51 protein-coding genes, 1 tRNA gene and 1 pseudogene (1 of these 53 running past the window's edge) are annotated in these 57671 nt (G+C 35.0%); 30 read left to right on the forward strand and 23 right to left on the reverse strand.

Annotated elements, in window-relative coordinates; all coding sequences use genetic code 11:
* Window positions 1-596: 596 nt before the first annotated feature.
* The 10 genes and pseudogenes from AB8P06_RS18780 (at window position 597) to cas2 (ending at window position 11362) form a co-directional block, all read left to right on the forward strand.
* Window positions 597-1022: a hypothetical protein gene (locus AB8P06_RS18780; RefSeq protein ID WP_369843884.1), complete on the forward strand. Its 426-nt coding sequence runs from the start codon at window positions 597-599 to the stop codon at window positions 1020-1022.
* Window positions 1023-1800: 778 nt separating this feature from the next.
* Window positions 1801-2931, forward strand: a complete 1131-nt coding sequence (locus tag AB8P06_RS18785; RefSeq protein ID WP_369843886.1) for a hypothetical protein — start codon at window positions 1801-1803, stop codon at window positions 2929-2931.
* Window positions 2932-3014: 83 nt separating this feature from the next.
* Window positions 3015-3293 carry a helix-turn-helix transcriptional regulator gene (locus tag AB8P06_RS18790; protein ID WP_369843888.1) on the forward strand — a complete coding sequence of 93 codons (279 nt, stop codon included), beginning with the start codon at window positions 3015-3017 and terminating at the stop codon, window positions 3291-3293.
* A gap of 10 nt (window positions 3294-3303) precedes the next feature.
* The gene (locus AB8P06_RS18795; RefSeq protein ID WP_369843890.1) at window positions 3304-3546 is read left to right on the forward strand and encodes a hypothetical protein; all 243 of its coding nucleotides are present in this window, start codon (window positions 3304-3306) and stop codon (window positions 3544-3546) included.
* Between the two features lie 272 nt (window positions 3547-3818).
* Window positions 3819-4877, forward strand: a complete 1059-nt coding sequence (locus tag AB8P06_RS18800; RefSeq protein WP_369843892.1) for a hypothetical protein — start codon at window positions 3819-3821, stop codon at window positions 4875-4877.
* The gene (locus AB8P06_RS18805; protein WP_369843894.1) at window positions 4874-5221 is read left to right on the forward strand and encodes a hypothetical protein; all 348 of its coding nucleotides are present in this window, start codon (window positions 4874-4876) and stop codon (window positions 5219-5221) included. The genes AB8P06_RS18800 and AB8P06_RS18805 overlap by 4 nt, the downstream gene beginning before the upstream one ends.
* A gap of 289 nt (window positions 5222-5510) precedes the next feature.
* Entirely contained in the window at window positions 5511-6101 is a 591-nt protein-coding gene (locus AB8P06_RS18810; RefSeq protein WP_369843896.1) for a hypothetical protein, read from the forward strand.
* 245 nt (window positions 6102-6346) lie between these two features.
* The gene (gene cas9 / locus AB8P06_RS18815; protein ID WP_369843898.1) at window positions 6347-10144 is read left to right on the forward strand and encodes a type II CRISPR RNA-guided endonuclease Cas9; all 3798 of its coding nucleotides are present in this window, start codon (window positions 6347-6349) and stop codon (window positions 10142-10144) included.
* On the forward strand, window positions 10144-11037 hold the full coding sequence (gene cas1, locus AB8P06_RS18820) for a type II CRISPR-associated endonuclease Cas1 (RefSeq protein ID WP_369843900.1): 894 nt from the start codon (window positions 10144-10146) through the stop codon (window positions 11035-11037). Before cas9 ends, cas1 begins: the two co-directional genes overlap by 1 nt.
* A pseudogene (gene cas2 / locus AB8P06_RS18825) lies at window positions 11034-11362 on the forward strand (CRISPR-associated endonuclease Cas2). The gene cas1 and the pseudogene cas2 overlap by 4 nt, the downstream one beginning before the upstream one ends.
* A gap of 438 nt (window positions 11363-11800) precedes the next feature.
* Here cas2 and AB8P06_RS18830 read toward each other — a convergent pair.
* A tRNA-Gln gene (locus AB8P06_RS18830) sits at window positions 11801-11871 on the reverse strand.
* Window positions 11872-11970: 99 nt separating this feature from the next.
* On the opposite strand from AB8P06_RS18830, the gene AB8P06_RS18835 reads away from it, so the two are divergent.
* The 3 genes from AB8P06_RS18835 to AB8P06_RS18845 are packed head-to-tail and all read left to right on the forward strand — an operon-like array spanning window position 11971 to window position 14469.
* On the forward strand, window positions 11971-12990 hold the full coding sequence (locus AB8P06_RS18835) for an AMP-binding protein (protein WP_369843901.1): 1020 nt from the start codon (window positions 11971-11973) through the stop codon (window positions 12988-12990).
* A 38-nt stretch (window positions 12991-13028) separates the two neighbouring features.
* On the forward strand, window positions 13029-13439 hold the full coding sequence (gene arfB / locus AB8P06_RS18840) for an alternative ribosome rescue aminoacyl-tRNA hydrolase ArfB (protein ID WP_369843903.1): 411 nt from the start codon (window positions 13029-13031) through the stop codon (window positions 13437-13439).
* A gap of 58 nt (window positions 13440-13497) precedes the next feature.
* Window positions 13498-14469, forward strand: a complete 972-nt coding sequence (locus AB8P06_RS18845) for a deoxyhypusine synthase family protein (protein ID WP_225690052.1) — start codon at window positions 13498-13500, stop codon at window positions 14467-14469.
* An 82-nt stretch (window positions 14470-14551) separates the two neighbouring features.
* On the opposite strand, the gene AB8P06_RS18850 is transcribed toward AB8P06_RS18845, so the two are convergent.
* Entirely contained in the window at window positions 14552-14698 is a 147-nt protein-coding gene (locus AB8P06_RS18850) for a hypothetical protein (protein WP_369843905.1), read from the reverse strand.
* Between the two features lie 101 nt (window positions 14699-14799).
* Between AB8P06_RS18850 and AB8P06_RS18855 the strand changes: the two genes are divergently transcribed.
* The gene (locus tag AB8P06_RS18855) at window positions 14800-15096 is read left to right on the forward strand and encodes an MGMT family protein (protein WP_369843906.1); all 297 of its coding nucleotides are present in this window, start codon (window positions 14800-14802) and stop codon (window positions 15094-15096) included.
* Between the two features lie 3 nt (window positions 15097-15099).
* Here the strand turns inward: AB8P06_RS18855 and AB8P06_RS18860 are convergent, their stop codons facing one another.
* Window positions 15100-15480, reverse strand: a complete 381-nt coding sequence (locus tag AB8P06_RS18860; RefSeq protein ID WP_369843908.1) for a helix-turn-helix domain-containing protein — start codon at window positions 15478-15480, stop codon at window positions 15100-15102.
* 150 nt (window positions 15481-15630) lie between these two features.
* Between AB8P06_RS18860 and AB8P06_RS18865 the strand changes: the two genes are divergently transcribed.
* Window positions 15631-16326, forward strand: coding sequence for a hypothetical protein (locus tag AB8P06_RS18865; RefSeq protein WP_369843910.1), 696 nt, complete (start codon window positions 15631-15633; stop codon window positions 16324-16326).
* 230 nt (window positions 16327-16556) lie between these two features.
* Here AB8P06_RS18865 and htpG read toward each other — a convergent pair whose 3' ends face one another.
* The 10 genes from htpG to AB8P06_RS18915 form a co-directional block, all read right to left on the reverse strand.
* Entirely contained in the window at window positions 16557-18449 is a 1893-nt protein-coding gene (gene htpG / locus AB8P06_RS18870) for a molecular chaperone HtpG (protein ID WP_369843912.1), read from the reverse strand.
* Between the two features lie 344 nt (window positions 18450-18793).
* Entirely contained in the window at window positions 18794-19795 is a 1002-nt protein-coding gene (recA, locus tag AB8P06_RS18875) for a recombinase RecA (protein ID WP_369843914.1), read from the reverse strand.
* 168 nt (window positions 19796-19963) lie between these two features.
* Window positions 19964-21151 carry an oxygenase MpaB family protein gene (locus AB8P06_RS18880; RefSeq protein ID WP_369843915.1) on the reverse strand — a complete coding sequence of 396 codons (1188 nt, stop codon included), beginning with the start codon at window positions 21149-21151 and terminating at the stop codon, window positions 19964-19966.
* 67 nt (window positions 21152-21218) lie between these two features.
* On the reverse strand, window positions 21219-21998 hold the full coding sequence (locus AB8P06_RS18885; protein WP_369843916.1) for a helix-turn-helix transcriptional regulator: 780 nt from the start codon (window positions 21996-21998) through the stop codon (window positions 21219-21221).
* A 305-nt stretch (window positions 21999-22303) separates the two neighbouring features.
* Window positions 22304-23308 carry a type I glyceraldehyde-3-phosphate dehydrogenase gene (gene gap / locus AB8P06_RS18890; protein WP_007843037.1) on the reverse strand — a complete coding sequence of 335 codons (1005 nt, stop codon included), beginning with the start codon at window positions 23306-23308 and terminating at the stop codon, window positions 22304-22306.
* Window positions 23309-23339: 31 nt separating this feature from the next.
* Entirely contained in the window at window positions 23340-24326 is a 987-nt protein-coding gene (pfkA, locus tag AB8P06_RS18895) for a 6-phosphofructokinase (protein WP_369843919.1), read from the reverse strand.
* Between the two features lie 83 nt (window positions 24327-24409).
* Window positions 24410-25099: a DUF4846 domain-containing protein gene (locus AB8P06_RS18900; RefSeq protein WP_369844005.1), complete on the reverse strand. Its 690-nt coding sequence runs from the start codon at window positions 25097-25099 to the stop codon at window positions 24410-24412.
* The gene (locus AB8P06_RS18905; protein WP_369843921.1) at window positions 25048-25287 is read right to left on the reverse strand and encodes a hypothetical protein; all 240 of its coding nucleotides are present in this window, start codon (window positions 25285-25287) and stop codon (window positions 25048-25050) included. Before AB8P06_RS18905 ends, AB8P06_RS18900 begins: the two co-directional genes overlap by 52 nt.
* Window positions 25288-25339: 52 nt before the next feature.
* Entirely contained in the window at window positions 25340-26098 is a 759-nt protein-coding gene (locus AB8P06_RS18910) for a TIGR03915 family putative DNA repair protein (RefSeq protein WP_369843923.1), read from the reverse strand.
* Window positions 26099-26189: 91 nt separating this feature from the next.
* Window positions 26190-27449, reverse strand: coding sequence for a putative DNA modification/repair radical SAM protein (locus AB8P06_RS18915; protein WP_369843925.1), 1260 nt, complete (start codon window positions 27447-27449; stop codon window positions 26190-26192).
* Between the two features lie 146 nt (window positions 27450-27595).
* Between AB8P06_RS18915 and AB8P06_RS18920 the strand changes: the two genes are divergently transcribed.
* The 6 genes from AB8P06_RS18920 to AB8P06_RS18945 all read left to right on the forward strand — a co-directional run bounded on the left by AB8P06_RS18920 (window position 27596) and on the right by AB8P06_RS18945 (window position 33728).
* Complete coding sequence (locus AB8P06_RS18920; RefSeq protein ID WP_369843926.1) at window positions 27596-28924, forward strand: hydroxymethylglutaryl-CoA reductase, degradative; 1329 nt, start codon at window positions 27596-27598, stop codon at window positions 28922-28924.
* A 166-nt stretch (window positions 28925-29090) separates the two neighbouring features.
* Entirely contained in the window at window positions 29091-30161 is a 1071-nt protein-coding gene (locus tag AB8P06_RS18925; RefSeq protein WP_369843928.1) for a hypothetical protein, read from the forward strand.
* Between the two features lie 3 nt (window positions 30162-30164).
* A complete protein-coding gene (locus tag AB8P06_RS18930; RefSeq protein WP_369843930.1) occupies window positions 30165-30551 on the forward strand; it encodes a DUF423 domain-containing protein in 387 nt (128 codons plus the stop codon).
* A gap of 8 nt (window positions 30552-30559) precedes the next feature.
* On the forward strand, window positions 30560-31837 hold the full coding sequence (locus AB8P06_RS18935; RefSeq protein ID WP_369843932.1) for a chloride channel protein: 1278 nt from the start codon (window positions 30560-30562) through the stop codon (window positions 31835-31837).
* A 131-nt stretch (window positions 31838-31968) separates the two neighbouring features.
* Window positions 31969-33159 carry an ADP-forming succinate--CoA ligase subunit beta gene (gene sucC, locus AB8P06_RS18940; RefSeq protein WP_369843934.1) on the forward strand — a complete coding sequence of 397 codons (1191 nt, stop codon included), beginning with the start codon at window positions 31969-31971 and terminating at the stop codon, window positions 33157-33159.
* Window positions 33160-33239: 80 nt separating this feature from the next.
* Window positions 33240-33728, forward strand: a complete 489-nt coding sequence (locus AB8P06_RS18945; protein WP_369843935.1) for a hypothetical protein — start codon at window positions 33240-33242, stop codon at window positions 33726-33728.
* 41 nt (window positions 33729-33769) lie between these two features.
* Here AB8P06_RS18945 and AB8P06_RS18950 read toward each other — a convergent pair whose 3' ends face one another.
* Window positions 33770-34651: a mechanosensitive ion channel family protein gene (locus AB8P06_RS18950; RefSeq protein ID WP_369843936.1), complete on the reverse strand. Its 882-nt coding sequence runs from the start codon at window positions 34649-34651 to the stop codon at window positions 33770-33772.
* Between the two features lie 101 nt (window positions 34652-34752).
* Here AB8P06_RS18950 and AB8P06_RS18955 point away from each other — a divergent pair, with 101 nt between their 5' ends.
* Window positions 34753-35388, forward strand: a complete 636-nt coding sequence (locus AB8P06_RS18955; RefSeq protein WP_369843937.1) for a peroxiredoxin — start codon at window positions 34753-34755, stop codon at window positions 35386-35388.
* 99 nt (window positions 35389-35487) lie between these two features.
* Here AB8P06_RS18955 and AB8P06_RS18960 read toward each other — a convergent pair whose 3' ends face one another.
* The 3 genes from AB8P06_RS18960 to AB8P06_RS18970 all read right to left on the reverse strand — a co-directional run bounded on the left by AB8P06_RS18960 (window position 35488) and on the right by AB8P06_RS18970 (window position 39161).
* Window positions 35488-36081 carry a hypothetical protein gene (locus tag AB8P06_RS18960; protein ID WP_369843939.1) on the reverse strand — a complete coding sequence of 198 codons (594 nt, stop codon included), beginning with the start codon at window positions 36079-36081 and terminating at the stop codon, window positions 35488-35490.
* A gap of 162 nt (window positions 36082-36243) precedes the next feature.
* Window positions 36244-36759: a hypothetical protein gene (locus AB8P06_RS18965; protein ID WP_369843941.1), complete on the reverse strand. Its 516-nt coding sequence runs from the start codon at window positions 36757-36759 to the stop codon at window positions 36244-36246.
* A gap of 83 nt (window positions 36760-36842) precedes the next feature.
* On the reverse strand, window positions 36843-39161 hold the full coding sequence (locus AB8P06_RS18970; RefSeq protein ID WP_369843942.1) for a TonB-dependent siderophore receptor: 2319 nt from the start codon (window positions 39159-39161) through the stop codon (window positions 36843-36845).
* A gap of 175 nt (window positions 39162-39336) precedes the next feature.
* Here AB8P06_RS18970 and AB8P06_RS18975 point away from each other — a divergent pair, with 175 nt between their 5' ends.
* Entirely contained in the window at window positions 39337-40392 is a 1056-nt protein-coding gene (locus AB8P06_RS18975) for a Gfo/Idh/MocA family oxidoreductase (protein ID WP_369843944.1), read from the forward strand.
* Between the two features lie 98 nt (window positions 40393-40490).
* Here AB8P06_RS18975 and AB8P06_RS18980 read toward each other — a convergent pair whose 3' ends face one another.
* The gene (locus tag AB8P06_RS18980; RefSeq protein WP_369843946.1) at window positions 40491-42392 is read right to left on the reverse strand and encodes an ABC-F family ATP-binding cassette domain-containing protein; all 1902 of its coding nucleotides are present in this window, start codon (window positions 42390-42392) and stop codon (window positions 40491-40493) included.
* Between the two features lie 253 nt (window positions 42393-42645).
* Entirely contained in the window at window positions 42646-43509 is an 864-nt protein-coding gene (locus AB8P06_RS18985) for a glycoside hydrolase family 25 protein (protein WP_369843948.1), read from the reverse strand.
* A 65-nt stretch (window positions 43510-43574) separates the two neighbouring features.
* Here AB8P06_RS18985 and AB8P06_RS18990 point away from each other — a divergent pair, with 65 nt between their 5' ends.
* The 5 genes from AB8P06_RS18990 (at window position 43575) to deoC (ending at window position 48068) form a co-directional block, all read left to right on the forward strand.
* The gene (locus tag AB8P06_RS18990) at window positions 43575-44837 is read left to right on the forward strand and encodes an NAD(P)/FAD-dependent oxidoreductase (protein WP_369843950.1); all 1263 of its coding nucleotides are present in this window, start codon (window positions 43575-43577) and stop codon (window positions 44835-44837) included.
* Window positions 44834-45505 (forward strand): tRNA (guanosine(37)-N1)-methyltransferase TrmD, encoded by a 672-nt coding sequence (gene trmD / locus AB8P06_RS18995; protein WP_369843952.1) that lies wholly within the window; start codon window positions 44834-44836, stop codon window positions 45503-45505. Before AB8P06_RS18990 ends, trmD begins: the two co-directional genes overlap by 4 nt.
* A 381-nt stretch (window positions 45506-45886) precedes the next feature.
* A complete protein-coding gene (locus AB8P06_RS19000; protein ID WP_369843954.1) occupies window positions 45887-46825 on the forward strand; it encodes an endonuclease/exonuclease/phosphatase family protein in 939 nt (312 codons plus the stop codon).
* 22 nt (window positions 46826-46847) lie between these two features.
* Window positions 46848-47318, forward strand: coding sequence for an Lrp/AsnC ligand binding domain-containing protein (locus tag AB8P06_RS19005; protein WP_007843001.1), 471 nt, complete (start codon window positions 46848-46850; stop codon window positions 47316-47318).
* Window positions 47319-47321: 3 nt separating this feature from the next.
* Complete coding sequence (deoC, locus tag AB8P06_RS19010; protein WP_369844007.1) at window positions 47322-48068, forward strand: deoxyribose-phosphate aldolase; 747 nt, start codon at window positions 47322-47324, stop codon at window positions 48066-48068.
* A 51-nt stretch (window positions 48069-48119) separates the two neighbouring features.
* Here the strand turns inward: deoC and dusB are convergent, their stop codons facing one another.
* Window positions 48120-49115: a tRNA dihydrouridine synthase DusB gene (dusB, locus tag AB8P06_RS19015; RefSeq protein ID WP_369843956.1), complete on the reverse strand. Its 996-nt coding sequence runs from the start codon at window positions 49113-49115 to the stop codon at window positions 48120-48122.
* Between the two features lie 140 nt (window positions 49116-49255).
* Window positions 49256-52453 carry a DUF8818 domain-containing protein gene (locus tag AB8P06_RS19020; RefSeq protein ID WP_369843958.1) on the reverse strand — a complete coding sequence of 1066 codons (3198 nt, stop codon included), beginning with the start codon at window positions 52451-52453 and terminating at the stop codon, window positions 49256-49258.
* Between the two features lie 185 nt (window positions 52454-52638).
* Between AB8P06_RS19020 and AB8P06_RS19025 the strand changes: the two genes are divergently transcribed.
* Complete coding sequence (locus AB8P06_RS19025) at window positions 52639-53409, forward strand: carbohydrate binding domain-containing protein (RefSeq protein ID WP_369843960.1); 771 nt, start codon at window positions 52639-52641, stop codon at window positions 53407-53409.
* A 215-nt stretch (window positions 53410-53624) separates the two neighbouring features.
* The gene (locus AB8P06_RS19030) at window positions 53625-54485 is read left to right on the forward strand and encodes a lamin tail domain-containing protein (RefSeq protein WP_369843962.1); all 861 of its coding nucleotides are present in this window, start codon (window positions 53625-53627) and stop codon (window positions 54483-54485) included.
* A gap of 55 nt (window positions 54486-54540) precedes the next feature.
* Here AB8P06_RS19030 and AB8P06_RS19035 read toward each other — a convergent pair whose 3' ends face one another.
* Both AB8P06_RS19035 and pyrF read right to left on the reverse strand, forming a co-directional pair.
* Window positions 54541-57360, reverse strand: a complete 2820-nt coding sequence (locus tag AB8P06_RS19035; RefSeq protein ID WP_369843964.1) for an aminopeptidase — start codon at window positions 57358-57360, stop codon at window positions 54541-54543.
* Window positions 57361-57436: 76 nt separating this feature from the next.
* Window positions 57437-57671, reverse strand: partial view of an orotidine-5'-phosphate decarboxylase gene (gene pyrF, locus AB8P06_RS19040; RefSeq protein WP_369843965.1) — the 3' end only. It continues 1124 nt past the right edge of the window; only the last 235 of its 1359 coding nucleotides appear in the window; its start codon lies off the right edge, out of view; the stop codon is at window positions 57437-57439.

The following is a 57671-nucleotide window of genomic DNA, read 5'->3' on the forward strand; positions in this document are numbered from 1 at the left end:
AATTTAATGTCTAATCAATCTAAAAATGTAGCATAAAGAAGTATATAAATTTTGTCTCAAAAATTGTTGCAAGTTCAATCTTTTTTTTATAACTGAAGAAAATACTTTAGCAATCTCAGAAAGAGCGTACCTGTTGCTACAAAAATATAACATTAATCAAGCAAATATTGAAAATTTATGAATTTGGATTTTACTAAATAATGATAATGGAATATATTTTTCAACTCATCTTTACTAATCTTATAGGGAATAATATTTACTATGCTTTAAGAAAATTAATAGGAGATCAAAGAAGCTATAAAGAAATTGTAAGTAATGAAAAAGATAATACAATAAGATTCTTGATAGGAACATTTATTTTAATAGTCTTTGTAGTATTTCTTGTTAAATGTACATCATAGGTATTAATGAGATTACTTTATTTGCCAACTATAATTCTGTAATGAAGTCGTTCCCTTCTGAGACAAAAAAGTATATCTTTTACACTTTTATTTAAAATAATACCCCTGTTGGCACAGGTGTATCGCTTGTGTCTTAGAATAAATAGATGCAATAGGGTTTATAAAAAATACCTTAAATACATATAAAAATTATTTATGATACCGACTACAATAAAAGAATTAAAAGAAATTTTAACAAAAAATTGTTTTAATGAAGAATTATATTCAATTGACGGAAATACTATCTACGAAGGATTTGGTTTAGAGAAATGGGGCGAATTATTTATTTGGTTTTATACTGAAAGAGGGAATAAAGAGAATCTTAAATATTTTCGTTTGGAAGAAGAAGCCGTAAAATATGCCTTTGACAAAATTACTGCGGATAAATATGCAAATAGTCATTTGATTAAAAGCACAGATATTCCCAAAATGAAGGATGATATTTTAAAAGAATTAGAGTTCAGAAAGATTAATTTTTGGATGGAGGAAATCCCGTTACTTGATAATAAATTGTATCGAATTTTTGTAAAGGGATGCGACGTAAATAAAGTAAAAGATTTAATAACAAATGAAAATATCTAGTAATCAATCTAATATAAAGACAAATTGTTGTTAACATCAGAACATCCATAGCAAGACGAATTTATGATATTGAACATTTATGAATTTAAATCAGTGTTCGAAAGCAAAAAATAGACAACAAGAACTATTAAGAATCATTTCTCAGATAGGATATTGAATAAAAATGAACGAAAATACTTTTATAATTCGCAAGCAAAAATTGAAATCATTTTTAGAAAAGCATTTAAGCATATCTAACAATGGATCAATAGCTGATGTATTAGAAATACTAAAGTTGTACAACTATGATAACAGATTGAAGCAAAGAGGAGCATTAACTCATTATGTTATTGTGAGATGGATTATTCAATTGGAGAAAAAATTATTGAGTTTGATAATATTATAAAATAGTAAAGACTTAAAATTTGAAATATTGACTTTCAATACCATTGATGTGAATATCTTTTGTATCTTAGAATAAAAATAGCCATTGTAGTTTTGTTTTTTGCAGTGGTTTATAAAATTCAGGAAATAAACTTTTATAGTTTTTTACTCCGAAAAACACTGGTCAATTTGACCGTTTTCTCTATTTTTAGATACAAGCCAGCTTAAAATATGTTTTAATTTTAGATTATTATTTCCTGTTTTAAAAAATTTTAATGCGACATCCTTTGTCGCATTAATTATTTAATTTGGAGTTCTAAATTTAAAATAATGGATTTACTATTTTATTACTTATTCAAAAAATTTACAGATAATTATCAATTTAACATATACAAATTCAATACATTTAAAGCTTATGGAATTTAAAATTTATTTGGATTACAAAGAATTTGAGAATGATATAAATCTGCATCCAAACACAAAATACGGATTAAATTATTTAATCGAACAATATCAAGGCTATTTAGAAGGATACAAAAGAATACATATTATTTATGAAGATTTATATGAAGCGAGTTCAGGGAAAAGACTAAATAGTCAAGATGTAAATTTTATAGAATTAAAAGATCTATTAAACGATTGTGAAATCACAAATGATGATTTTCAAAATTTCATAAATAAAGAAGAGCAGCATATTTCTTTTAAAGGATTTAGTGCTTTGTTTTTTAATTCTAAAACATACAAATATTTTTCTGAATTTCTAAATTATAATTTTGAGGATTGTAAATGGTGGATTGATTTAAAATTTGAAAAACATATTTATTTGACAGAAAAAATAATTTCTGAGCTAAAAGATATTTACATTGGAAAAGTGGACTCATCACAAATAGAGTCAAAGAAGAACAAAGATTTACTAAAAATTTATAAAAATATTCATGGTTTCAAATTCAATTATTTAACTGATTATGATAAAATTAAAAATGAACAAACATTTTTAAATTATTTAACTGACCGTGTGGAGGCATATAAGGAGGTAAGCCGAATAGAAAGCGATAAAGAGCTTGCAAATTGCAATGCAAAAGTGATAAGACAATTAAAACCTGAAGAAGCTGCCGATTACTATTTAGGAATAAAAGCAAAACATAACAAAATTGTTGAATTTATAGAGGGGTTAATTGAAATAGAGAAAGCAAATGTTTTACTTTATAATAGGAGTAATGTTGGGATCAATTTACCAAATAATAATATTCCTGAACAAGATTTTTCAAATAATGCAGATAAAGAAAAATTAATTATATTGGAAAAACTTGGAGTTATAGATTATATAAAATCAATTCAAACTAAACCTGAAACGATTCAACATACAGCAGAGATACTGTCTGCAATTATAGGAATAAAATCTACTACTCTATATACTTATTTGCGTCCAATATTAAATGCCAATAGGGATGATACAGATAATAATAGTCCATATAAGAATCCTGAGAACCTTTTGAATGCCAATAAAATTATTCAAAAACTTAAGATTAAAAATGGGAATCTCTAATCAATATTTAATTTGATTATAAAAAAGTAATTACTTATTGATTACTTAGAAAATATTTGCAGTATAGATTAAAATACTGTAAAATGGAACAAATTAATTTCATCGGGGTAAATCCTGTAAACCTCATCAATGAAATCGTAAGTAAAGTAAAAGAATCCTTACTCACCGATTTAGAAAAAACTTTTAAAGAAAACGAGCCGAAACGCTACCTCTCTGCAGATGACATCTGCGAACGTTTTGGAGTAACAAAACCCACCATCCACGAGTGGCGCAAACGCGGAATCCTGAAATCCTACAAACTCGGTGCACGGGTATATTACAGGCTGGATGAAATAGAAAATGCAATGATCGTTAATGATTAAATTTTCTATTATGCCAGTTTCTAACAACAATTACCAAAATCAAACAACCATTATCTACAGATTAGATGAGGTTAAAAAGACTTTCAGACAATACAAAAGGAAGGAAGACTTAAAATCAGCCGGAAAAAATCATTTCCTGCCTGAATTCCTACGTATCGAAAGAATAACGGATACAATACCTTCAGTGGATTTAATAATCTTTTACGGCTTCGGGATGCTTCCAATTGGTCAGTATGTACGAGATTGGGATTAAAACCTGCCGGAATCAATAATTTCTATTGTACGGATGTATTTGTAGAAAATCAAAAGGTTTTATGCATTGTCTATTACCCGAAAGAAAATGAAGTAATTGAACTCTATATTTTCCCGAAATTTTATCCATGCGAGAAATCTGAATTTCCGGAGAAGGTTAAAGAAGTTGTTCAAAGTATAGCCCATAAAAAAGGAATATAAAACCTTATATCCCTTTCGTTGTTCAAACTTGACAAAGATGTAAATCTTTTGTCTTTACAAAGATAAGAAATTATGCCGACCGACTTTGTAAAATTTCATTACACGGATAAAAACTATGGGCTACCCACGGACAAAACCGATTTTACTATTTCTGTAAACAATGAAACCGGGGAAACCGACAATAAAAAGGAGGGTGATTATTTCGGGATGCAGATTATCAAATACGGTTCCGGCCGGGTAATGGTAAAGGGGAGCATCCATAAATTTTTTAACCGTACAGATTTTAACGGAAATGATTTTGATATGGAAAACTTTTCCTCAGCATTACAGAACCTTGAAACAGAGTTAGGATTGAGACCGGAATACTGCAGGCTGGAAAACATTGAAATAGGGGTTAATATCCAATTACCATTTGATCCCAATAAACTTCTGCAAAATTTACTGTTCCACAGATCAGCAGAATTTAATAAAACCATTTCAGGGGCTTTTTATTACCAGTCTGCCAAGAGGGACTATATTATTAAAATTTATAATAAAACTGCGCAGTATGAAAAGAAACTAAAGAAGTATGCTAGGAATGATCATTTTATGAAACCGAATGAAAGGAAAGAACTTAGTATATTTAAAAAGACTGTAAAAGAGCATTTACAACCCAATACCTTACGATTTGAAATCAAGTTTTTAAAGATGAGTGTATTAAATAATTTAGGAATAATGTATCTCCCGGATATTTTAAAACCCCAGATCATTGAAGAGCTTAAAAAGCTTTTATTAAAAGAGTTCCAGGAAGTTTATTTTTATGACTATACCACCGATGAAACCAAAATGAGAGTACCGGAAATTAATAAACTCAAAGATTACCGGAATCCTAATTACTGGGTAAACCTCAGTAAGAAAGACAAGTACTACCATAAAAACAGATTTGAGAAAATGACATTAAAATATTCCCAGAATTTGAAAGGTAAAGTATTGGAATTAATAAAACGGAAAATGGAAAAATTAACGGGGAAAAGTTTAGACTTTTCGACTAACAATTTTATAGAAAATAAAAAACAAAAGTTTAGACTTTTCGACCGTTCAGATATAGGGTCAAAAAGTCCAAATCCACCCACTCAAAATTTAAGGTTATGAAAAAGAAAATTACAGCAGAAAAAAAGGCTAAAAATATAGATGCCTCCAATTATGATTTATCTAAAAGTCTGCAGGAAAATATAAAAGATAATAAACAGGATTTGCGGGAACCGGAAATTGAAGCATTAGAAAATAATCTGTCAGAATTAGATGCCAGTTTATTGGAGATATTAGATGTTAAAATTGATATACCTGGGTTTGATATGTTAGAATTAGATATGGAAATGCCAGATATGGGTATCGATTTTCCTGAAATAGAACTGCCGGAAATGGAAATAGGCTTCCCTGACTTATTGGAAAATTTAGATTTTGGAATAGCTGATGATGTATTTTTAGAGGAATAAAGCATGTTTACAGAGGAAATAAACAGCTTTAGCTGTCGTTTAACCGTTTTATTTCCGGACACATTTTAAAACCTTTGCAAGAGCTATGAATAAAGGGCTTGCAGTGAAAACGGGGTGAAAAAGCCGGAAAGTTCCTTAATAATTTAGGTTTTATTTCCAAGCCGAAAACAAGGCATAAAATTTTAAAGGACCTGAGCAAAATTTCATAAAGCAAAAGTGACGCAGATGCAGGTACAAAAGTAAAACAGAAGCAGGATACTAACAAAGACTAACAATTAAAATTAAAATTATGGGAAGATGGAGCAACGGTCCTGATGAGGTAGAAAGTTTGAAACGAATTACAATTTCTGATTTAAAAAAGCTTGGCTACTTACAGCCCAATATAAGGCTCAACCAAAATATTCACTGGACTAACCAGTATGGGGAAAGGGTAAGTTCAATTACTGTCATTATAGAAACTACCGACACCGATGGTTATATTACTTTTGACTATACTTACAATCAATCCCAAAAGGTTAACTACCAAGTCCGTTTAATTACCCGTCCCTCTAATTTGGGAAATGGATTATTATGGTTCTTTGTCTGTCCCCATACGCAAAGGGTATGCAGGAAACTACATTTAAATAGTGGCTATTTCCTGCACAGGACAGCTTTTAATGATTTGTATTATGAAAAGCAATTACGATCTAAAAAATGGAGGGACTGGGAAAAGATTTTTGGTTCTTATCTGGATGATAAATTGTATGAGGAGCTTCATAAAAAACATTTTAAGAGGTTCTATAATGGAAAACCGACAAAGAGATACCTGAAACTCATGAAACGGCTTAATGTGAAGAAAGAAATCAACTTTGAAGATATTGAAAGGTCTTTATTATCATAGATATGATAATGTAAATTATTTTAAATAAATAATATTGACAAATGTATATTTTATCTAAAATATAAATGCCCCGAAGATAGTCGAGGCGCTAAATGTTTTCACAACGGAATAATCCTTATTGTGAATTGCTTTTCAAATTATTATTACAAATATAAATCAAAATTTCATTTATTACTTTACGGAAAACCTTAATTTTAATAAATATTTTCTTTCTATTTTTATGTATTATGAAAAACTAGATGGCTATGGCAAAATATATACTTGGATTAGACTTAGGAACTAATTCCATTGGATGGGCATTAATTGAAGTCAACGAAAATAATATCCCTATTCGAATTGTTGCAATGGGTTCCAGAATAATTTCTTTGTCTTCAAATGAAAGAGATGAATTTCAACGAGGTTTGTCAATTACTAAAAATCAAAGCAGAACGACTAGCCGCACTCAAAGAAAAGGTTATGACAGAAAGCAACTAAAAAAAGTTTATTTAAAAAAGATTTTAAATAAATATAATATTTTCCCTTCGGAAGAGCTGTTAAAACTTTCAATGCTTGATTTGTGGAAATTAAGAAGTGATTCTGCTAACCCAAATGAAAATATTTCTGCCGAACAACTAGGACGTATTTTGTATATGCTTAATCAAAAGAGGGGGTATAAATCTGCAAGAAGTGAATCCAATGCTGATAAAAAGGATACAGATTATGTTCAGACAATTAAAGGGCGTTATGTTCAACTGAAAGATAGAAATCAGACTATAGGTCAGTATTTTTATGAAGAATTGTATAATGCAAATGTTAATAATTCTTATTTCAGAATTAAAGAAGAAGTTTATCCAAGAGAAGCTTATATTGAAGAATTTGACACCATTATTAAAGTTCAAAAAGCTAAACATAAATTTCTTACAGATGAAGTTGTTCATCAATTAAGAAATGAGATTATTTATTTTCAACGAAAGCTTAAATCGCAAAAAGGGTTAGTCAGTATTTGTGAATTTGAAGGCTTTGAGAAAACTATTTTCAATAAAGAAAAAAATAAAGATAAAGTGGTATTCGTAGGTCCTAAAGTTGCTCCGAAAACGTCTCCTTTGTTTCAACTATGTCGTATTTGGGAAGTAGTAAATACGATTTCAATTAAAGTTAAAAATCCGGCTGGAAGCAAATATAAATGGGGTGATAAAACTCCTACTTTAGAGAAGAAAAAGATATTAGCAGATTATTTGTTTAAAAATGAAAGTTTAACTTTTACTAAGCTTCTTGAAATCTTAGAATTAAATAAAAATGATGTTTATGTAAATAAGCAAATTCTTAAAGGCATTAAAGGAAATGAAACTTATACTACTCTCCAAAATATTTTGGGTGATAACGAGCTTTTAAATTTTGGAGTTTCTATCATTCCATCAAATTATACTTCAATATTAGTGAATAAAAAGACCGGAGAAATTCTGGAAGAAAGAGTCGGTCTTGAACTTGATGGATTATTGGAAAAAGAACCATTATACCAACTATGGCATACTATCTATTCACTGAAAGATTTAGATGAATGTAAAAATGCTTTAATCAAAAGATTTGGTTTTGATGATGAAACCGCTGGAAAGTTATCCCGCATTGATTTTAATAAACAAGCTTTCGGAAATAAATCAAGTAAATCAATGAGAAAAATTCTTCCTTTTCTAATGGAAGGTTACAATTATTCTCAGTCTTGCAGTTTGGCTGGGTATAATCATTCTAATTCTTTGACGAAAGACGAAAGAAAACAGCAGGTGACTTCAGACCGATTAGAACTCCTTTCTAAAAACAGTTTGAGGCAACCTATTGTTGAGAAAATTCTGAACCAGATGATTAATGTGGTCAATGCAATCCTCGAACAATATGGAAAACCTTCTGAAATAAGAGTTGAACTTGCCCGTGAACTGAAGCAGAGTAAAGACGAACGAAATGAAACAGATTTACAAAATTCCAAAAACAAAAAACTCAATGAAGAAATTGGTAAGCGATTAGCTGAACTGGGCTTGCCCTTAACAAAAAGGTATATTCAAAAATATAAATTTATTTTCCCTTCACTCAGTAGAAATTTAAAGGAAGCTCACGTAAACAATCAATGTATTTATTGTGGGGAAACTTTTAATCTTGCAGAAGCATTAAGTGGAGATGCTTATGATGTTGACCATATTGTACCAAAAGCACTATTATTCGATGATTCTCAAACTAACAAGGTTTTGGTTCATAGAAAATGTAATTCTACCAAAACGAATCAAACCGCCTACGATTATATCGCAACAAAAGGAGAGGAACAAGTTCGTATTTATTCTGAGCGTGTTGATGACTGGTTTAAACGTGGAATTATTTCGTACAGTAAAATGGAAAGGCTAAAAGTTTCACATAAAGAATATCTTGAGCGTAAAAGTTTGAAAAAGGAAACAGAAGCTGATAAAAAGCTTTGGGAAAATTTCATTGATAGACAATTAAGGGACACTCAATATATTGCTCGAAAATCAAGAGAAATTTTACAAAAGGTATGTAATAATGTAATGACAACGGAAGGTGGAGTAACGGCAAAGCTGCGTAATTTATGGGGTTGGGATGATGTTTTGATGAATTTACAAATGCATAAATACAAAGCATTGGGACAAACCGTTATGAAAGAATGGACAAGTGAACACGGGAAAAGAAATCATCAAAGAGAAGAGATAGAAAATTGGGCTAAAAGGGATGACCACCGTCATCATGCCATTGATGCTCTTGTAATTGCGTGTACGAAACAAGGCTTTATTCAACGTATCAACACATTAAATTCTAGTGAAACTAAGGATTTAATGAATAAAGAAATTGAAGAATCGAAAACAGAATTTAATGAAAAAACGACCCTTTTAGAAAAGTATTTAAAAACTCAAAAGCCTTTTAGCACAGGACAAGTGATGAAAGAAGCTGATAATATTTTAGTTTCTTTCAAAGCGGGTAAAAAAGTTGCTACAATAACCAAATTTAAAGCTACTGGAAAAAATAAGGATATAGGTGTTATTGTTCCAAGAGGAGCTTTGCATGAACAATCTGTTTATGGTAAAATAAAAATAATTGAAAGAGATAAACCTTTAAAATACTTATTTGAAAACTTAGAAAAAATAGTAAATCCAAAGATTAAAGATTTGGTGGAAAAAAGACTGTTAGAAAATGAAAATAATTCTAAAACGGCTTTGTTAACATTAAAGAAAAATCCAATTTTTTTAAACGAAGAAAAAACAGAAATTCTTGAAAAAACATCTTGCTATAATGATGCAACTGTTTTAAAATATAAATTGCAAAGCTTAAAAGCCAGCCAAGCTAATGATATTGTTGATAAAAGAGTGAAAATCTTAGTAAAAGAAAGATTAGCTCAATTTGGAAATAAAGAAAAAGAAGCTTTTAAAGATACGCTTTGGTTTAATGAAGAAAAACAAATTCCTATTATAACTGTCCGTCTATTTGCGCGTCCGGATGCTGATAATTTACAGGCTATCAGAAAAGATGAAAACGGTAAAGAAATAGGTTTCGTTCTTACAGGAAATAATCATCACATTGCCATTTATGAGGATAAAAATAATAAGCCTGTTCAGCACATTTGCACTTTTTGGAATGCTGTAGAGAGAAAAAAATATAATATTTCTACTATCATTAAAAATTCCTCTAATGTTTGGAATCAATTATTAGATAAAGAATTTCCCGAATCATTTTTAAGCAAATTGCCAATAGATAATCTCAATCTTAGATTCAGTATGCAGCAAAATGAAATGTTTATTCTCGGACTGTCACAAGAGGAATTTAATGAAGCTGCTAAAAATAACAACAAACCTTTATTGAGTAAATATTTGTATTTGGTTTGGAGTATTTCCAATAATGACTATTGGTTTAGGCATCATTTAGAAACAAAAAATTCTGAGTTGAAAAATATTGCAACAGCAAAAGATTCTAAACGATATTTCAGATTTAAAAGTGTTGGAGCGTTATTGGGAATGAATCCTATTAAAGTTAGATTAAATCATTTGGGAGAAATCATAAAAATAGGAGAATAATGATCACCCGTTCCATCTATATTGGTAACCCAGCTTATCTCAAGCTCAAAGATGAACAAATGAAAATCCTCTGTCCGGAAACTAAAACTGAAAAAGGAAGTATCCCTGTAGAAGATCTAGGATTATTGATGTTGGATCATTTTCAGATTACTATTTCCCATAATCTCATTCAGAAAATGATGGGGAATAATGTTGTTATGATAAGTTGTGATTCGCATCATTTGCCACACGGAATTATGATGCCACTTTACGGACACACAGAACATTCAGACCGGTTGAAAGATCAATTGGAAGCAACAGAGCCTTTAAAGAAACAGCTTTGGAAACAAACCGTAGAATGTAAGATTGAAAATCAGAAAAATGTTTTGATAAGGTTCGGGAATTATTATGAACCAATGATTGAATATCAAAAAAATGTGAAGTCTGGTGATATTACTAATATGGAAGGCATTGCAGCTCAGCATTACTGGAAATATCTCATTAGTTTAGATTTTTTACGACAACGTTTTGGAGATTCACCCAATCAATTTTTCAATTTCGGATATTCCGTACTAAGAAGTATTGTTGCACGCGCAATTGTGGAAACCGGGTTACTACCAGTTTTAGGAATTTTTCACAAAAATAAATATAATCCTTATTGTCTTGCGGATGATCTTATGGAGCCTTATCGTCCTTTTGTTGATCTGTTGGTTATGCAATGGTTGAAAATAAATCCTGAAACAGAGGAATTGACAAAAGAATTTAAAGCTCACATTCTTCAGATAGCTACAAAGGATGTCAATATCGATTATAAAACAAGACCTTTGTTAATTGCTGTAAAAACAACAGCATCATCCCTTTATAAATGTTATACAGGAGAAAAACGATTGATTTCTTATCCTGAACTGAGATGAATACCGAAAGGTTTAACGCATACCGAATTATGTGGGTATTAGTATTGTATGACCTGCCAACGGAAACATGAAGGATACTAGCCGTTTTCGTAAATCATTAATCGATGATGGATTCACATTGTTTCAGTTTTCAATGTATGTTCGGCACTGTCCAAGCCGGGAAAATGCTGAAGTTCATATTAAAAGAGTCAAATTTATGCTTCCAAAAGCAGGAAAAGTTGCTATTATGTGCATAACGGATAAACAATTTGGTGATATTGAAATTTTCTTTGCCAGAAATAAAGAAGAACCACCTCCAACATTCCAGCAACTGGAATTATTCTAAATTTTAAATTCTAGAAATAAAAATAATCTACTGAAAATCAATAGATTATTTTTGAGGCTGTGATTAATCACGAAGATAATAATTTTTGAAAGCAATTCACAACGGCGTTGGCGCTATTATTTAACTGTTAGCAGCTGTGATTAATCACGAAGATAATAATTTTGAAAGCAATTTACAACATGGTCTATCAAGAAGACGTAATCTAGATTAGCTGTGACTAACCACGAAGATAATAATTTTTTGAAAGCAATTCACAACATGGTCTACCAAGAGGATGTCATCAGATTAGCTATACTAACCACGAAGATAATATTTTTTGAAACAATTTATAATACTAAGCAAATAATAAAAAATACTACTTAAAAAGTAACTTATTGACTAATGGTTGACTAGAAAAACAAAAACCACTTGAATATCAAGTGGTTAGCTTTTGAATTGTAGACCCACAGGGATTCGAACCCCAGATGACTGAACCAAAATCAGTAGTGTTACCGCTACACCATGGGTCTGTGTTTGTTTTAGTGGTGCAAATCTACAGCTTTTTTCTTTATTTACAAACGGTTTTAAACTTTTTTTTAAATTTACATAACTTTTTATATGTGGTAAACATGCTGATAGATTTCAATAATCTCAAAATTAATAATTTAGATTCGCAGACGGAATTTGAAAAAAAAGTGATTTTTTTTTTAGAAGAATGGTTGTCGGATTCTGTAAGGGTAAATATACAAACCTCAGGCTCTACAGGCAGTCCAAAGGTTTTCGGAATTGAAAAAAAGAAAATGATTAATTCTGCTACAATGACTTGTGATTTTTTACATCTGAAAGAGGGTGATACCGCATTATTATGCCTTCCTGTAGAATATATTTCCGGAAAAATGATGATGGTGCGTTCTTTTGTAAGGAAAATGAAATTGCTTATTGCAGATCCCTCTTTAAAACCTCTGGAAAAACTGGACAAAGAAATAGACTTTTGTGCCATGACTCCGCTTCAGGTTGAAAATTCACTGGACCGGCTTCATTTGATCAAAAATCTTATCATTGGCGGAGCATCAGTATCTGAAAGCCTTAAAAAAAGGATCTCGCATTTGAAAATCAATATTTATGAAACCTATGGAATGTCGGAAACGCTTTCGCATATTGGTCTGAAGCAATTGGTTCCCCAGGCGGAAGATTATTTTACTGTTTTTGAAAATGTATCAATTTCAAAGGATGAAAGGGGATGTCTTAGGATATTTGCCCCGAATGTGAATGCTGAGGTTCTTCAGACTAATGATTTAGTTGAAATTAAAAATGAAAAGCAGTTTAAGTTTTTAGGACGGATTGATTATGTGATTAATTCCGGAGGAGCTAAAATATTTCCTGAAGAACTGGAAGCTCTGGTTAAAAAAGAAATTCCTGATGAAGCTGTATTTTTAGGATTGAAAGATGAAAGCCTGGGACAGAAACTGATACTGATTATAGAAGCAGAACAATCAGATGAGACCATCCGGAAAATATCAGAAATACCGTTTGACAAAAGTTTTCACAGACCCAAAGAAATTATTTTTATCGATACCATTCCCAGAACTCCCAATGGAAAAGTAAACCGGTTGGAATTGTATAAAAAGATAAGCGGTGAGGAAAAATAATTGTCATTATTTTATAAAAAAATTTTAAACCGGAACAAATGAAAGATTTTTCAAAAGAACTTAATTTTAAAACTTCCCGAAGCAGTGGGGCAGGAGGGCAAAACGTTAATAAGGTGGAGACTTCCGTTACAGTGCTGTGGAAAATCGAGGAATCTGAATTTTTTAATGATGATGAAAAGGTTTTAATTCAAAATAAACTGAAAAACAGGATCAATGCAGAAGGTTTTTTATTCTTAACGGTTTCTGAAAGCAGAACACAATTAATGAATAAAAATAAAGCAATTGAAAAAATAGTAGAGTTGGTTGATAAAGCCTTAATTATTCCCAAAAAAAGACTGGCTACAAAACCTTCAAAAGGGCAGAAACAAAAAAGGCTTGATACTAAAAAGAAACTTTCCGAAAAAAAGAAAACAGGAAATTCAAATATTAGTCACTTACATTTATATTGAATCAAAAATCCTTCCTTCACTTTCCGTTTTAAGTTTTATCTTTGCAAAAATTAAAATAATGAGTAAACCGATTACTGAATTTATAGAGAAATATTATCTGCACTTCAACGCAGCTGCATTGGTGGATGCGTCAAAAGGCTATGTTGCGCATCTTAAAGAAGGCGGGAAAATGATGATCACTTTGGCCGGTGCAATGTCAACTGCCGAATTGGGAAAGATTCTTGCTGAAATGATCCGTCAGGATAAAGTAGATTTTATCTCTTGTACAGGAGCAAACCTTGAAGAAGATTTAATGAATCTGGTTGCGCATTCTCACTATGAAAGAGTTCCTCATTACAGAGATCTTACAGCTCAGGATGAGTGGGATCTTCTGGAAAGAGGATTAAACAGAGTTACAGACACATGTATCCCTGAAGAAGAAGCTTTCAGAAGGTTACAGAAACATATCGTTGAGATCTGGAAAGATGCAGAGGCAAAAGGAGAAAGATATTTCCCGCACGAATTTATGTACAAAATGATTCTTTCAGGAGTTTTGGAGCAGTATTATGAAATTCCCAGAGAAAACTCATGGATGATTGCTGCAGCAGAGAAAAACTTACCGATCGTAGTTCCGGGATGGGAAGATTCTACTATGGGTAACATCTTTGCATCTTACTGTATCAAAGGTGAGCTGAAGGCGACTACAATGAAATCGGGTATCGAATACATGACCTATCTGGCTGACTGGTATACTAAAAACTCAGGTGGAAAAGGAGTAGGATTCTTCCAGATTGGTGGAGGTATTGCCGGTGATTTCCCGATCTGTGTGGTACCGATGCTGTATCAGGATATGGAGATGCATGACATTCCTTTCTGGTCTTATTTCTGTCAGATTTCTGATTCTACAACTTCTTACGGATCCTATTCCGGAGCGGTTCCGAATGAAAAAATTACATGGGGTAAACTGGATATTACAACACCGAAGTTTATCGTTGAAAGTGATGCTACCATTTGTGCACCATTGATGTTCTCTTACATTCTGGAAAACTAAAATATAATCTCATTAAGAGTATAATATAAAACGCTTCAAAATTTGAAGCGTTTTTTTATTTAGTTAGTGACGTTGATAATTGTCAATCAAGAGAATTAACCAGTACAAAATAGCGATAAGCTAAAATTCCTTTCTGGAATTTGGTTAATGTATTGGGATCTTTATTACTCAATTTCGGCAGAATCGCCTTATTGATGGTATTCAGCAGACGAAAAAATGTTTTTTTCATAACCTTATATTTTTAGTGATGAAATCTTTGATGAATATACTGAATCAAAAATAATGCAAAATGTACTGTGTTTTTCTTAAGAAAGTGGTAATTTAGATTATATGGATGAAATTTTTAAACAACAGGTGTATGAGATTACCAGGCTGATTCCCAAAGGCCGGGTTTCTACATACGGAGCAATAGCAAAAGCAGTGGGGTATCCCAATCATTCACGCCATGTAGGAAAAGCAATGGGCGGATGTCCGAAAGACGTTCCTGCACATCGGGTGATTTCAAGCTCGGGAACATTATCCGTAAAAGAATTTTTGCCCAAATTGGAAGCAGAAGGTGTTGTGATTGAAAATTTCAGGATCAGGAATTTCAAAAAACTATTCTGGGATCCTCTGAAGGAATTATAAAGGTTATTTTTTCCCCTTTAATGTTTTTATTTCCTCCTGCAATCTGCTGTTTTCTTCCTTTAATAAAGAGATATATTCCTGAAGGTTTTCAACAATAGAAACAGGAATCGCCTGGTTGGTATATTGATAAACACCTGATGCTGAGCTGTCATTGAATACAGGATGATCATTATTAACGACAATCTGAGCTTCATCTTCCTCATAAATTTCGGCCACGGGAATGTCTAAGAAATTAGCGATTTTCTCCCATTCATCCTTTATGATTCTTACATCTCCGCTCTCTTTTCTGCTGTAATTGGATACATCAGTGGCAATGATATCAGCAATCTGTTGTTGAGTATATCCTTTCTTCTTTCTGATTAAACGTAGCTTTTCTTTTTGCATCTTGTACAATTTTGTACAAATATGCGAAAAAATTGTACAAATTGACATACATATTGTACAATAAAATTGCAATAAATATACAATATAAATCTACATATAGTGAATTTTGGTTTTATAGATTTGACCTGAAAACATTTAAAAAACCAAACAATGAAAAAAAATTTATTTGTAGTGGGAGCTTGCCTTCTGCTGATGTTACAATCTTGTCATAACACTGATGATTTATCCGGACAGGATACAACGGTAAAAACCGAATCTCATTCAAAAGCTTTTTCCAGATTAGGTGAAACCAATAACCAGACTTTGCCAGATTATGTGAAAAACCAATTGGCCATTCAGGCTGAAATCAAAGCAATTCTGGATAGCGAGCCAAATGCAGATCACTTTCTGATTCAATCCCGAATCAACAGTGTTACAACAGTAGATGAGTTAGAAACGCTTTATAAAGAAGCTAAAATTGTACGTTTTAATGACCTGATTTCTTCCTATACAAATATGGCAGACAATACCCAGGCATTTAGAAATGCTAATCAAGGGTTTTATACCAAATATACTGAAGAACAAAGAAAAGTTATGTTAGCTCAGGAAATAGATTTACAGCTTAGTTATACGGAAGATGCCGGGGTAATGGCAAGAAGGAATTGTCATTTAGAATTTACCAGCGCATCCAGAAGATGTATGAGAAATTTTGTAATTGAGGTAGGGATGTCTGCTATAGGCGGTATTTTTACCGGTGGTGCCGGTGCAATAATTGGGGGTGGTGCCGCTACTGTTCATATGGTAGTTTGCAATTCCGATGCTGATTCCGATTATCATGGCTGTGTAAAAGCTGGAGGAAAACCTTAATAATTATAATTTTATGAAATATAAGTATTTATATTACACATTAATAGTAATAATGTTTCTTATACCTCTGTTTATTAAAGGCGAAAGATACTTTATTATTCAACCTATTTGTTTTATAATAATTCTTATCTGCGTTGTTCTGATTTGGAGAGACCGGAAAAAAAAGGGTACGGAATAACTTTTTGAATAAAAGAGGCGGCATAGATTAACTGTGCCGCCTTTTATTTATACTATTTTTCAAGCTGTTTGTAGCTTCTTTGAATAAAATCTGTAAGATCTTTCCCTTTTAATAAATTCTGGGAAAGTTTAGCCAGGTCCAATGCATGTTGAATCAGGCTTTCTTTTTGCTCTGCATTTTCCGTCTTCAGAATATGACCGGCAAACTCGCTGTTTGAATTTACCACAAGATTATACATCTCAGGAAAACCGCCCATTCCAAACATTCCGCCACCGCCGGTTGCCTGCATATCTTTCATCCTTCTCATAAACTCAGGTTGGGTAATGGTAAATGGAGCATCATTACTGTCTAAATCTTCAAGCTGAACAGTGAATTTGGCATCTTTAACAGCATCTTCCACATCCTTTTTTAAAGACTCTTTTTCAGTCTCATTCAGTTTTGAAATAACAGGCTCGTCTTTCTTAATCAAATTATTGATATGATCCGCATCTACTCTTGCAAATGAGATCTTCTCTTTTGAAGTTTCAAGCTTTTGAATAACGTGAGGGATAATAGGCGAGTCTAAAAGAAGAACCTCATAGCCTTTATCTTTTGCAGATTGAATGTAGCTGTGCTGTTCATCGGCATTAGAAGCATAAAGAATAATCAGGTTACCATCCTTATCCGTTTGTGAAGGCTTGATCTTTTCTGTCAGCTCATCCCATAAGAAATACTTCCCGTCAGTAGTCGGATATAAAGTAAATTTGTCAGATTTTTCAGCAAATTTTTCTTCTGAAATAATTCCGTATTCAATGACGATTTTAATGTCGTTCCATTTTTTCTCATAATCTTCACGGTTTTCATTGATAAGAGAAGACATTTTATCGGCTACTTTCTTCGTAATGTAAGAAGAGATTTTCTTTACGGCACCATCTGCCTGAAGATAAGAACGGGAAACATTCAACGGAATATCCGGAGAATCAATCACACCACGAAGTAGCATTAAGAAATCAGGAACAATTCCCTTTACTTCATCCGTTACGAATACCTGGTTCTGATATAACTGGATCTTATCTTTTTCAATATTTAAATTATTGCTCAGTTTCGGGAAGAATAAAACACCTGTCAGGTTGAACGGATAATCTACATTCAGGTGAATATTAAATAATGGCTCCTCAAACTGCATCGGGTACAATTCGTGGTAGAACTTCATGTAATCCTCGCTTGTCAGTTCGTTGGGAGCAATTGTCCAGGCAGGAGTAGGATTGTTAATGATATTGTCAACCTCTTCTGTTTCTGCCACTGCATCTTCGGGAGCGTCTTCCGGCAAAGGCAATGTGTGGGTTTTGGTTCCGAATTTAATAGGAACAGGCATGAACTTGTTATACTTCAGTAACAGCTCACGGATTTTTCCTTCTTCCAGGAATTCAGTTGAATCTTCAGCAATATGAAGAATAATTTCAGTACCTCTGTCCGTTTTATCCGTTGTTTCTTCAAGAGTAAATTCAGGGCTTCCATCGCAGATCCAGCGAACGGCTTGTTCGTCTTTATAGGATTTCGTAAGGATTTCTACTTTTTCAGCAACCATGAATGCAGAATAGAATCCAAGTCCGAAATGCCCGATAATTCCGGAGTCTTTTGCCGTGTCCTTATATTTTTCCAGAAACTCTTCCGCTCCGGAAAATGCCACCTGGTTGATGTATTTTTCAACTTCTTCAGCGGTCATACCGATACCCTGATCGATGATGCGAAGTGTTTTTTGTTCCTTATCAATCTTTACTTCAATCTTTGGATTTCCATATTCAACTTTCGCTTCACCAATGGTTGTCAGATGCTTTAATTTAAGGGTTGCATCCGTTGCATTAGAAATCAGCTCTCTTAAGAATATTTCGTGATCACTGTAAAGAAATTTCTTGATAAGCGGGAAAATATTTTCCACAGATACATTAATATTTCCTTTAGTCATAATAATTTTTGTTTTTTAATTTCCTAATCTTTCTCAAAAAAAATACCATGAAGAAGAAAGTGACAGATTGACAGGGTTGGGATAATTAAAAGATTATTTGGATAAATATCTGCGGGAAATAATTATTCAATAGGAGCGGGCTTTAGCCCGCTTTCAAAATATAAAAACCACCAAAGGCTTTAGCCAAAACTTAAAAAATAAAACCTTAATTAAAACAAAAATAATTTTTCACAAATAAGCATAAACATCTCTGAAAATCCGTGTAATCTATGGTTATAAAACAACGTAATGTAAATAAAAAAAGACAACCCAAAGGCTGTCTTTATATGATAGGTTTGAAAAAATTATTTATTTTTCAACACTTCTTTAATTTTGTTTTCCAGTTCCTCAGAAAGCTCAGGATTGTCTTTCAGAACATCTTTTACAGCATCACGGCCCTGTCCTAACTTGGTTTCTTCATAGCTGAACCAAGAACCGCTTTTCTTTACAATTCCCAATTCTACAGCCTGATCAAGAATTTCTCCTGTTTTGGAAACACCTTCACCATACATAATATCAAATTCAGCCTGTTTGAAAGGCGGAGCTACTTTATTTTTAACAATTTTCACTTTCACACGGCTTCCTACTGCTTCGTCTCCGTTTTTAATCGGTGCACTAGCTTTTCTGATATCAACTCTTACCGAAGCATAGAATTTCAAAGCATTACCACCGGTTGTTGTTTCAGGATTTCCGAACATGACACCGATTTTCTCTCTTAACTGGTTGATGAAGATTACCGTACATTTTGTTCTTGAAATCGTAGCCGTTAATTTTCTTAAAGCCTGAGACATCAATCTTGCATGAAGACCCATTTTGGAATCTCCCATTTCACCTTCAATCTCTGCTTTTGGAGTCAGGGCAGCCACAGAGTCAATAACAACAATATCAATAGCTCCCGAACGGATTAGGTTATCAGCGATTTCCAAAGCCTGTTCACCGTTATCCGGCTGAGATATTATTAAGTTTTCTAAATCAATTCCTAATTTGGCAGCATAAGTTCTGTCAAAAGCATGTTCCGCATCAATAAATGCTGCAATTCCGCCTGCCTTCTGAGCTTCAGCAATCGCATGAAGGGTCAGTGTTGTTTTACCTGAAGATTCAGGACCGTAAATTTCAATAATTCTTCCTCTTGGATACCCGCCAACTCCTAAAGCAATATCAAGTCCTAAAGAACCTGAAGGAATTACTTCAATCGTGTTGTCAACAGAGTTATCTCCCAACGTCATTACTGTTCCTTTTCCGTATGTTTTATCTAGCTTGTCAAGCACTAAAGCGAGTGCTTTTTTCTTATCATCAATGTTACTCATCAGTATAAATATAATTTCTCAAAAATACATAATTTAAATATCAAAAACTAATATTATTTAATTCTGAAAGCTGTTTTTAAAGTTAAAAATTACTAAAATATTTGTTCTGATCTTATTCAAAACAAGACAGATGAAGCAAAAGAGATTTAAAAATAACTGATCGGAATTTTAATGGAAATTTGAGTTTTTTGTGATCCTGAGATAATCTTCAAGAACTTTTAAATGTCTCTTGTTACCGGATTCAATTCTTGCTTTTCGGCTTACAACTGTATTGTAAATGGTATTGATCAGTCTTTTTGTTTTCGGAAATCCGTTTCTGTTGGGAACATCCGGAATCTGTAGTCTTTTACAAACTTCGGCATCCAGCAAAAACCATGTACAGCAGATATGTAAATAACGGAGATTTCTTCTCTGAAACTGAAATTTTAAGATCGGATTTTCCAGTGATTCATTCAGTAAAGAATGGGCCAGTAATACCGAATCTTTATCAGATGGTGGCTGAACCGAAGTCCATAAATAAAAATATTCGGTAGCCTGCTTTTTATCATCGGGTAAAAGGGGTTCGGGAATTCCAAGCAAATAGCCCACGTATTTCCAGAGATGAAAAATTCCCTGTTCTTCGTCAGCTGAAAAAGTATTTCCCAATTTTTGAAGACTGTGAAGGAATACCAGGCTGAAGCCGATATACGTAGCCATCATATCCCAGGAATTGATCGGTTCACCCCAGTTTTCAGTATCCCAGTTTTGGTAGTGCTTTTTAATGGAAAGCCTGGCGTAAGAATGGATCAGGCGGGTTTTAATGGCAAATTCATAACCTTTAGCATGAATATCAAGCGCATTATATCGTGTAGCATTTACCCAGAAATCAAGGGTTTCCGAAAGACGTTTTACAGCTCCCTTCTTTAAGGCTTCCGTAGCAATAAGAGGTTTGTTGAGATAGGCATAATCATAACCTCCGATTAAACAGTAATCCCTTAATGAAATTAAAGCATCCACGCCGCTACGCATACAAAGTTCTGCACCGTATTTTAGCAAGTCTTCATTGAGCCAGTCCGGCTTTCTCTGGGTTTGCGAAAAAAGCTTTTTTACACTTTCAGGAACATCGCTATTTTCAGAGACGCCATTCCGGATATAATTTTCAATTTCACTTGAAGCCTCATGGAATTTCTTAGTAAAATATACATCTTTTACAACTTCATCACCGGTTTCATCCGTGTGATAATAGTAACATGCAAATTTTTCAAAATCTTCGAAGCTGACCTCTGCACCGGAAAACTCAATAAGCTGTTTTCCGTTTCCTTTTTCCCAGAAATCTTTAAAGTGTGGGGAATCTTTAAAACGGGGATGTAAAACCATTCTGTCCATCGAATATAAAAATACAGGTTTTTTGCCGAAAATCCTTTGTGAGATTTATCAGTTAAATTTAAATTAATCCCCATTCAAAAGCTTTTTTCAGAAGCTCTTTGCTGTTTCTGGAGTTGGTTTTCGTTAAAATATTTTTCCGGTGGCTTCGTACAGTATGTTCTGACAAGATAAGGATCTGTGAAATTTCCGGACCTGAATATCCTTTGGCGATAAAAGACAAAACTTCGGTCTCTCTTCTTGTTAAATTAAAGTTAGGACAAGGATTGGCTGGTATGGAATTTTCAATCTTAATCTGACGGAAATCGTTTCTCGGGCCAATTCCCGAAACCAAAACCGTACAGGGATTTTGTTTTGTAATATGATTAATGTTCGTATGGATATTGATCGCCTGTATAAGATGTCCGTTTTCATTTTCCAGTGTAGGAATGGCCTGATGATGAAACAACTCATAATTCCCGTTGGCCGTTTTCATCCTGAAACAGTAGCTGGATTTCAGAAAAAGCTGATGTTCAAGACCGATTTCCATCATTGTTTTAATAACTTCATGCTCGGCTTTCACTACAAAATCGATGTCATCAGGATGGGTGAGATCAATGACTTCCTTTAGATTTGTGGGAAATTTTTTCAGGCCATGAAGTTTAAGAATATTTTCATGATGATGAGAAAGTGTACTGTTGGTGAGATTCAGCACATAATAATAAAATTCCCCGATGGCAAACATTTCTCCGATGATGCGTTCGATGGGAGGCTTGTTCAATATCTTTTTGTTTTCTTTCCGGTCGCCCGGATAAGTGTTCCAAACTTCTATTAAAGGGTGTTTTTTCTCAGAATTTCCCATGAACTTAGTTTTGTCTAAAATAGTTAAATTTTTCTTAAGAAATACCCCAAAAGGGGGATTTTTTTGCTTTGAAAAAAATGCAAAATTTGTTGTAACTAATAACTATGAAAACTCAATTTTTAAAACTATGGTTTTATGGCTGAGTTTTTCTTTATGTTAATAGGTTTCTGTAAAAAAGATCACAGCAGGTGATTATGAAATATAGTTTATCTTTTTCGTTATTTTAGTTGTTTGAAAATGCATAAACTTAAAACCCCTTCCAGATTCTGAAAGGGGTTTATTATGTGTGTTATTTGCTTACAAAATTATAAAGAAGCAGCGTGTACAAGCATGTCTACTAATTTGTTTGAATATCCCATTTCGTTGTCATACCAGGAAACAAGTTTTACAAAATTAGGAGAAAGCATAATACCGGCATCCTTATCGAAGATAGAAGTTCTCTTATCTCCTACGAAATCCTGAGAAACTACAGCATCTTCAGTATATCCTAAAATTCCTTTTAATTCTCCTTCTGAAGCAGCTTTGATAGCAGCACAGATCTCTTCGTAAGAAGTAGCTTTCTCTAATCTTACCGTAAGGTCAACTACAGAAACGTCTACAGTAGGTACTCTGAAAGACATCCCTGTTAATTTTCCGTTTAGGGAAGGGATTACTTTTCCTACCGCTTTAGCAGCACCTGTAGAAGAAGGGATGATATTGTTCAAAGCAGCTCTACCACCTCTCCAGTCTTTCATTGAAGGACCGTCAACTGTTTTTTGAGTTGCTGTTGTAGCATGTACCGTAGTCATTAAACCTTCTACGATTCCGAAGTTATCGTGAATTACTTTAGCCAAAGGTGCTAAACAGTTGGTTGTACAAGAAGCGTTTGATAAAATTTTGATATCGTCAGTAAGTTCAGTGTGGTTTACACCCATTACAAACATTGGAGTGTCATCTTTAGACGGTGCAGAAAGAATTACTTTTTTTGCACCTGCGTTGATGTGCTTGGCAGCGTTTTCTTTATCTAAGAATAAACCTGTAGATTCTACGATATAATCGGCACCGATTTCGTTCCACTTTAGGTTATTAGGATCTCTTTCAGCAGTTACTCTGATTCTTTTTCCGTTTACCACAAGATCGTTTCCTTCAACAGAAACTTCACCCGGGAAAATACCGTGTACAGAATCATATTTTAACATGTAAGCCATGTATGTAGCATCGATAAGGTCATTGATTCCTACTACTTCGATGTTGTCTCTTTCAGTCATTGCTCTGAAAACAAGACGTCCAATTCTACCAAACCCGTTGATACCTACTTTGATTGTTGACATAATAGTTTGTTTTAAATTATATTAAAAAATATTAGATTGCTAAAATTTCTGAAATCAATAAAAGGTCTTTATTGATTTCGTTATGTTTTTTAATGGCTTCTTCAATAGGTGTGTACACCATATCGTTGGAACGCATTCCTGCCATTACATTGGTTTTTCCTTCCATTAATCCTACCACGGCACCATAACCCAGCCTGCTGGCCAAAACCCTGTCTGCACAACTTGGTGAGCCACCTCTCTGGATGTGTCCTAAAATAGCAACACGGATGTCATAATCAGGAAATTCCTGCTTGGTCTGCTCCGCAAGCTCATAAATGTTGGCCAGTTTTTCACCTTCCGCCACAACAACGATACTTGAAGCTTTTCCCGTTTTTTCTGCATTTCTGAAAGTTGCAAAAAGCTCATCCATGCTATCTTTTCTCTCAGGAATTAAAATATCAAGGGCACCTGTTGCCAGTCCGCTGTTTAATGCAATAAAACCTGCGTCACGTCCCATCACCTCAACAAAGAAAACCCTGTTGTGCGAAGTTGCCGTATCACGGATTTTATCGATGGCCTCCATAGCCGTATTCAGGGCTGTATCATAACCGATCGTGTTATCAGTACCGAAAATATCGTTATCAATAGTTCCCGGAACACCGATTACCCTGATCCCAAATTCTTCATTAAAGATTTTTGCTCCGGTAAAAGTTCCGTCCCCACCAATACAAACCAAAGCATCAACACCATGTTTTATACAGTTGTCATAAGCTTTTTGACGGCCTTCCTTGGTTTTGAATTCCATTGATCTGGCAGATTTCAGAATGGTTCCGCCCTGGTTGATTATATTTTTTACGGAACGAGGACCCATTTTCAGGAAATCATCGTTGATAAGGCCGTTGTAACCTTCTCTTACTCCGTAGCATTCGATATTATAATAGTTTGCGGTTCTCACTACCGCTCTTAATGCTGCATTCATACCCGGAGAATCTCCTCCTGAAGTAAGAACTGCAATTTTTTTTACAGCACTCTCTTTCATCTAGTAAAAAATTTCGAACACAAATTTACAAAAACAAGTTCAGATTATGGCAGTAACTTTATAATAGTTTTGAATATAAATAATTAAAAACTTCTAAAATTTGTGGGTTTAAAAAAATATCTCGCTGTTTTCGTTTCCGGAGAATTTACATCAAGATCGTACCAGGGCGAAATATTTTTATCAAAAGGATTGGAAAGTAAGTGGATAGACTGGGCAGGAGTAAAACCTTCACTTAATAAAAATAAGTTTTTACCTTCCTTATTCTGACACATTCCGGAAATGAAAACAATATGCCCCGGACTTCCTGGTGTGATCAGGATATCCCCGGTTTTAAGATCTGCGTTTTTCATAACAGGATCGGTTTCTTTATTTAATGAAACGGTTCCTGCATAATTAAAAACCAGGTCTAAATAATTTCTGAAATTCTGATAAGAACCATCGAAATCTGAAGTTTTTCTGAAGTTTACAGAATTCCCGTTAACAAAAGCTCTTACACCATCTTTATAATCATTCCATGAAATGAGATCGCCACTTGTAAAATGAAACTTTATCCGGTCAGATTGTTTGGTTTTAAATAAATATTCTGCTCTCAGGCGAATAATTGCATCGGCGCATTGTTGCAAATCTTTTTGGCCTGTATCGATATCAAAAACTGCTTGATGAAGATGTTGAGTAGAAATAGAGCTTCCGTCGTATTTTAAAATCGGACTTCCGTAAGGTTTCAGTTTGAAATTTTCAATAAAATATCCGAATGAATCAGGCTTTTCATCAATCCATTCATAACCTTCCGGTGCAGAAAATCTTTCTTTAACGGTATTTTTTCTTTATTAATGTGAACTGCGTTTTCAGAAATTAAATGTTCATATTGATCAGGCTCTGCTAAAAGCCTGTCTCCCGGCTTTTCTTTACTGCAGCTAGAAATTAATAAAGCAACAATAATTCCCGAAATAATTTTTTGCATAATAGTCTAAACTTAGATTGAAAATTAATAAAGTTCCCGATCAGGAAAGATACTAATTTTTCTCTGTCAAATACTTCCAATACCTCTTCGGAACATGCTGGATATGCAATTTCAAATTTTTTCGTTCTACAATATTGGTTTTCGTAAAATACCGCTGCCAAAGCGTCTGATAATTCTTCTCTTCATCATGAAACTTCTGCTGATATTGAAGAAGGTCTAATTCTTCTTCCGGATAAAAGAAATCACACGTTTCCAGATCATATAGAACTCCGTAATTCCTACGGAGGTCATAAATCATCCATTTCTGATCCTGATACCGGTCTTTAAAATGCTTTCGGATTAAAGGAACGACATTAAAATCAGGATCAATTTTAGCAAAGAAAACGTCATCCGACATTTTTTCAAATCTTACAAATGCCGTCATCCGGTGCCGTTCTCTGTCAACAGATTTGCAGATCTTTGAAATTTTTAAAATATCCCGGTCAGCGAAATTTTGTAAAATATCTTCTTCCGGATATCGCATGGATTGTCTTACTGCAGACAAAATCAGTTTTTCCAATTCAATATTTTCCGACAAAAAAACTTTCAGTAATTGATGGATTCCTGACTTACCGATGTTTTGCTCCAGTTTATTTAAAACCCTTTCGGATTTATCATTTTGTGTAATCACCTCATGAATTTCTGCAAAGATATTTTCCTGATAAAACTTTTCCCGGCTGACGATTTCTACCTCTTTATAACGATACTCGAATACTTCAAATACCGCTGTGAAAAGTCCGTCGAAGCTTCCGTCATAGAGTAAAGTGGTCATAATTATTTGAAAGTATAATAATTGCAGTTAATTTATTTTAAAGAAAATTCGTGTTCAATCGTGAAAATATTTGTGCAATTTGTGTTTAAAATCAAAAAAGTGTGAGCTGCTGCGAAAACTGATTGTGAAACTTCGAAGAGCTTCCACCAATCAATAATTTTCTGAAATTTTTATCCGTCAAATACCTGAGATAAGCATTTCCGGCATTGAAATCAATAAAATATCTTGCTCTGTTAACTGCTGCACCAAGTTTTTTAAGATGATCCATATTCAAAACCTGAAAATGTCTTGCACTCACAATTTTTTTCGCTGTTTTTACACCAATCCCAGGAATCCTTAAAATCATCTGATAATCCGCTGTCTGGAGATTAACAGGAAATTGATCCAGGTGTCTCAAAGCCCAGCTTAGCTTCGGATCAATTTCAAGATCTAAAAACGGAATATTGGGGTCTAAAATTTCTTCTGCCTTAAAACCGTAAAATCTCATCAGCCAGTCCGATTGATATAGCCTGTTTTCCCTGAGCATCGGAACTTCCGTTGTTAAAGCCGGGAGTCTTTTATCTTCAAGAACCGGTACATATCCTGAATAATACACTCTTTTCAGATTAAAGTTCTTATAAAAATGATCGGCAACTTTAATGATCTGCAGATCATTTTCATTTGTTGCACCCACAATCATCTGGGTCGATTGCCCTGCAGGTGCAAATTTGGGAACTTTCCTGAAAATTTTCTTTTCATCTTTGTATTGATCAATTCCTTTCTGAATATATTTCATCGGATTGAGCATATCCTGCCGGTTTTTTTCAGGTGCCAATAATTTCAATCCACTTTCTGTAGGGATCTCAAGATTTATGGAAAGCCTGTCTGCATACAGTGCTGCTTCCTGCATTAATTCATCACTGGCCCCGGGGATCGATTTTAAATGAATATATCCGTTGAAGTTTTCCTCAAGACGTAATTTCTTTGCCACTCTTACCAACCGTTCCATAGTGGTATCGGCATTTTTGAATATTCCTGAACTTAGAAATAATCCTTCAATATAATTTCTGCGGTAAAAATTGATCGTCAGGTCTACGACTTCTTCAACAGTGAAAGCAGCTCTTTTGATATCGTTTGAGCTTCTTGAAACACAATATGCACAATCGTAAATGCAGTGGTTGGTTAAAAGAATTTTAAGAAGCGAAACGCACCGCCCGTCTTCTGTATAGGTATGACAAATCCCACTTACGGAGCTGTCTCCTAAAGCACCTTTTTTATTCTTTCTCGTACCTCCGCCGGATGAGCAGGAAACATCATATTTCGCAGCATCAGCAAGGATTTCGAGTTTTTCTTTAAGGCGTTCAAAATTCATTGGTAGATCGGGTAAATTAACTTAAACAGGCTTTTTTCAGTTCAAAAGTAATTCCAAAATTGAGAAATGTCACCCTTTTTTAACGAAAGTTATCAACAAAAAAACGCTTCAAAATGATTATATTTACGGTTCATTAAAGTTATACTATGAATCATCAACCGATTGAAGGTTTTTCCAAGCTTACCAAGAACGGGAAAATCGACTGGCTCGTAAACGAATATCTTGAAGGAAACCAGGAATATCAAAATATACTAAAACAATACTGGAACGAAAATGCTGATCTTCAGAAACTTCATGAAGAGTTTTCAGAAAATACGATTTCCAATTTCTATATGCCTTACGGAATTGCTCCAAACTTCTTAATTGACGGGAAACTACTGGCTCTTCCAATGGCTGTCGAAGAAAGCTCTGTCGTAGCTGCTGCTTCCAAAGCGGCAAAATTCTGGATTGATAAAGGTGGATTCAAAACGACCATCATCAACAATGAAAAGCTGGGGCACACGCATTTTATATTTAAAGTAGAGCCTCATAAATTATTACATTTCTTTAATTTCAGTTTAAAGAAAAAATTATTTGAAGCTACAGAAGATATCACGGCTAATATGAGAAAGCGCGGTGGTGGAATCTTAGATATTAAATTAGTGGATAAAACCTCAGAAATGCCGGATTATTACCAGCTAAAAGCAAGTTTTGATACGGTAGATTCCATGGGAGCTAATTTTATCAATTCATGTCTGGAGCAGTTTGGTAAGACTTTAAAACAGGAAGTTGCAATTAGTGAAGATTTTTCTCAGGATGAAAAGAATTCTTTACAGATTGTCATGAATATCCTTTCCAATTTTACCCCGGACTGTGTGGTAAGAGCTGAGGTTTCATGTAAGATCGATGATTTAAAAGACGACAGTGGGATTTCAAATGAAGAATTTGCCTGGAAATTCAAGCAGGCGGTTACGATTGCTGAAATAGAGCCTTTCCGTGCAACGACCCATAATAAAGGTGTTATGAACGGGGTGGATGCTGTAGTGATTGCTACCGGGAATGATTTCAGAGCTACTGAAGCCTGCGCTCATGCTTATGCGGCAAGAGACGGACAGTACAGATCATTGACGCATTGTACAACAGATAATGGTATTTTCAGATTCTGGATCGATCTTCCGATTTCTGTAGGGGTTGTAGGAGGCTTAACTAATCTGCATCCTTTGGTGAAGTTTTCTTTAGCATTGCTTGGAAAACCTTCTGCCCAGGAATTAATGAGCATTCTGGCGGTTTCGGGACTGGCTCAGAATTTCGGAGCTTTACGTTCCCTTGTGACCACCGGAATTCAGAAAGGACATATGAAAATGCACCTGCTGAATATTCTGAATCAGATGGGAGCCACGGAAGAAGAAAAACAGCATTTTGTGACTTATTTTAAAGATAAAACGGTAACCCATCATGAAGTTATCAGTGAGTTTAACAGATTAAGAGCTCAGTAATGCTTCAGATCGTTTTACCCATCATATTTATAGGATTCGGAATTTTTTTAAAGAAAACAACTTTAAGAGGTTTTCAAAGTTCAAAAAGATTTTCCACGATGTTTATCATATTGGGAATTTCAACATTGGTTGCCAAATTTATTTTAATCTACTTAAAATCGAAATAGTGAAAAAAAGTGTTCTGGTTTTTGTGCTGATTTCCTGTTTAAGTTTTTCCCAACGGAAAGATGTGAGAATTAGTGAACTGCAGCCGAAATCCGAAGATTATGTTTTTCCTGTTATTTCTTATGAAAAATCTCAGGTAGAAAATAAAATCAATACTTTTTTACAGGTTGATGAGCTGGAATATGTACCGGGCTCAGGAGGAAACCCTTTTAAACTGGTTTCTTCAGCAACGAATTCTTATACCAACTATGTTCAGTTTTACGGGTGGGAAAAATTAGAAACTCCTGAAAATATCCTCAGCATTTCTATCGAGGGAGAGGCAAGCGGGGCTTATCCTGAAGGCTTTTCCAAATCTGATAATTTTGACCTGAGAACGGGGAATTATATTAATCTGCAGGATTTGTTTCAGCCCAATTCAGTTAAAACGATTGAGAACTTAATCAATAGGAAAGTAAAGAAAAGAATTGATGATTTTATTACCCGGTTAAAGTCTGAAAAGAACCCTTCTGAAGAGACACAGGATCAGATTTCGATCTATGAAGGCTGTTTTACAGACCATACTCTGGAATACCTGGATTATCATTTTGGAAAAGATAAACTGACTGTTGTAGTTGAGAGATGTTCCAATCATGCAATGAGAGCCCTGGACGATCTGGGTGAGCATATTATTGAAATACCCTATAAAGATCTGGAAAAATACTGGAGCTCTTATGCAAGGAATTTACTTTCCGGATCTGAGCAGGCTGTTGCCCAACCGGGTATACAAAACCGGCTTTATAAAGGAAAAATCGATGGGAAATATCCGATTACGGTTTTAATCAAACGGGTTTTTGAGGATGGTTCTTTTTCTGCGGTGTACTGGTATGATAAAAATAAAAAGCTGATAGAATGGGGTGGTACGCTTAAAGGCAGTCACATTTCTATTACAGAAAACGATTATCACAGTGAAGAACTAAAGGCCTGGATACCTAAAGCACTGATTGAGGCAGATGTGAAAGGAAAAAGGATTACAGGAACCTGGCAGGATTATAAAACAAAGAAATATTTGAATCTGGAATTAGAAGAATTATAAAAAATGAAAACAATTACTTTGGTTTTTGGTGCCGTGTACGGCATGTTGTCGGTAATTTTAGGTGCATTCGGCGCGCACGCATTAAAGAAAATTTTATCCGTAGAAAGGCTTGAAAGCTTTGAAACAGGAGTAAGATATCAGATGTATGCAGCATTTTTTTTGCTGATTGCAGGATATATTTTAAAATTTGAAACCTCATCTGAGAAATGGGTTTCTATATTAATGATTGCGGGAACGATGCTGTTTTCATTCAGTATTTATTTCTTAAGTCTGCAGGATTATCTTGGAGCTAATCTGAAGTTTTTAGGGCCCATTACTCCGCTTGGTGGTTTGCTGATGATCTTAAGTTGGGGAATGCTTATTCTTTATTTTGCTAAAAATAAAATATAGAAGAGAGAGTGAAAATCAACAGAAGAAGACGGATCATAAAAACATTTAATCTTTTAGATCAGCCTATCAGATTCAACCCTTTTGTGTTCAGTCGTGCTTTTTTCATGTGGGCATTTACCGGTCTGGTTGGTGGTATTATTGCCGGCCTTTACTGGATCGTTCTTGAATATTTTACAGAAGAACTAGCTCATTTCCAAGGCTGGCTGGTCATTCCGGTAATGGCAATTTGCGGGCTGTTAGCAGGCTTGGTGATTCATTTCATCGGAGATCCGGGCGAAATTCATCTGATCGTTAACAACATCAGGTTTAATAAAGGAAAACTGGAACCGAAAAATAATCCGTCCATGATCTTGTCATCACTTTTTTGTGTGGCGTCAGGAGGAAGTTTGGGACCGGAAGCACCGTTGGTTCAGGTGACAGGTTCTACAGGAACATGGCTTGGGAAAATTTTCAGGCTGAAAGGTGAAGAATTACGGTCTTTAAGTATTGCCGGGATGGCTTCGGGCTTTACCGCACTGTTTGGAGCTCCACTTGGCGGAAGTCTTTTTTCACTGGAAATTTTACATCATAAGCACGCTGTGGAATATTATAAAGCGATTATTCCTGCACTGGTGGCAAGCTGTTTCAGCTATGTGATGTTTGCACTCATCATTCATTTGGGAATTGGTGCGACCTGGAATCTGAAAGCGTATCAGTATTCCGGGGTGTATGATTTTGCATATGCCGTTTTATTTGCCATTGTAGCTACCTTTGTAGGATGGATCTTCATCTTTGTTGTGAAATTTTTCAAGAAAGTCTTTGAGTACAGATCGTTTCCGATTTATATTAAAACTTTAACCGGTGGAATTATTTTAGGTGTTATCGCTTATTATTTTCCGCTGACCAGATATTTCGGGCATAACGAAATCAACCAGCTTATCAACGGAAGTTTTGCTTTAAACTTTCTGATTTTAATTCTGGTCTTTAAAATATTGGCCATTGCAATCACGGTAACTTCAGGATGGAGGGGTGGTTTTATTATCCCGCTGTTTTTTGTGGGAACTACTTTAGGGCTGATCATTCATCATCTGTTCCCTGCTGTAGACACTACTTTAGCAATCGTAAGCTGTATGGCGGCAATCAACGCATGTGTAACGAGAACTCCGATGAGTACAACAATTATTTTGGGCACTTTAACCGGATTTACCTATTTTGTTCCGATACTTTTTGCAAGCTTGACAGGATATTTTCTGGCACCCAGAATTCCGTTTATCGGATCACAGTCTGAAAAATTGGTCGAAGAATAAGGCTGTTTTAAATGGTATGCTAAAAATCAAGTTTCTTATAGCTTAATTTTTGTGCTAAGAATCTTGAACTTCCATGTCTTTTTAGTAAATTTGTCAACCTTTAAAATTTAAAATAAAATAATAAAAATAATATGAATCTTCACGAGTATCAATCAAAAGAGATTTTATCAAAGTACGGAGTAGCTATCCAACGTGGTTTCGTTGCAAACAACGTAGATGAAGCTGTAGCAGCTGCTGAAAAATTGACTGCCGAAACCGGAGCTCAGGCTTGGGTGGTAAAGGCGCAGATTCACGCAGGTGGTCGTGGTAAAGGTGGTGGTGTTAAGTTTTCTCCAAACATGGATAAGCTTAAAGAAAACGCTCAAAACATCATCGGAATGCAGTTGGTAACTCCACAAACTTCTGCTGAAGGTAAAAAAGTAAACTCTGTTTTGATTGCAGAAGATGTTTATTATCCGGGAGAATCTGAAACTAAAGAATTTTATGTTTCTATTCTTTTAGACAGAGCTGAAGGTAAAAATACCATCGTATATTCTACTGAAGGAGGAATGGATATTGAGCACGTTGCAGAAGTAACTCCTCATTTGATCCACAACGAATTGATTGATCCTGCTTTAGGTCTTCAAGGTTTCCAGGCTAGAAAAATCGCTTTCAATTTAGGTCTTGAAGGGAATGCTTTTAAAGAATTTGTGAAATTTATTTCATCTCTTTACAATGCGTATACAGGAATTGATGCTTCTCTTTTTGAAATCAACCCGGTTTTAAAAACTTCTGATAACAAAATTATCGCTGTTGATGCTAAAGTAACTTTGGATGGTAACTCATTGTTCCGTCATAAAGATCTTGAAGCTTTAAGAGATACAAGAGAAGAAGATCCTATCGATGTTGAAGCTGGTGAAGCCGGTCTTAACTTCGTAAAATTAGATGGTAACGTTGCTTGTATGGTAAATGGTGCCGGTCTTGCAATGGCAACCATGGATATCATCAAATTATCCGGTGGTAACCCTGCCAACTTCCTTGACGTGGGTGGTACTGCTGATGCTCAGAGAGTACAGACTGCTTTCGGAATTATCTTAAGAGATCCGAACGTAAAAGCTATTTTGATCAACATCTTCGGAGGTATCGTAAGATGTGACAGAGTTGCTCAGGGTGTTGTAGATGCTTACAAAGCTATGGGTAGCCTTCCAGTTCCATTGATCGTAAGATTACAGGGAACTAACGCTGTTGAAGCTAAAAAGCTAATTGATGAATCTGGTCTTCCGGTACACTCTGCAATTACTTTGGAAGAAGCTGCAAACAAAGTAAAAGAAGTTTTGGCATAAGACTAAAATTTTTAAATAAATCAGAAACCGTTTCATTTTTGGAACGGTTTTTTTATATCTTAGAATTATAGTTTAATTGGATGAAAAATTTACATATCCCAACTCCCTGTTCTGAAAACTGGGACCTTATGTCTCCTCAGGAAAAAGGCCGGTTCTGCTCAGTGTGTAATAAATGTGTAATCGATTTTACACAGAAAAATAATCTGGAAATAGAACAGATTATGGAAGAAAAAAAAGACGTGAATGTTTGCGGGAGATTCTATAATCACCAGTTAAATATTGAAGACTCAGGATCTTTAAAACTGAAAGACAAATTCTTTAATTATTTACCTTCCGGATTACAAAATAACAGGTTGGCTTTGACATTACTTTCTTTGATCCTGTTTTTAGCGGGATGCTCAAAGCCAAAAGAAACTTGTGCCACTACAGGTGTTGTTGCTGTGGATCTTGAATACGATACTATTAAGAACAAGGATTTTATAATGGGAGAACCATTGATTCAAAATGATTCTGTTGCTAAAATGCCTGAAAAAGATAATAGCCATTTAAAGCAAAAACATAGAAAATAATTCTCATGATATGCAAAAACCGCTTTTAAAGCGGTTTTTTATTATTGATGACTTTCGGTCAATGTATTTTCTCCGTTGGTAATGCTGATGCTCGTCGGCGTTACAAGCTGTATATTATCGGCATCAAGGCGCTGCTTTATTTTCAGGAATGCATCACTTTTAACCTGAACGATATTGGCTCCTACCTTCATCCAGAATTTTGCCTGCAGATTAAATACTCCCTGTTTTAAATCCGTAAAGATTACTTCCGAAGCATCTGTTCGATCTACCTGTTCTAAATTTTTAATAATATCGAGAATCCCTTTTTGAGCTTTCGTAATATCTTCATCTGCAGGAATTTCAAAATTTAAAATAATCCTGCGTTGAGGTGAGGCGGTAATATTATAAAACGGAGCATTAAAGACAACCTGATTAGGAATATAGGCTTTCTTTCCGTCATCCGTAATGATTTTTGTCGTTAAAAATCCGATTTCCTGTACTGTCCCGGAATGATTTCCGATGGTGATATAATCGCCCACTTTGAAAGCTTTGTCAATTCCGATAAGCATCCCTGAAAAGATGCTCGATACAAGATCTTTTAAAGCAACCCCGGCAATTACCCCCGCAACTCCCAAGCTTCCGATAAATTTCCAGAGGAAACCGCTGAATCCCATAATTTCCAGCGAAATAAAAGTTCCCATCATCATGATCAGAAACCTGAAAACCCCGATTAAGGTTACCAAAGAACTTTCTTTCTTGCTTTTCGGAAAAAGTTTGTGAAAAAGCTTTACAGAGGCCTGACTTAAATATTTACTGGTGATCAGGAAAAATGAAAATACGAGAATCCCGACAATTAATTTTGGAGTCAGCTCGGCAAATTTCAGGTACCAGCTTTCTAACACCCTGTAAACCACATCAACATACCTTAAACTGCTTTCTTCCATAAGTTTTTAGTTTTTTTTTATTAAAAGTTATAATTTCTCAACAAAAATTTTGCCAGTTTGTAAAAGTCTATTAAATTTATAGACTAATAAAACAAAATAGTATGTCAATCAAACTAGGAGATACCGCACCCAACTTTCATGCAGAGACTTCTGCAGGAGATATAGATTTTTATAATTATTTAGGAGATTCATGGGGAATCTTATTTTCACATCCTGCCGATTATACGCCTGTGTGCACTACTGAGCTGGGATTTACAGCAAAATTAAAATCAGAATTTGAGCAAAGAGATACCAAAGTAATTGCATTGAGTGTAGATGATGTATCTGATCATCAAAACTGGATTAAAGATATTAACGAAACGCAGAATACAGAAGTACAGTTTCCTATTATAGCAGATAAAGACAGGAAGATTTCAGAATTATATGATTTCATTCATCCTAATGCATCCGCAACTGCTACGGTACGTTCTTTATTAATTATTGACCCGGATAAAAAAGTGCGTCTGATTATTACCTATCCTGCTTCTACCGGAAGAAACTTTAACGAAATTATCAGAGTCCTTGATTCTCTTCAGTTGGTAGATAACCATAAAGTAGCTACTCCGGTGAACTGGAAAAACGGAGAGGATGTAATTGTTCCACCAACGATCTCAACGGAGGATGCCCGAAAAATATTTCCTAAAGGTGTTACAGAAATTAAACCGTATCTGAGATATACACCACAACCCAATATATGATTTGATTTATTTGATTTTTTATAGTTTAGTTTTAATTTGTACGAAAAGCGCCTCAGGAATTTTCCTGAGGCGCTTTCATTTTATAATCTATGTAAGTGATTATTTGCTTACGTCATTAGCAACTTCTCTTGCTTTTGATGTAGGTAAGTAAATACTGAAACCTACGTTGAAAGAGATTGTAGATGTTAATCCTTCGTTTCCAAATCCTGCAACACCGTTATATTTTACGATACCTTCAAGTCCGATATTCGGAGTGATGAAATAAGAATACCCGGGACCTGCACCGAAATCCAGACCTGTTGTCGAATTTCCGTTTTCTACAGATGATCCACCGATACCTACATTACCTTCTAGAAACCATCTTCCGTGGTTTAATAAATTGTCAACACCTTTCTCTCCCGGAGATAAATAATAACGTCCTAAACCTCCTACTGCATAATCGAATCTTGTCGGGCTACCATTGGTAACCTTGCTGATTCCCAAATTAACATATCCACCTATCGCTACATTGTCTTCTATAAAATATGCACCTTTTGGCTGTATTCCGATATTATAACCACCACCGGTATTTAATCCGAAATTACTTGTTACAAGGCTACTCCCTACTAACCAATTACCTTTTTGAATCTGAGCATTTGCTGTTGTTGATAAACCAGCTACAGCTATTATTCCTGTTAAGATTAGTTTTTTCATAATTTATAATTTTTAATAATTAATGTTTATTATTTCTTAAAGTAGTGAAGAACAATAAATGTGCCATAAAGCTCATTTTTAGGTATTTTTCTAGGATTGGGAACCTTTTAAAAATAATTAAAATTCACTTATTTTAACATTTTAATTATAAATCTTACAATGTTAAAACAACAATAAAATAATAGAAACAATTAGTCCTGCAACGGTAAAAACCATTCCGCGTTTAAAAGCCTTGGTTTTAGGATTAAACATCCAGAAACTGGAAATAACGAAGAAAAATAATGAAATCCCGAAAAAGGTATTTAATGGAGATAAAGTGTCCTTAGACTGAGCTTTGTGCAATTTTGTCATTTTATCAAGAACAAATGGCAATTCTTTTTTGGAATATTTGGCCTGTCCGGTTTCTGAATTGTAAGTTCCCTGTTTAAAATGCAAGAGTGTACCTTCGGTTTTTTCGACTTCAAGATTCTTTATTTTTAACTCTTTTCCCAATTCTTTTTCAGAAAGATTTTTATCAACGACCTTGTCATATATTTTCTCCTTCTTTAAAAAATCGGTATCTCTGTACACCAATAAAACTCCGCTCAATGCATACACCGCCATAATCCCGGCTAGGAAATACCCCAAATAGCGGTGAGTGACTCTCATAAAACTTCTGGTATCTTTTATCTTATCCATATCTTATTGTTTTGTTTAAAATCTGAAAAGTGGAAGCTGCAAAAAACGCAACTTCCACCTTGATTATTAATTCTATTTAATTCTTAAAGCTTATAAGTTAATGTGAAATAGTAGTTTCTAGGTGTAATCGGGTTTACAGAGTAGTTTTCATGAACGTTGTAATTGACAACATCGAATAAATTACCCACCTTACCCTGGATAGAGAATTTTTGCCACTCGTAGCCTACGGATAGTGAAACGGTAGTGTAGTCTTTTAAATCAAACATTCTGCTAACACCTTTTCTGCTCACATTAGTAGACTTAGAGTCATTCCATCCTGCAATTCTATCACCAATATAATAAATACCGGCACCTACTTTTAAGCCTTTAATGTGATTGGTAAATTTATAAAAGATAGATGCATTAGCTGTGGTTGCAGGTGTTCTTACCAATCTTTGTTTTTCTACATAACCCTTTTCAGGAGTATCAATATATACTGAGTTATTATAAGAAAATCCTCCTATAATGGAAATGTTTTCCGTTGGGTTACCTGTAATATCCAGCTCTACGCCACGGCTTCTCATTTTTCCGGCAAATTCTTTTAAATTTGAATCTGGTGTTTGTACATTTCCATTGGTATCAAGATAAAAATAAGATTGATAGTAATTATTGTACATGATCTGGTATAATGTTAAATTGATTGCCAAAGCATTATTCCACAGGTTCTTCTTTCCACCGATTTCATATTGATCGATCGTTGTAGGATTTATTCCCTGTTTTTGTAAGTTATTTACCCTGTCTCTTACTTGTGCAGCAGTACCACTGGTATCTAAATTGTTAATATCATTAGAAGTATAGCCAGCGTTTGCAGCAAATGAATTGGTGTACGTAGCAAATACAGATAAATTATCATTTGGCATATATATTAAACCTACTTTAGGTGATAACGCCATATCTGAAGAAGCTGTACTCGCTGTAGGTGGTAATACATCTCCTCTGAAATTTACTTTTTCAGTATTTTTATTTTCAATGTATGACCATCTCAAACCTGCCAAAACTTTAAACTCTTTGGTCAGGCTTACAAAATCTTGCGCATAAAGACCAAACCTTTGAGTAGGTATCCTCGTGCGGTCTAATCTTGTCGCATCCGGCATTGGAGCTCCTGCCCAGGTTGCAGGATTATCCAGATAAATGGTTCCTGCATTGGTAGCATCACCATTTGTTCCGAAAATATATCCTGTTCCGTAAGTGATATTATTTTTTGGATTATAGTAAGTATAAGCATCAGCTACCCCATAGTCGCCATCAGTACCGATTAAAACTTTATGATTGATTTTGCCTGTATTGAATTCTCCATTTACATTAACCTGTAATGAAGTGTAATTTTGTTCATTATAGGTTCTATTTAAAGGCCTTTTCCAGTTCAGTCGATTATTTGCATCATATCCCCACTGAATTCTTTCCGTTGAAAAATAATCTTTAGTATAGTTTTGATAAGAAGCGACAGCATTCAATGTCCATCTCTCACTAAACTGATGATTAAAAGTAATATTTGTTGAAACTTGTTCTACATTTTGATATTGCCAATCTGTACCTAAAAAGGCATTTCTGGGAAGCAGATCATTCATTTTGTAGCTTCCGTCCGGATTGGTAATAGAACCAATTCCAAAGTCTGGGGTAAAATCATTTCTCAGATAATCAGCCTCTACAATCAATTGGGATTTTGCACCCAGATTGAATAAAAATGACGGATTAAAATAATATTTTTCAGACTGTACAACATCTCTGAAGCTCTCTGCATATTCGTAAGCGCCATTTACTCTGAAAGCTATATTTTTAGATAGAGGTCCATAAAAATCAACGGTTGGTTTATAAGAGTTCCAGCTTCCGGCATTTAAACCTATACTTCCTCCGAAATTGAACTTAGGTTTTTTTGTGACCATATTAATAACTCCTCCTGCAGCTGTGTTGCCATAAAGCATTGCATTGGCACCTTTTAATACTTCAACTCTTTCCAGTCCACTTATTTCAGGGAAGACTCCGCTATTAACTCTGGCTCCGTTTTTAAAAATATTATCATTTCCAAGAATAAATCCTCTACCCCCAAAACTATCCTGTGAATTTCCTCTTGAAGAAGTAACGTAAATTCCATTTACATTTTGTAGGACATCACTCAACTGTTTTGCCTGTTGCTGCTCAATCACTTCATGAGTAACAATTGCAATCGGCTGGGGATTCTCCATTACCGTAAGGTTTGACTTTGTAGACAAAGTTTTAGCTTTATTCGGGTTTCCTGTTTTATGGAGGTTTACATCTTCGATAGTTTGAATTCTGATCGTGTCGTTCTCAGGAGTGTACTTCATTTGAGCACCTATTGATATCGATACAATCAGAAAACCTAGAGTAGTAATTTGTCTTTTCATTTTGCTTTATTTAGAGTGGCTTTAAATAAGGCGCAAAAGTAAGTATAATTTAGACTAAATATAAATAAATATTCTGATTTTTATCATATTTTTTATGAATGATGAATTGTCACTATAGAGATCATAGATTCTTCAAAGAAAGATTTTTATAAATATCTTTGTTAAAAAATAGAGTATGCAATTGGTAAAAGTTGGCCTTTGCGCCTTTGGAATGAGTGGAAAAGTCTTTCACACACCCTTTTTAAAAGAACATCCGGGATTTTTTATATCGGCTGTAGTAGAAAGGAGTAAGGAAGAATCTAAAGATAAATATCCTGATGCAACTATCTATCGTTCGGTGGAAGAGATGCTGGCAAACGCAGATATAGAAGTTGTTGTGGTCAATACTCCTGTTCAGACTCATTTTGAATACGTTAAAATGGCTCTGGAAGCAGGAAAACATGTTGTTGTAGAGAAACCTTTTACGGTAAATGTTTCGGAAGCGGAAGAGCTGGTGAAGCTTGCTGATGAAAAAGGATTGTTTTTAAGTGTTTATCAGAACAGAAGGTTTGACAGAGATTTTCTTCAGGTTAAGAAGATTCTTGATAGTAAAAAACTGGGTAATATAAAAGAAGCTGAGCTAAGGTTTGACCGGTTCCGTACCGAGCCGAGCGGAAAACAGCATAAAGAAAATCCGCAACAGACCGGTTCAGGGTCTCTTCATGATCTTGGTGCGCATTTAGTGGACCAGGCGGTGCAGTATTTCGGTTTCCCTGAAAAACTTTTTGCTGATGTCTTCTCCATGAAAGGAAGTGAATTTGCCAATGACTATTTTGAAATTCTGCTGTTCTATAAAAATGATTTAAGGGTAAGGCTAAAATCTTCTGTATTTAGTAAAGAAGCTCATTATGCCTATATTATTCATGGCAATCGTGGAAGCTTTTTACAGGAAAGAACAGATAACCAGGAAAACGAACTGGTGTCGGGAGCAATTCCAACATATGGTAAAGACTGGACCATCCCTCTGAAAGATTCTGACGGAATTTTAAACTTCCTCAATGATCATAAAGAAACAGAAAGAATCTTAACTTCGAGTGAGCCCGGGAACTATATGAACTATTATCAGGAAATCTACGAACATATTGTTTTCGGATATCCGCTTCCATCTCCCGGAAAAGAAGTCGTTCAAAATATGAAAATTATTGATGCTGCCTGGAAAAGCTCCGAGGAAGGGAAGATTATAATACTTTAAGTAAGTTATGAATTATGAGTTAGAAGTTATGAGTCGGGTACTAATATAATCAGAATAAAACTCAAAACTCATAACTCATAACTTCTCACTCATAACTATTATCCTTCTCCCAGCATTTCCTGAAGCTCAAGCCATCTCAGCTCATGATTTTCCAGGTTTCCGGATAGGGTTTCCAATTCTGCAGAAAGTTTTGAAATTTTTTCATAATCAGCTTCATTGTTGAGCTGATCGAGGATTTTTTCACGTTGTTTTTCCAGTTCGGGCATTTCTTTCTCAATCATTTCAAGTTCTCTTTGCTCTTTAAATGAAAGCTTTCTTTTCTTAGAATTGACTGAAGATGCAGCCGGAGCGGAAATATTTTCTTTAACAGGTTCCGGTTTTGAAGCTGTATTTTTTTCTAAAGCATCCTCACGGCTTTTTGCTTCTCTGTATTCTGAGAAGTTTCCGATGAAATCTTTTATTTTTCCTTCCCCTTCAAAAGCCAGAATATGATCTACGATCCGGTCCATAAAATACCTGTCGTGGGAAACTATGATTAATGATCCCTGAAACTGCTGTAAAAAGTTTTCAAGAACCGTTAAAGTAGGAAGGTCAAGGTCATTCGTAGGCTCATCGAAAATCAGGAAATTAGGATTCTGATAAAGAATGTACATCAGATGAAGCCTTCTTTTTTCACCTCCTGATAATTTCGAAATAGGAGAGTACTGGGTTTGGTCGTCAAATAAGAATAATCGTAAAAACTGCGATGCAGACAGACTTTTTCCATTGGCTAACGGATAAAACTCTGCAATTTCCTTAATGAAATCAATTACCCTTTCATCTTCTTTATAGGTCAGTCCTTTTTGGGAAAAATAACCGAAAGAAATCGTTTCTCCCGTTTCAATCTCACCTTTATCAGCCTTTTCAAATCCCTGAATGATATTTAAAAGAGTAGATTTTCCTGCTCCGTTTTTTCCTACAATTCCTACTTTTTCACCGCGCTGAAACTGATAGCTGAAATCTTTTAATAAAACTTTATCTCCGAAGCTTTTATCAATTCCTTTAAGCTCAAGGACTTTATTTCCCAGCCTTTTCATTTCAAAGTCGAGTTCAAGAGCCTGTTTTCTGGTATCGGTTTTGGCTACTTTTTCAGTTTCGTAAAAAGAATCGATCCTGCTTTTTGATTTTGTGGTTCTCGCTTTAGGTTGTCTCCGCATCCATTCCAGCTCCTTTCTGTAAAGGTTGTTGGCTTTATCAATGGTAGCATTTAAATTGTCCTCACGAATCATCTTGTTCTCAAGATAAGTAGCATAAGAGCCGTTGTGAACGTAAAGGTTTTTATCCTCCATTTCCCAGATGATATCACAAACACTGTCCAGGAAATATCGGTCGTGGGTTACCAGTAATAGAGTGATTTTGGCCTTACTCAAATAATTTTCAAGCCATTCCACCATTTCTACATCAAGATGGTTGGTAGGCTCATCCATGATCAAAAGAGTGTGACGGTGCTCTGCTCTGGTCTCGGTCAGTAGTTTTGCCAGTGCAACACGTTTGATCTGCCCTCCTGAAAGCGTTCCCATCCTGGCTTCAAGATCCGTTATCTTCAGCTGTGACAGGATTTGTTTCATTTCATTTTCAAGATCCCAGGCTTTGTGAACCTCCATTTCCGCCAGTGCTTTTTCAATGAAATCATTATCTGTGGAATGTAAAGATTCATGATAATTTTTCAGTGCCAGAATTGGCTCTGAATCCAAAGTCATCATAAACTCATCAACGGTAAGCTGAGGATCATATTCAATTTCCTGGTCAAATAAAACCACCTGAATATCTTTGTTAATAATCACATTTCCGCTGTCTGCAATCTCTTTACCCATCAGGATTTTCAGCAAAGTAGATTTTCCGCTTCCGTTTTTGGCAACGATGGCAATTTTGTCACCTTCATTGATATTGAAAGAGATGTTTTCAAATAAGACTTTTATTCCGTAAGATTTGGTGAGATTTTCTGCAGCAACGTAGTTCATTTTCTATAAAGATTTCGTAGCGCGAAAATACGAATATTTAAAGCTTTAAAAATAAATATTTCAGGCAGGCTGTTAGCAATGATCGGGTAATAAGGAATATTTACCATAAATTTAACTAAACAGGAAACAATTTTAATAAGCCGTTATGACTTTTCAATAAGATAAATAAAGATTTTGCAGGAGGATCTGTCCTTACGTTAAAGTTGATATTGAGAAACTTAATCAGGATACATTGGAATTCCTGAAAAATAATTTAATCTAAAGTTAATCCCTTCAAAGACCATAAACTGCCATTGTAAAGATCGAGATCTACTTTGCTATTGATTCCGTGCACAATCCCGTTTTCCGTAAACTGCCAGAAATTCCAGTTGCTGTCGGGAGATGGAACAGGTACATCATTGTAATTGGCGAGCCAAAGCGGGTAGTCGTCAAATTCACCTTTCAGAAAATCTTTGTAGTAGTGATAATACGTATAGATAATAGGTTTTTCTCCATACGTTTCCTCTACAATTTTACACCATACTTTAAGGTCTTCTATCAGCTTTTTATTGGTTTTACGCTTTGGGATTTTTTCAATATCTAAAATAGGAGGCAGGTCACCGCTTTCCAGTTTTACATTGGCCAGGAAATTATTGGCCTGGATCACCGGATCTTCATCTGCCCGGTAAAAATGATAGGCACCACGCACCAATTCATGTTTCTTTGCCTGCTCCCAGAATTCACTAAAATGTTTGTCGGCATTCCTGTTTCCCATAGTAGCCCGCATAACGACAAATTCCAGAGGAATAGTTTTATTTCCGATACTCAGGCTGTCCCATTTAATATCTTCCTTATTCTGATAATGGGAAACATCAAAACCGTATGTTTTATTAAGGTTGTTACTCAGTATTTTCTGGATTCTTAAGGTTTCAGTTTCATTATTGTGAAGCTTTTTATGAGTGAATTTATTGAAATAAAGAGCATAGTAATAGCTGATAGACTGCTTTAAATACAACCCGGTCCCAATCAGTGCGATAATAAGAATTGCGAGTACGATTTTTCTGCGGAAAAAATAATTCTTCCGTCTCTGTTTATGAACCCTTTTGGCAGTTTTTTTGGTGTATTTCTTTTGTGTCATAAAGTTTTGCAAAACTAACTTTTTGACGACTAAAATGCTAAATAAAATCAGTAAATTTGTGTATTATGGAAACACGCGAAAAGATCATTATTATAGGGGGTGGTTTTGCGGGACTACAACTTGCAAAAACATTAAATAATAAAAATAAAAAAGTAATTGTTTTAGATAGGGTGAACCATCATATGTTTCAGCCGCTTTTTTATCAGGTAGCGTGCGGAAGGATAGAACCTTCCAATATTTCCTTTCCTTTTAGAAAAATTTTCCAGCAATCAAGAAACACTCAGTTCCGGATGACAGAAGTGAAGGAGATTGATCCGGCACACAATAAAGTTATTACCGACGAAGCTGAATTTACCTACGATAAATTAATCATTGCCACAGGTTGTAAAACTAATTTTTTCGGAAACCACGACCTTGAAGGTAAAGCTTTCGGAATGAAAAATACTCAGGAAGCCATAAGCATCAGAAATCATGTCCTGATGACTTTTGAAAAACTGATTATCGAAAAAAGCCGGAGTGATGACGGAAACTGGAATATTGTCATCGTTGGAAGCGGGCCTACCGGAGTCGAGCTGGCCGGGGCTTTTGCCGAGATGAAAAAAGAAATTCTCCCAAGAGATTATCCTTTCATGAATTTTGATCAGCTTAAAATTATTCTGGTAAGTTCTACAGAAAAGCCGCTGGCTGTAATGAGTAACGAAGCTCAGAAAAAATCTGAACAGTACCTTAAAGAACTTGGAGTTACTTTCCTGAGCGGAGAAGTCGTTACGGAATATGACGGTGATAAAGTAATGATGAAGAGCGGAAAACAAATTCCTTCCAACAACGTCATCTGGGCTGCCGGAGTTACCGGGAACGTGGTGAATGGATTTCCACAGGAAAAATTAATCAGAAACAGATATATAGTTGACCGTTATAATAAAGTTAAAGGTTATGACAATATTTATGCAATCGGGGATATCGCCTATATGGAAACGCCAAAATATCCTCAGGGTCACCCTCAGGTTGCGAATGTAGCGATTAACCAGGCTAAAAATTTAGGTAAGAATTTTTTAAAGAAAACGATTGGTGAGTGGAAAGAATATGAATACGATGATAAAGGTTCTTTAGCAACCATCGGAAAACACAGAGCAGTGGTGGATTTACCTTTCGTTAAATTCCAGGGCTTCTTTGCCTGGTATTTTTGGATGTTTTTACACTTAATGCTAATTTTGAGCGTAAGAAATAAACTTGCTGTTTTCTTCAACTGGATGTGGAGCTATTTTAATAAAGATTCATCCTTAAGATTAATAATTTTACCTAATAAGAAAAACGGAACATTACAATGAGAATTGATATAATAAGCGTACTTCCGGAATTGATGGAGAGTCCGTTCCAGACTTCTATTTTAAGAAGAGCAATGGATAAAGGACTGGCAGAAGTACATTTTCATCACCTGAGAGACTGGGCAATAAATAAACACAGGCAGATAGATGATGAGCCTTACGGGGGTGGAGCAGGTATGGTAATGATGGTGGAACCGTTGGATAACTGTATCTCTGAACTTAAATCACAAAGGGATTATGATGAGGTGGTCTATTTAACGCCGGACGGTGTTACTTTAAACCAGAAAATAGCCAATTCTTTTTCGATAAAAAACAATCTAATCTTTCTGTGTGGCCACTACAAAGGCATCGACCAAAGGGTCAGGGAACTGCATATTACCAAAGAAATTTCAATAGGAGATTATGTGCTTACCGGTGGCGAGCTTGCCGCATGTGTCTTAGCCGATTCTATCATCAGATTGATTCCCGGAGTATTAAATGATGAGCAGAGTGCATTGACGGATAGCTTTCAGGATGATCTTTTATCACCGCCAATTTACACAAGACCTGAAAATTATAAAGGTCTGGAAGTACCTAAAGTTTTATTAAGCGGGAATTTTGCAAAAATTGAAGAATGGCGTCATGATGAAGCCATAAGAATCACCAGAGAAAAACGTCCCGATCTGCTCTGATTGACGAGGTTAATTTCTTTAATCAGCAGATATTTTTTCACTTCTCCGAAAGTTATTCAGAAAAACGGAATAATAGTTGTTGTAAAAACAGATACGATTAAAATAAATAATTAAATTAATTTACTTTGTTTATTTTATTCTAATTTTCACGAGTTTTATAAACTATTTTAATTTTATTTGATTACCTGTGTTTTCAAAATGATTAAAATTTTTAATATAAGAATGGTTTTTTAATTACTGATTTTCATTAATATATAGATGTTTTTAATATTAAATTAAATTGAATATATTGTAAATAAATTAACCATATTTAAAAAAAAACAATAAATTTACATTCAGAAAAAGGAAATTAAAATTTTCAAAGTGAATGTGTGTAAGTAAATGGAATTATTCAGTTTTTACAACGTAGAAAATTTATTTTTACCCGATCCTAAACCCATGCACAGATTAGATCCCACAAGATCCGGATTGAGAAGCTGGGACGAGAGAAGATATAAGAATAAGCTTTTTAAAATTTCACACGTTTTTCAATTGATGAAAGAGGAAAATGGTGTCTTACCATTAATGATAGGTTTATCCGAAGTTTCCGGCAGGAAAGTATTGGAAGACCTGGTTGAATTGGAACCTTTTAATAAGAATTACGGCATTGTACACTACAATTCTATGGATGAGAGAAAAGTAGATGTTGCTTTGTTATATGATAAAGCCAAAGTTGAGGTAATAGACTCAGAAGCCATTACCTTCTTCTTTGAAATTGTAGATAAAAACACAGAAAATTATGACACAACCCGAGATGTACTTTATTCAAAAGTAAAATATAAAGGAGAGATTATTAATGTATTTATCGCTCACCTTCCCTCAAAGAGAGAAAAAGACATTAATAAACCCAAAAGAGACTTTATATTGAACGAAATCCATAACCGGATTTTGAATCTTGTTGAAAGTAAAGAACATGTTATTTTGTGTGGTGATTTTAACGAAAACCCGGATGATGAAAATTTGATTAAAATTCTCTATGGTAATAACCATGAAAAGATTTTAGAAAATCCTTTTCAGCAGTTATTCTCTACCAGAAAGTATTCTACTTTTCATTACAGTTCCGGATTGCTATTTGATCAGATTATATTATCGGAGTCATTTTTCAACGGTAATACTTCTCTTTCATTTCAGAACGCTGAAGTATTCAGCTCTGAAAAAATAAGCAGTCGGGACAGGAAATTCGAAGGCAGGCCTTTCCGAACATATGCCGGTACACGGTATTTAGGAGGGTATAGTGATCATTTCCCGGTTTTTGTACGCTTTATTTGTAAAACACAGTAAAAACATAAATATAAGAAAAATTATGAAAAATTCGAGCAACACAAGCTATCATCTGGACTCAATTGACAAGGAAATCATCTACATGCTGATGGATAACGCTAAAACATCTTTAGCCCATATCTCAAAAAACGTAGGAATTTCAACAACAGCTGTACATCAGAGAATTAAAAAGCTTGAACACGCGGGAGTGATTGAAAATTCAATCTCATTTTTAAACCCTAAGAAGATAGGTTACAAAGTAATCTCTTATATCGGGGTATTTCTGGACCAGCCAAGCCATTACCCTGAAGTTGTAAAATCATTGAAAGAGGTTAATGAAGTGGTGGAAGCACATTACACCACAGGAAATTATACCATTTTCCTTAAGGTTCTTTGTAAAGACAATGACCACCTGATGCAGATCCTTAGTAAACTTCAGAAGCTGAAAGGAGTTACAAGAACAGAAACTTTCATATCTTTGGAACAAGGTATTTACAGACAATTGAAAGTATAATTAATCATGAACATTGCTCAATATTTGGATTCAACATATTTGAAAACACCCGCACAGGCAGGTATTTCAGAAAGTGAAACTTTACAGAAAGACAAAGATCTTACACAGGAAGCAATCGATAACGGTATTTTTGCCGTAATGATTCGTCCGGATTATGTATCTGAAATCAAAAAGTATATTCAGGAAAGAAATTCAAATGTTGTCGTAGGCACTGTGATTGGTTTTCATGAAGGAACTTACTCCATAGAAGAAAAATTAGCAGAAGCCTCAAAAGCAATCGGAGACGGTGCTGATGAACTGGATTTTGTGATTAATTATAGCGCTTATCTTAAAGGAGACCTGGAATTGGTGGAAAGAGAATTTGTGGAATGTACACAATTCTGTATACAACATCACAAAGTAGCAAAATGGATTATTGAAATTGCTGCTTTAAATTATGAACAAATTGCCGATCTTACCAAAAGGATTTCCGGCTGGGCGGAAGAAAATTTCTCTGAAAATAATCTGGCTGACATTTTTGTGAAATCTTCAACCGGTTTTTATGAAACCACAGGCGGAAAGCCGAACGGAGCTACATTTGAAGGCATAAAAATTATGCTTGATCATGCCGGAAAACTTTCAGTAAAAGCTGCAGGTGGAGTAAGAACTCCTGAAGATGCCAAGAAAATGATCAGTATGGGAGTGAAGAGAATAGGCACTTCTTCGGCGTTAGCTTTAATTAAAGATCAATCTACATCAGAAGGATATTAAATCCCGGAATGAAATAATAAAAACCATCAGTTTTTCTGATGGTTTTTCTTTTTATACTTGTTCCTGATATTCTTCGTAAAATGCCTGGGTTTCTTTAATTAAAACATCCATTTCAGCTAAAGTGAATATTTCCAGGAATTTCTTTCTGAAATCTTTGAAGTGTGGAACTCCACGGAAATAATTGCTGTAATGCTGTCTCATTTCAATCAAGCCTAATCTTTCACCCTTCCATTCCGCACTCCATTCTGCATGTTGACGAACAGCTAATAATCTGTCAAAAACCGTTGGTTCCGGAAGATGTTCACCCGTTTTGAAAAAGTGTTTGATCTCGTTAAAAATCCATGGATATCCGATAGCGGCACGACCGATCATAATTCCGTCGCAGGCATATTTTTGTTTGTATTCCAATGCTTTCTCCGGAGAATCAATATCACCGTTTCCAAAAATTGGAATTTCAATATTTGGGTTTTGCTTGATTCTTGAGATATGTTCCCAGTCTGCTTCACCCTTGTACATTTGTCCGCGGGTTCTTGCATGGATGGTTAAAGCTTTGATCCCGGTTTCCTGAAGACGTTCTGCCACTTCATCAATATTGATTGAATTGCTGTCCCATCCCAAACGGGTTTTTACGGTAACCGGTAAATGGGTAGAGCTTACCACAGCTTTTGTAAGGCGTACCATAAGGTCAATATCTTTTAAAACTCCTGCTCCTGCTCCTTTGCAAACCACTTTTTTCACAGGACACCCGAAATTGATATCTACCAGATCAGGATTTACGGTTTCCACAATTCTTGCCGACATGGCCATTGCTTCTTCATCGCCTCCGAAAATCTGGATTCCTACAGGTCTTTCATAATCAAAAATATCCAGTTTTTTTCTGCTTTTAATGGCATCGCGGATTAAGCCTTCGGAAGAAATAAATTCCGAATACATCAGGTCTGCACCGTGCATTTTACATAAGCGTCTGAATGGAGGATCACTTACATCTTCCATTGGTGCCAGTAAAAGCGGAAATTCCGGCAGTTCTATATTGCCTATTTTTATCATGGCGCAAATTTACGAAATTCTAAACTTCCGGAAATATGATAATATCTATGAGTGTAAAAGAAGCTGTGATTTATAGGTAATAGGTAATAGGCAATAGGTGATAGAGGAGATAATAGAATGGGCTCTCAACTCTCAACTTTTTAAAAGCTTGCCTTCACCTGCATACTTCCGATATGTATCGTTCTGTCGCCGGAGTTTCTTCCCTCATAATTTAAGTTTAGCTGTAAGAAAGAATTAATAGCCTGTTGAATGAAAACACTCCAAACCTGGTTTTTCCCGGGCTTTAATCCGTCAAGCATCTGGTTTCCTACAATACTGAAATTGTTTCCGGTAAAATCATTGTTAATAAAAGAGAAGTTTCCTCTGATGGACGTTTTTTTACGTTCCCATTGAATGGTTCCGGTAACATCAAATGCTTTCAGCAATTCTTCGCCGTCGACTCTCTGTTTTTCTCGGTATGCAGATGAAAGCTCAGCCTGGATGGCATCCGTAAATTTGTATGTGGCTTTAGGTTTGGTTTCAAAATTATTTAACCTGTAATCTCTCGTCTGAAACAATTGCGAGGAGTTTCTGATATCGTGAACCGAGTTTTCCCAATCGATCCTGAATTCTTTATTAAACCAATATCCGATATTCAGGAAATGAGAGGTCTGCTCTCTTTCCTCATTACTGAAATTGGCATTGATAAGGTTGTCATTCGATATATAACGGTAGTTTCCATTCCAGCCTGATTTTTCGGTAGGATTAAACTGTACGGAGGCAAGAATATTCTGGTTTTTTAAAATCTGGTCACTGCTTTTCTCAAACGGGTTGAGTACTAAAACTTTATCCTTTTTATAGAACGAGTTCTGGGAATTTAAGGAGACATTGAAATTCCAGCGTTTTAAAAATCCGTTTTCAGAATTAAAGACAATGGAAGGGTTGACGAATAATGCGAGCTGAATCTTATTTTTATTGGATGGAATATACCGTACGGAATTCGTATAAACCCGGATATATTGGGCAAGATCCGAATATTCGGCAATTTCGAATTCATCCAGTTGCTGTACACCGTCACCGTTATAATCTGTCCATTTATAAACACCCTGGCCGTCCGTCACTTTAATATACTGGAATTCTCTCTGGGCTTCCTGCCCGTTTCCAAGCTCATAAAAAGCCTGTAAACGCATCCCGTTTCTGAAAAGCTGCTGATTATAAAGTATATTCCCAACCACAAAATCATTGTTTCGGGTCATGTCTGTATCAGGAGTCTGATAAAAGAACTTCCTGTAATGGATTAAAGCGTTTAAAGTGGTTTTTTCTGTTTTTATAATCTGACTTTCGGCCATGATCCCCAGGATATTATTCATATTCTGAAGCCTGTTGTCACGCACCGAGTCATTATCTCTCATATAAACTTTTGCCAGTAATTTGGTTCTCGTACTATCACCGATTTTCTTCTGAACAAAAATTTCTTTCCAGCTGAAACTGGTGACATCCATCAGCTGGGTATCATTGTATTTCTTTTCGTTATGCTCCATGCTTCCTCCGAGAGACCAGCTGCCTTTTTTACCGGTAAATTCTGTGGAAACACCACCCCGTATGAATTTGGTATCCTGGAGTATTGCATTAGTGCTCAGATAAGATAAATTACCCTTTGTGAAGAACTTTCCTTTGATCCAGCCGAAGTCCAGATCGTTCTTTATCCCTTTATAAGAATCCTGCTCGTCAAGATAATTAATACGGTAATTCAAAGTTGATTTATTATTCCATTTATTAAGGAAACTGAAGATAAACCTGTTTTGTGTTCTCTGATTAAATTCCTGAGCAAGGTTAAAATCTCTTGAAAATTCCACATCATTAATACGGTCCAGAATATGAAACTGTTTGTCAATATATTGGTATTCAAAACTTGGAGTACCTTTCCAGTTGTTCTTGGTGAAAGTTTTATTTCCGTAAATACGGCCTGCATAGCCGATATTCTGGTCAGAATCCTTGGAAGAAAATAAATTGAGGTCATAATTACTCAATGAAAAATCGGCTCCTATCTTGCCTTCTTTTAATAAAAATTCGGAATTTACGGAATAGACCTGTGATTTTTGAGGTGAAGGAAGTTTTCTTACCGCTCTGTAATCTCCCATATTGGGTCCTGTATATTCAAAAACACGGCCGTTATTAGTGGTTTGAGACAGTTTATAATCCCCCAGATTTGCCCCGAAATAAGTATATGAAACCTGATAAAGGGTTTGGTTGGCATCCGTTGAGAATTCATAATAATTTCCCTGAGGACCGGCCACAAGTCTGTACAATATCTTATTTACATCATATTCCGTTACAACTGCTGAAGGAGCATACATCATATTAGGATCATTTCCGGCATCTGCTAAAATCTGCTCATCTTCTTTGGAAAGATTTAAAGAAAGTGGCGCATTTTTATTGTCATTTTCCATGAACCAGTTTAATCCGATTTTCATTTTTTCCCGCTTATGCTCAACCTTTCCGGTAAATAAATATCTTGAATAATTTCTGTTGGTATAATTATAGGAAATGGTGATGAAATTTTGCTGGAAAATAGGCCTGAAACTGGTAAAGGTAACCTCACCGGTATTGTAGTTAATTACGTAATCCTGGTTTTCCCCGCGTTTCATCAGTATACCGTCAATGAACACCTGTTCTGACCCTGAGATCAGAGTAATAAACTGTTCCCCGTTTTTACCGGTTAAACGATAAGGCCCCTGGTTTCCCTCAACCCCCTGAAAACGGACTCTGTGAAACTCACTTCGTGCAACACCCATAGATACATCAACGAAGGTTTTATTTTCCTTTCCGAATTCAGTTTGGAATTCAAGCCCCATGCTTCGACGCTGATATTTTGCAAAATAACTTTTAGCTTCAACCAAATCAAGATGCCCTGCCCTGAGAATAGACTTATCTTTGATGTTCAACTGCATGTAGATTTTATCAAACTCTTCCAGAGTCTGGGTATATCCGTCGGCCTGAATCGGTAAATTGTGATCTGAAATACTGGCTAAAATGGTGACGTCTTTAGAAAGCCTTCCGGAAATCTGAAGATCCATTGAGCTCTGAACAGATTGCCCCTGGTTGTTACCAAATGTTATCCCACGTATGATGGAACCTTTGGAATTTAATTCTCCTAAAAACCTTTTCTTATCATTTTTAGCCAATACGGCTTCATCTACAATAACCCGGTTTCTGGTTTTTACAAAATCAAGGGTGTCTTTAGCGAAAATATCCTGTTCAAGCATGGATGCAAGCACACTGTCTTTCTTTATGGTATCCTGAGGAATGTTTGGGTTTTTCCACGTAAAAATCTGGGCATCAGCTGAAAATGTGCCCAAGAAAATTAACAAAAATATAAGAATAAAATTCCGCAAACCCTCTAAATAATTGGTAAAAATAACTAAAAAATGTTAATGAGGACAGGTTTAGTATTATTAACAGAAAATTAATCTAATTATTGTTTTCCGTTTAAAAATTGACTTAATTTTGTTGTCTAAATTATTAATAATTAAAATCATAAATTATGAAGAAGATTTTTACAATTTTAAGTTTAGCCACTTCGTTGGTGTTTGCTAATGCTCAGAACCTAGTGCAAAATCCAGGTTTTGAAACTGGAGCTTTAGCACCATGGGCTGCAGGTTGGAACACCTCATATACAGCACCGAACGTGACTACCGATCCATATATGGGTACATATGGAGCTAACTATGTAGCAACTGCTACAACTGGTTTTTATCAAAATGTTAATGTAACTGCGGGGACCCAATATACATTGAGTTTTTGGTGCAAAGCAAGTGGTTCAGGTAATGGAGGAAGAATCTGGAGTAATTTCTTGGATGCAGCAGATAATCCGGTTACCCTTACTTCTGATGCTTCAACCGACCCTTTAAGAAATAACAACCAGTATTTGCCTAAAAATGGAACCTGGCAGCAAAAAGTTATTACATTTACTGCTCCGGCTGGTGTTACACGATTGCAATTACATGTGCGTGCTTATAATAACTCTACAGTTAGTTTTGATGAGTTTTCTTTAACTACAGGAACTCTGGCAGTAGGAGAAGTTGCTCCTTCAAAATATAGACTTATTAAAAACACTTTCGTAAAAAATGACGGAATTACTTTCGGAGCTCAGGCTAAAGATGTAAAAGTTTATAATATGTTTGGTCAGGTTGTGAAAACTGCTTCTGTAAAAGAAAATGAAACATTAAGCGTTGCTGAACTGGCAAAAGGAAGCTATATTGTTACAGGAACAATTAATAACGAACCGGTTTCTCAGAAAATTTTGAAAGACTAATCTTAATAGATTTTTTTTAAAATACAAACTGCTGCTTATTAAAGTAGCAGTTTTTTTATGCTTTTTAATAACATAATATTTTGTATGAATCCAAAGGTTTATTAAAATACAGTTGAGTCTTATCTATTGATATTTATCTGTGGTTTGATTTAATTTAAAGATATGGTATTATTTTTGCATTTTTATTAAAATAAATCACATAAAGTTGTATTGTCATGGAAAAAATCTTTACTATTCTTGGATTAATTTCCGCAATTGCATTTACGAATGCACAGATTGTTATTAATGAAATATACGGTGGCGGTGGAAATTCCGGTGCTACTTTGAAGAATGATTTTATAGAATTAAAAAACATCGGTTCAACGACAGTTTCCCTGTCCGGGGCAACGATACAGTATGCAGCTGCAACCGCCGCATTTACTCAGTATCATAATCTACCCAGTATAACCTTAACTCCGGGGCAAACGTATTTAATACAGGAAGCTACCGGCGGTGGCGGAACGGTTAATCTGCCTACACCTGATTTTATTGCGACTACAGTTATTAATTTTAACGGAACTCCCAACCCATCTATAGGAATCGGAATTGCCGTTACTTCCGGGAAAGTGGTTTTAGCGTCTGATAATACCCAGGTAACCTCTCCTTTAAGCAGTAATGTACTGGATTTTGTAGGATATGGAACTGCAGATCAATATGAAGGGGCAGGAGCTGCGCCATCACCTACTACAACCACATCAATAACCAGAATGTCAGGTGATACGAATAATAATGTAGTGGATTTTTCAATTGTGACAGCATCACCAACTAATTCTTCCGGAGCATCATTAGCTGTTTCAGATCTGGATTTTGTTTCCAATCCTTTGTTTGTTCAAAATACTTTTGTGAAAGAAAATGAGATCATCTTCGGAACAGAAGTTAAAAACGTGAAAGTATATGATATGTTCGGGCAGGTCATTAAAAAAGCCGGAAATAAAGGTATTCTCAATCTGGATGTTTCTGATTTGAAAAAAGGAAATTATATTGTTACGGGTACCATTAATAATGAACCTGTTTCTCAAAAAATATTAAAGGATTAAGAGCGAAATTTATTACAAATAATCTAAAAACAGCTGTGGTTACACAGTTGTTTTTTTAATACCATCCTCTTCTTGCCGCGTTAATGATTGATCCTAAGTTCAGAACCAGAGTATAACGTATTCTTTTTGCATAATCTTTGAAAGAAGGTTCAAAACCCAGAGAAGACTGTATCGGGAAATAGATCTCAAGAAAGTCCGGGATCAGCCTTAATTTTATCCCACTGTCCCAGATAAATTGGGTCGGATTATTTTTGTTTTTATAAATTCCGGCGTCGGCATAAACATGAAATATTTTCCAGACACTTGAATCTACGTTGAAAGAGGTGATCCATTGGTTGACACTTCCCGGAATAAATGATTTGAAACCTCCGTCTGCGAGAATAAACTGTTGTGACAGAAGGCCGCTGCTGGCACTTTCACCTAAAAGATTATAGGAGAAGGAATAATTCGAAACCCTGGAGATTCCATAATTGAAAGTATTGTTGCGGGTATCATTTCTTACAAAAAATCCTGCAAAAACTCTTAAACTTAATTTTTGTTTAGGAGCAAATTCCCACCTGTAAAAACCTTCTGCAGTTATTTTATTGAAATCTTCCATCCCTTGCGTGCTTATGCTCAGGCTCTTTTCATGAATCATCTGGTTATCAGTGTATCCATATCCAACACTCCAAAGATTATATTTATCATAATCCTGATTGATAATCATCTGGGAACTCAGGTCTCTTTCAAGATAATTATAGCTAACGCTGACTCCTCTGCTTACGGTACTTCTCGGATCTTTTCTAAAGTTGATATTTGAAAAAACAGATGCCTTTCTGTAGGCCAGACCATAATCATAATGGAAATATGAACCCGAAACACCAAATGTCAGGCTCCGGATAATACTTTCAGCAGGTAAAAAAGAATAGGCTACTGAGCCGGAACCCGTCAGTTTTCCTGTACCCGAACTGTACATTGGGGTTACCGAGTAAAGAAATTTCTGATCAAAGAATGACTGGTTTTTAAAATTGAATCCGAAAAGGAATTTATCATATGTATTGTTGAAACGAATTTTCGGACTGATATAAATCTCATTAAACTCAGGATTTGGAATATCTTTTATAAGTTTAAACTTAATTTTTTTTGTGTTGGAGAAAAGCCCTTTTGCATAGGAGAAATTATCCCTGTATTTTGATTCAGGGAAAATATAATCATCATTCAGGGTGATTTTATAAATATCCAAAGCAGGAACTGAAAATGTTTTTGTTCTTTCATTTTCATCGGTTTCTACCCAATAATCTGTCTTTTCCTCATCTTTTGTCTTTGTTTCCAGTTTTACCGGAATCGGGAGATCTGTATTTTTATATATTTTGATATGTAACGAATCATCTTCTTTCCTGAATTTCTTTAATTTGAAATTAACCCTGTTTTTCTGTTTTAAAAAATCTGCCAGATAGGTTGTTCTTTTATCCCGTTCCGAAAGTTCTTTCAGGAAATCTCTGGGATCAACCTGTTGATCGGTATTTTTAGCGATATAATTTTTAACGAGTGCATCAAAATTTTCATATCCCATTTTATCCGCAGAATAGTTGAACAGGCTTCCCATTTCAAAACTGCTGATGGCCATTTCATTAAAGTTGCTCAGAACCGCAAATTTCTCATCAATTTTCTGATCAAGGTTTTGGGACATGATGTATTGATAGGCTAAGCCATAACGGTCGATCAGTTTTACTTCTGAAGCATGGAATAACTTTAAAGGTTTTACCCCAAAAATCCTGGCTTCAGGAAGGCTTCCCAATAATTTTGTCTCGGTATAGAATTTTTTCAGATATTGAATTTCCAGATAAGATTTCAAACCGTTTTTAAACCAATGGTAGTTTTGCTTATCTGTAATAATGCTTTCATCAAGAATCTTTTTGGCGACGATTCCGAAATAATCCAGATCTGCTTTTTCAGCATCGGTAAATAACTGGAATTTAAACTTCCAGAACGTAATGTCATTATTCCCGAAAAAATCTTCTTTAGCCCTGAATTTATCAGAAATAAACATCCGGTCCGGAACAAATCCTATTTTTTCTTTGATGAATTTTAGATGTAACGTAAGATAGAATTCTAAATTTTCTTTCTCACGCTGACTTAGTTTATATCCGAAAAATACTTCCGTATTAATATCTCCGGTATTGATTTTCACCGATGGAAATTCATTGGGAGAGATTAAAAACTCAGGATCTGAATCAAGGTATCCTTTAAAAGAATGGGCTTGTACCTGCTGGAGATTACTTTCTGCGAAATATTTTTCAGGAAGATTAAAATTAACAGTCCAGTAGGTATTGAAACTCACCGATTCTTCAATGTCATGGTAATTCCTTTCAGAAATATTGTCCGGATCAAAACGATCCGGAACAATAAAGAAATATTTTAAAGCTATATTTTCATCAGATGTTCCGTAGCCTGTAAATTTTTTATCAGGCAGCTGTATCTGATACTGCAGTTGTAATTTTACGCTTTTACCGGGTTGTAAAGCCTCACTTAAAGGAATAAAAAGGTTTTCTTTTGAAAGATTATCCACAGAAACGGCCTGATCACCGGAGCTTTTAATTTCCAGATGTAAAAGTTTACCCTGCTCTTCAGGTTTTGCAAAATGGAGATCATTATTCCTGTCTTCCAGCTTTCTGTATACCAACGAGGTGTTCCTGCTCTTGTATGCCGAAACCCAGTTTAAAAGCTTGATCGTATTTAAATCTTTCCCGGAGTTGTTGTAATAAACGAGCTCCTGCTTTATTTCCAGCATCTTTTTATCTGAAGATAGTTTGGCTTCAATAAAGATACTGTCTTTTTGTGCAGAAACCTCTGCACTCAAAAACAAAATAAGACAAATACTAATGACTTTTTTCAAAACTGTGTGATAAAGTGCCAAATATAACTTATTTTGGATATACGACGGGAAATTTTAACTCTGATATTGTTTTTCTTTACAAAGAATTCACATAAGCATTCCAGCCTTCATTTTTATAGGTCATTGCTGCCTCTTCCGGGTTGGAAGATTTGTAAATCCCTCTTCCTACAATAATAAAATCGCTGTGCAGGTTTTTGAAAACGTGTTCCGGAGTGTTGTATTGCTGCCCTTTTCCATCTCCTGAATCTGCCAAATTAACTCCCGGTGTGAATAATAATATCTCTTCTGGTAACGGATTCTGGGAAACACCA

The sequence above is a fragment of the Chryseobacterium tongliaonense genome (assembly GCF_041224435.1).
GTDB lineage: Bacteria > Bacteroidota > Bacteroidia > Flavobacteriales > Weeksellaceae > Chryseobacterium > Chryseobacterium tongliaoense.

Bases quoted from the DNA above. Each gene is read 5' to 3' on its own strand.
- cas9 (WP_369843898.1), top strand. From the start codon at position 6,347: ATGGCAAAATATATACTTGGATTAGACTTAGGAACTAATTCCATTGGA.
- pfkA (WP_369843919.1), bottom strand. From the start codon at position 24,326: ATGAAAGAGAGTGCTGTAAAAAAAATTGCAGTTCTTACTTCAGGAGGA.
- AB8P06_RS18975 (WP_369843944.1), top strand. From the start codon at position 39,337: ATGCAATTGGTAAAAGTTGGCCTTTGCGCCTTTGGAATGAGTGGAAAA.
- AB8P06_RS18950 (WP_369843936.1), bottom strand. From the start codon at position 34,651: ATGGAAGAAAGCAGTTTAAGGTATGTTGATGTGGTTTACAGGGTGTTA.
- AB8P06_RS18955 (WP_369843937.1), top strand. From the start codon at position 34,753: ATGTCAATCAAACTAGGAGATACCGCACCCAACTTTCATGCAGAGACT.
- AB8P06_RS18960 (WP_369843939.1), bottom strand. From the start codon at position 36,081: ATGAAAAAACTAATCTTAACAGGAATAATAGCTGTAGCTGGTTTATCA.
- cas1 (WP_369843900.1), top strand. From the start codon at position 10,144: ATGATCACCCGTTCCATCTATATTGGTAACCCAGCTTATCTCAAGCTC.
- sucC (WP_369843934.1), top strand. From the start codon at position 31,969: ATGAATCTTCACGAGTATCAATCAAAAGAGATTTTATCAAAGTACGGA.
- AB8P06_RS18885 (WP_369843916.1), bottom strand. From the start codon at position 21,998: ATGGGAAATTCTGAGAAAAAACACCCTTTAATAGAAGTTTGGAACACT.
- AB8P06_RS19030 (WP_369843962.1), top strand. From the start codon at position 53,625: ATGGAAAAAATCTTTACTATTCTTGGATTAATTTCCGCAATTGCATTT.
- AB8P06_RS18865 (WP_369843910.1), top strand. From the start codon at position 15,631: ATGAAAAAAAATTTATTTGTAGTGGGAGCTTGCCTTCTGCTGATGTTA.
- trmD (WP_369843952.1), top strand. From the start codon at position 44,834: ATGAGAATTGATATAATAAGCGTACTTCCGGAATTGATGGAGAGTCCG.
- AB8P06_RS18985 (WP_369843948.1), bottom strand. From the start codon at position 43,509: ATGACACAAAAGAAATACACCAAAAAAACTGCCAAAAGGGTTCATAAA.
- AB8P06_RS18965 (WP_369843941.1), bottom strand. From the start codon at position 36,759: ATGGATAAGATAAAAGATACCAGAAGTTTTATGAGAGTCACTCACCGC.
- AB8P06_RS19000 (WP_369843954.1), top strand. From the start codon at position 45,887: ATGGAATTATTCAGTTTTTACAACGTAGAAAATTTATTTTTACCCGAT.
- AB8P06_RS18920 (WP_369843926.1), top strand. From the start codon at position 27,596: ATGAATCATCAACCGATTGAAGGTTTTTCCAAGCTTACCAAGAACGGG.
- htpG (WP_369843912.1), bottom strand. From the start codon at position 18,449: ATGACTAAAGGAAATATTAATGTATCTGTGGAAAATATTTTCCCGCTT.
- AB8P06_RS18790 (WP_369843888.1), top strand. From the start codon at position 3,015: ATGGAACAAATTAATTTCATCGGGGTAAATCCTGTAAACCTCATCAAT.
- AB8P06_RS18945 (WP_369843935.1), top strand. From the start codon at position 33,240: ATGAAAAATTTACATATCCCAACTCCCTGTTCTGAAAACTGGGACCTT.
- AB8P06_RS18910 (WP_369843923.1), bottom strand. From the start codon at position 26,098: ATGACCACTTTACTCTATGACGGAAGCTTCGACGGACTTTTCACAGCG.
- AB8P06_RS18780 (WP_369843884.1), top strand. From the start codon at position 597: ATGATACCGACTACAATAAAAGAATTAAAAGAAATTTTAACAAAAAAT.
- arfB (WP_369843903.1), top strand. From the start codon at position 13,029: ATGAAAGATTTTTCAAAAGAACTTAATTTTAAAACTTCCCGAAGCAGT.
- gap (WP_007843037.1), bottom strand. From the start codon at position 23,308: ATGTCAACAATCAAAGTAGGTATCAACGGGTTTGGTAGAATTGGACGT.
- AB8P06_RS18855 (WP_369843906.1), top strand. From the start codon at position 14,800: ATGGATGAAATTTTTAAACAACAGGTGTATGAGATTACCAGGCTGATT.
- AB8P06_RS18930 (WP_369843930.1), top strand. From the start codon at position 30,165: ATGAAAACAATTACTTTGGTTTTTGGTGCCGTGTACGGCATGTTGTCG.
- AB8P06_RS18800 (WP_369843892.1), top strand. From the start codon at position 3,819: ATGCCGACCGACTTTGTAAAATTTCATTACACGGATAAAAACTATGGG.
- AB8P06_RS18795 (WP_369843890.1), top strand. From the start codon at position 3,304: ATGCCAGTTTCTAACAACAATTACCAAAATCAAACAACCATTATCTAC.
- AB8P06_RS18845 (WP_225690052.1), top strand. From the start codon at position 13,498: ATGAGTAAACCGATTACTGAATTTATAGAGAAATATTATCTGCACTTC.
- AB8P06_RS18785 (WP_369843886.1), top strand. From the start codon at position 1,801: ATGGAATTTAAAATTTATTTGGATTACAAAGAATTTGAGAATGATATA.
- AB8P06_RS18980 (WP_369843946.1), bottom strand. From the start codon at position 42,392: ATGAACTACGTTGCTGCAGAAAATCTCACCAAATCTTACGGAATAAAA.
- AB8P06_RS18860 (WP_369843908.1), bottom strand. From the start codon at position 15,480: ATGCAAAAAGAAAAGCTACGTTTAATCAGAAAGAAGAAAGGATATACT.
- AB8P06_RS18905 (WP_369843921.1), bottom strand. From the start codon at position 25,287: ATGCAAAAAATTATTTCGGGAATTATTGTTGCTTTATTAATTTCTAGC.
- AB8P06_RS18880 (WP_369843915.1), bottom strand. From the start codon at position 21,151: ATGGTTTTACATCCCCGTTTTAAAGATTCCCCACACTTTAAAGATTTC.
- AB8P06_RS19005 (WP_007843001.1), top strand. From the start codon at position 46,848: ATGAAAAATTCGAGCAACACAAGCTATCATCTGGACTCAATTGACAAG.
- AB8P06_RS18970 (WP_369843942.1), bottom strand. From the start codon at position 39,161: ATGAAAAGACAAATTACTACTCTAGGTTTTCTGATTGTATCGATATCA.
- AB8P06_RS18805 (WP_369843894.1), top strand. From the start codon at position 4,874: ATGAAAAAGAAAATTACAGCAGAAAAAAAGGCTAAAAATATAGATGCC.
- AB8P06_RS18835 (WP_369843901.1), top strand. From the start codon at position 11,971: ATGCTGATAGATTTCAATAATCTCAAAATTAATAATTTAGATTCGCAG.
- AB8P06_RS18850 (WP_369843905.1), bottom strand. From the start codon at position 14,698: ATGAAAAAAACATTTTTTCGTCTGCTGAATACCATCAATAAGGCGATT.
- AB8P06_RS19025 (WP_369843960.1), top strand. From the start codon at position 52,639: ATGAAGAAGATTTTTACAATTTTAAGTTTAGCCACTTCGTTGGTGTTT.
- AB8P06_RS18810 (WP_369843896.1), top strand. From the start codon at position 5,511: ATGGGAAGATGGAGCAACGGTCCTGATGAGGTAGAAAGTTTGAAACGA.
- AB8P06_RS18915 (WP_369843925.1), bottom strand. From the start codon at position 27,449: ATGAATTTTGAACGCCTTAAAGAAAAACTCGAAATCCTTGCTGATGCT.
- AB8P06_RS18990 (WP_369843950.1), top strand. From the start codon at position 43,575: ATGGAAACACGCGAAAAGATCATTATTATAGGGGGTGGTTTTGCGGGA.
- dusB (WP_369843956.1), bottom strand. From the start codon at position 49,115: ATGATAAAAATAGGCAATATAGAACTGCCGGAATTTCCGCTTTTACTG.
- recA (WP_369843914.1), bottom strand. From the start codon at position 19,795: ATGAGTAACATTGATGATAAGAAAAAAGCACTCGCTTTAGTGCTTGAC.